Here is a 57,671-nt window from a genome sequence, read left to right as displayed (position 1 = left end):
TGCGATTCGGGGCAGAAGTTCGCCCCAGCCGCCCAGCGCCACGGCCAGAACGCCGGTGCCGCGCGGATGGACCAGCCCATAGGCGAGCGGGGTGGCCGGATCGGGGCCGGGACGGAAGGTTCCGAACAGGCGGTCGAACACGATCAGCACGCCGCCAAAGTTGCAGTCGAGATAGGCGCTTTCGCTGCTGTGGTGGGCGCGATGATGGCGCGGGGTGTTGAGCACGCCTTCGAGCGGCCCGAAGCTGACCGGCGCCTCGGTGTGCAGGACGAACTGGTAGAGCAGGTTGGCCCCCAGCAGCACCGCGATCATGACGGGCGGAAAACCCAGCAGCGCAAGCGGCAGGAAGCACAGCCAGCCCAGCGACAGGCTCTCGGTCCAGCCCAGCCGGATCGCGGCGGGCAGGACCATTTCGCGGGCGCTGTGGTGGACGCTGTGGGTCGCCCACATCCAGGCCACGGTGTGGCTGAGGCGGTGGAACCAGTAATAGGCCAGTTCGACCGCCACGAAGCCCACGGCCCATGTCCGCCAGTCGTTCAAGGGCAGATGCCATGGCGCAAAGCGGGCCATGAAGGCGAGCGCGGCAAAGGTCAGCGCGGCGTTGAGCGGGCGCAGCAGGGATTGCCCGACCGCGATGCCAAGGCTCACCCCGGCGGCCTTGAGGTCGTAGCTGCGCCCCCGCTGGCGCCGCCAGACATATTCGCCCAGCACCAGCAGGAGCGCCAGACCCAGCACGGGCGGGTGGCGCCAGATCGGCATCACGGCATGAAACGGTTCCATGGCCTTATTCCTTATTCCTTGACCCTCATCCTCTCGCGCGGGCGCGGGCTGCGTCGCGCACGGCAGAGGCTTCGGCCTTACTGACCAGCCCGTCGTGATTGGCATCGGCCAGATCGAAGCCGGGGGTGGGCCCTTCGACGAATTCGGCGCGGCTCACGCGGTGGTCGCCATCGGTGTCGAAGGCCTCGACCAGGGCATCGAGACGCGGGCCGACGCGGCCAGAGAGCAGCGCGGGGACATCCTCGCGCGAGAGGAAGCCATCGCCGTTGCGGTCGATGCGCAGGAACTGCGACTGGCGCCAGAGGTGGAATTCGGCGCGGCTGACGAGGCCGTCGTGGTTGGCGTCTGCCTCCATCAGGCGCCCGGCCATGTCACCCCCGAAGGCCGGGGACGGACGGGCGAAGGTGAGAGCAGGGGCGAGGGCCGTTCCGGCCACAGCCAGGGCGACAGCGAGAATCGGGCGATGCAAGGCATGCATGGGAAATGCTCCGGGAGGGGGCAGCCGGAAGGGGGCTCCGGCTGCCACAGGGAAGGGGGGCGAGAGGGGCCCGGAAAGCCTGTCAGTGACAGACAAGGATCAGTGACAGGCGACCGACTGGCCCGAGGCATCGGTGCAGCCGCCGCTGTGAACGGGCTTGCCGGTGGTCGGGTCGATGGTGGTCGAGCCCGAATAGGACTTGCCCGTCGCGCTGCTCGTGGCGCTGCTCGAACGGCTGCCCGACCACGTGCCATCGGCGCTGCGCGAGAAGCTGCCGCTACTCTGGGCTGAGCCGCGCGCGCCGCTCACGCCCGCCGAACCGCTGCGGGTGAGCGAGCCGTCGGCGCCTTGCGTGGTGGTGCCGCCACGATAGCCGCGCGCGCCATTGGCGCCCACGAAGCCGCCACCGCTGGCGCTGGTGACCGAGCCATCGGCATTCTGCTGGATCGTGTGGCCGCGGGCCATCACGCCGCGCGGGCCGGAGGCGACAGCACCACCGGTTCCCGCGCCATTGTTGAAGTGCAGGCGGCCACGGGCCTGCGCGGGGGCGGTGGCGCCCAGCGCGAGGGCGGCGGCGCACAGCAGGGTGCCCAAAGCGGGAAGAGAAGAGGGGGAACGGGGCATCGCATCGGTCCTTTCCAGGGAAAAAGCGGGCCCCCTTGTCGGGGCCGCCTCCTGTCTGAGGGTGTCGTGCATCGAGGGTATGTCGGGCCAGCGCCTCTGTGTGGCAGGGCGTGACAGGGGAGCGGGCCTGTCACGGTTTGTCATACCTGCGTTGCTGGAGCGCGCGGGCGCGGGCTGGTAGCAAGCAGGCATGAGCGAAAAAGCCCCCCGTGTTCTGGTGCCCCGCGTTCTGGTCGTCGACGACGATCCCGAACTGCGCGGCCTGCTGCAACGGTTCCTGTCCGAGCACGGGTTCCACGTGCGCGCGCTCGACGGTGGCAAGGCGCTCGATCAGGCGCTCGCGCGCGATCCGGCCGATGTGATCGTGCTCGACCTGATGATGCCGGGCGAGGACGGGCTGGCGATCTGCCGCCGCTTGCGCGCGCAGGGCGATACCACGCCGATCCTGATGCTGACCGCGCGGGGCGATGCCATCGACCGCGTGCTGGGGCTGGAAATGGGCGCCGATGACTATCTGCCCAAGCCGTTCCTGCCGCGCGAACTGGTCGCGCGGCTCCATGCGATCCTGCGCCGTCTGGGCCCCGAGCGCACGCTGATTCGCGACGAGGTGGTCGAAATCGGCCCGTTCACGATCAACTTTTCGGCGATGAGCGTCGCGCGCGAGGGGGCTCCGGTGGCTTTGTCGAGCCGGGAATTCGCGCTGCTGGCCGCGCTTGCGCGCAGTGCCGGGCGCCCGCTCAGCCGCGCCCAGCTGATCGAGCGGGCGCTGGGGCGCGATGCGGAGGTGACCGACCGCGCGATCGACGTGGCCGTGGGCCGCTTGCGCCGCGCGCTGGGCGACGATGGCGCCGACCCGCGCTTCGTGCGCACGGTCTGGGGCGTGGGCTATGTGCTGGTCGACGGGGGCGCGGCATGAAGGGGCGGCTGTTTACCCGCAATGTCGTCACCCTCGTGCTCACCGTGCTGGCCGGGCAGATGGTGGCCGCCGTGCTGGTCTTCCTGCTCGTCATGGAGCCGCAGGCGCGGCGGCTTGCCCAGATGACGGCGGACATGACCGACATCGTGGGCATGCAGATGGCCCGGATGACCGGCCCCGAGCGCGAGGCGCTGGTGCGCCGCCTCAATGCCGGGCAGGCCGTGGCGATCCGGCCCGGCACCGATGCGCCCGGCGGGGGGCTGCGCCGCCCGACGATCATCGAGCGCGAATTCCTGGCCGCCATGGCCGATCGCTTCAACCATGGCGCCCCGCTCGAATGGACGACCGACCGGCAATCGCGGCTGTGGGTGCGGCTCTGGCTGGGCGGGCCGGGGGTGGTCGGGCAGGACTGGTGGGTGAGCCTGACCCCGCCGGGCATGCGGGCGCCGTTCACCGGCATGGTGATCGCCGGGGTCACCGCGCTGGTGGTCTCGCTGCTGGGGGGGATCATGCTCCAGCGCCATCTCGACCGGCCCTTGCGGCGTCTGGCTGCCGGGGTCGACGCATTGGACCCGGATGCCCTGATTCGGGAGGAGCCCGATGGCGGCCCGCGGCTGGCTGAAGATGGCCCTGCCGAGATTGCCGCCGTGGCCCGCGCGTTCAACCGCATGGCCGCGCGTCTGGCTGCCCACGAGGCCGAGCGCGCGCTGATGCTCGGCGCGGTCAGCCACGACTTGCGCACGCCGCTCACCCGCCTGCGGCTGAGCCTCGAACTGCTCCACGACAGCGACGCCGACCTGCTGGTGCGCGCACGCGGACAGGTCGACCGGATCGAGGCGATGCTCGCCCAGTTCCTCGACATGGCCCGCTCGATGAGCGCCGAGCAGCCGTGCCCGACCGATGTCGTCGCGCTGCTCGTCCATGCCGCCTTCGATGCCGGGTTCGACACGGAGCGGGCAGGGGAACTGGATCTGGTGGTGCCCGAACGACTGGAAGCCATGCTGCGTCCGGGCGCGAGCGCGCGGGCGATTGCCAATCTGCTGGGCAATGCCCTGCGGCACGGGACGGGGCCCTATCGTCTGGCTGCACGGGTCGAGGGGAGGGAACTGGTGATCGAGGTGGCCGACAGCGGGGCCGGTTTTGGGCCCGAAATGGCCGAGGCCTTGTGCCGTCCGTTCGCGCGCGGGGATGCCGCACGCGGCGGCGACGGGGCCGGGCTGGGGCTGGCCATCGCCGCGCGGGTGGCCGCGCTGCATGGGGGGCGGCTGGATTTCGTCCACGCGGGCGCGATGTTCTGTGCGCGCCTGCGCCTGCCGCTGGTGCCGCCCCGGCAGGCCTGATCAGTCGAAAAAGGCCTCCGTCGTCAGGCGCGTGCCGCGCAGGAACGCATCGGCCACGAGGGTCAGCGGGGATACGTCGACATCGCTGCGCCCGCCCGTGACCAGCGTGGCAAAGCGGGCGTAGAGGCCGGGATATTCATGATCCTCGTTGCGCACGGTTTCGCTCGGCAGGGTCAGGACCGCGCCGCCATGGGCCAGCTTGAGCGTGCCCGCGTCGGTTTCGACCAGAACGTCCCAGCTCTGCGGGCCGGTCTGGCGCCAGTCGAGGTCCATGTGGATCGGGGCGCCGCGCGTGTCGCGGAAATGGAGATCGGCGGCGATGGGCGCGGCCCGGTTTTCCGGGATTTCGAGCGTCGCTTCCGACAGGAAGAACGGACGCGGCAGGATGTGGGTGATGATCGAGAGGGCATTGATGCCCGGATCGAACACGCCCAGCCCGCCCGGCTCCCAGATCCAGGCCTGTCCCGGATGCCACACGCGCACGTCCTCGCGCCAGATCACCTTGACGCTGTCGATGCGGCGCTCGGCCAGCCAGGCCCGCGCCGGGGCGACCCCGGCGGCAAAGCGCGAATGCCACGAGGCGAACAGCGAGGCGCCGGTGCGCTCGGCCTGCGCCGAAAGCGCGTGGACTTCGGCCAGGGTTGCCCCCGGCGGCTTTTCGAGGAAGACGTGGATGCCCCGGGCCAGTGCCTGCGCGGCCAGGTCATAGCGGACCTGCGGCGGGGTGCACAGCGCCACCGCGTCGATCGCCGGGCCCTCTTCGAGCAGGGCGTCGAGGCTGCGCAAGTGGGGCACGCCCTCGATCCCGCTGTCGCGCGGGCTGACCGTGGCGGCAAGGCTGAAGGCGCGGTTGCCCGCGATGGCGGGAAGGTGCTGGTCGCGGGCGATCTTGCCCATGCCGACCACGGCGATGCGGATCGGGTCCATCGCCTCAGAGCACCGTCACGGCGGCCAGCGCCGGGCTGGCGGCGGCGCGCGCCAGCGTGTTGCGCAAGGGCAGCGCGAAAGGCGCGGCGGCAATCGTGAACGTGTCGCCTTCCTGCGTGCTGATCCCGTCGCTGAACGAGAGCGTGGCCGTGCCGAAGAAGTGGACGTGAATGTCGCCGGGGCGGCGGAACAGGTCGTACTTGAAGTGGTGGTGTTCGAGGTTGGCGAGGCTGTGCGACATGTTGTCCTCGCCCGAGAGGAACGGCTTTTCCCAGATCGTCTGGCCACCGCGTTCGAGGCTGCTGGTGCCACGGATGTCGGCGGGCGGGGTGCCGAGCAGCAGTTCGGCGCCAAGGGCGGCCTGACGCAGCTTGGAATGGGCCAGCCACAGGTAGTTGTGGCGTTCGGTCACATGGTCGGAAAACTCGTTGGCGAGCGCGAGGCCGAGGCGATAGGGCGTGCCGTCCTCGCCGATCAGGTAGATCCCGGCCAGTTCGGGTTCCTCGCCGCCGTCCTTGGCAAAGGCGGGCATGGTCAGCGCCTCGCCGGGGCCGACGAGCTGGGTGCCGTCGCCCTTGTAGAACCATTCTGGCTGCTGGCCTTCGGCGCCCGGCGCGGGCTTGCCGCCGGCGAGCCCTTCGAGGAACATCCGCATCGAATCGGTCTGCTTTTCGGCCTGCGCCGCATCGCGGTGCATCTTGTCGCGCCCTTCGGCCGAGCCGAGGTGGGTGAGGCCGGTGCCGGTCAGCAGCACGCGGGCCTTGTCGTCGTGGTCGATGGCCGGGAGCAGGGTTCCGGCGGCCAGCTCCGCAGCGATGTCGACGGTCTTGTCGCTGGCGCGCGCGGCGGCGGCCTGCGCCATGGTCTGCCCGGCGGCAATGGCGGCCAGCGCCAGCTCCCGCACGGTCTGCACGCCGTCGAGGAAGACGGCGCTTTCGCCCCGGGCGAGGATCACCGAGCGCGCGCCATCGGCGGCGCGGTGCTGGAGAAGGCGGGTTGCCATGTTCAGGGTCTCCTCGGCCGGGCGTCCGATGGCGCCCGGCCTCTTGTCGTTGAAGTTGAAGGAAGGACTTGAAATCAGAGGGTCAGCTTGCCGTCGATCAGGCGCGGGGCGCCATCACCGAAGGCGGCATCGGTCAGTTCGGCGGGCAGCAGTTCCGCGCTCAGGTTCTGGTAGCTGACCGGGCGCAGGAAGCGGTCGATGGCCATGCTGCCGACCGAGGTCGTGCGCGCGTCCGAGGTGGCCGGGAAGGGGCCGCCGTGGACCATCGCGTGGCACACTTCGACACCGGTGGGCCAGCCATTGGCGAGGATGCGCCCGGCCTTGCGTTCGAGGATCGGCAGCACGCGCGCGGCCAGCGCCTCGTCGGCCTGGTCCATGTGCAGCGTGGCGGTCAGCTGGCCTTCGAGGCCCTTGAGCACGCTGACCAGTTCGGCCTCGTCGGCGCAGGTCACGATGACCGAGCTGGACCCGAACACTTCGTGGCCCAGCGCCGGATTGGCAAGGAATGCCTTGGCATCGGTCACGAACAGGGCCGCGCCGCCGCAGGGGCTGGTGCCTTCGGCGCCCTTGCCCAGCGTTTCCACGCCGGCTGCGCCCGCGAGCGCCGCGACGCCCTTTTCATAGGCGGCATGGATGCCTGCCGTGAGCATGACCTGCGGCTGGGCCGCGCTCACCGCTTCGCGAGCGGCGCCAAGGAAGGCGTCGAGGCCTTCGCCCGCAATCGCCAGCACGAGGCCCGGATTGGTGCAGAACTGGCCTGCGCCCATCGTGAGCGAGCCAACGAACGCCGTGCCCAGCGCCGCGCCGCGTGCCGCCAGCGCCGAGGGCATCAGCAGGACCGGATTGACCGCCGACATTTCGGCATAGACCGGGATCGGCACGTCGCGGTTCTGCGCGATGCGGGCGAGCGCGAGGCCGCCTGCGCGCGAGCCGGTGAAGCCCACCGCCGTGATGCGCGGATCGGCGACCAGCGCCGCGCCCAGCTCGTTGCCGGGGCCGACCAGATGGCCGAACACGCCCTCGGGCAGGTCGCAGGCGGCAACCGCGCGGGCGATCGCGCCAGCCACCAGCGCGCCGGTTTCAGGGTGGGCCGGATGGCCCTTGACCACCACCGGGCACCCGGCGGCAAGCGCCGAGGCGGTGTCGCCCCCGGCCGTCGAGAAGGCGAGCGGGAAGTTCGACGCACCGAACACCGCCACCGGGCCGAGCGGGATCATGCGCAGGCGCAAGTCGGGACGGGGCAGGGGCGCGCGGTCGGGCAGGGCCGGATCGATGCGCAGCTGCTGCCATGCGCCCGCGCGCACGACCGATGCGAACATCCGCAGCTGGCCCATTGTGCGGCCGCGCTCGCCTTCGAGGCGTGCGCGCGGCAAGCCGCTTTCGCGCATGGCCGCAGCGATCAGCGGTTCGCCGATGGCCAGGATCTCGTCGGCGATTCGTTCGAGGAAGGCGGCGCGTGCCTCGCGCGGGGTGGCGCGATAGGTATCGAAAGCGGCATCGGCAGCAGCGCACAGGCGCGCCACGTCTTCAAGCCCGTGGACAGCAATCGGGTCGCCATGGGCGGCGCCGGTTTCGGCCACAATGGAGCGGAACTCGGTCATGTGCATCTCCAGTATTTACTCCGACATATTCCGGGTTTTTGTCAAACGCAATAATTGTCGTTCCCCGCCCCCCTACTCCCTGCTAGCAAAAGCGGACAAGGAGGTAGTCAGGCCCGGTGACAGAACGGAAAATTTTGACGGCAGAATGTGATGCGGCGCTCGCGTGCGAAACTGGCGCGGCGGGCGATGGCCTGCGCGGCGCCGAGGCGCGCGGGCTGGATACGCGCGGGCCGGGACGGCGGTTGCATGGCGCCATTGCGCTCAAGCTGGGAACGGCAATTTTGTCGGGCCAATACCAGCCCGGAGACATCCTTTCGGGCGAGGTCGCCTTCGCCGAGGAACTCAAGGTTTCGCGCAGCGCCTATCGCGAGGCGATCCAGGTTTTGACGGCCAAGGGGCTGGTGTCGAGCCGCCCGAAGGCCGGAACGCGGGTCCAGCCGCGCGAGCGCTGGAACCTGCTCGATCCCGAAGTTCTGGCCTGGGCCTTTACCGGCGAACCCGATGTCCAGTTCGTGCGCGACCTGTTCGAACTGCGCGCGGTGGTCGAGCCGGCGGCGGCAAGGCTGGCCGCCCAGCGGCGCGACAAGGCCGATCTCAAGGCGATGAAGGATGCGCTCACCCTGATGCGCCGCCACACGCTGACGACCGAGGCCGGGCGGGCCGCCGACCGTGATTTCCACGACGCGATCCTCCATGCCACCCACAATGCCGCGATGATCGTGCTGACTGCCAGCATCGGCGCGGCGGTCCACTGGACCACCCAGTTCAAGCAGCGTGGCCGCGAATTGCCGCGCAACCCGATCCCCGACCACGTTCGCGTCTACGAGGCCATCGCGCAAGGCGATGGCGATGGTGCGGCAGAGGCGATGGGGGCGCTTGTCCAGCTCGCGCTCGAAGATACCGCAAGTGTGATGGCTGACGCCGGGCGGGAGTGAGCGAGGCCTTGGCGCCAGCCTTCCGAAGAAACCACGAAAAACCCGGAGAAAGCCATCTTTCTCCGGGTTTTTCCTTGCCGCCGGCAAAACTCCGGTCAGCGGACCTGCTCTTCTTTCGTCTTCGCGCCCCAGAGCGCATAGAACAGGATGTAGAGCTCGCAGGCGGCGGTCAGCAGGAACGAGGTCTGAAGGCCGAAGGCATCGGCCAGCTGGCCCTGCACGACGACCAGCGCCCCACCCGCGATAGCCATGATCAGCAGCCCCGAAGCTTCCTCGGTGAGCGGGCCCAGGCCCTTGATTCCCAGCGTGAAGATCGTGGGGAACATGATCGAGTGGAACAGCCCGACAAGGATCAGCGCGGCCATCGCCACCGGCCCGTGGGCCAGGACGGTGATCATCATGACGATGAAGGCGCCGATCGAGGCCACCGCCAGCACATGGCGTGCGTTGACTTTCTGCATGATCGCCGCGCCCGCAAAGCGCCCCACCATCATCCCGCCCCACAGCAGCGTCAGATAGCGACCGGCCTGCTCGTGGGTGAGGTTGCCGATGTCGTGCTGGCTGGTGAAGTTGACGAAAAGGTTGGCCACGCCGATTTCGGCGATCAGGTAGATGAAAATCGCCGGAATACCGAAGACGAGGTTGCGATGGGCCCAGAGCGAATGGGCCTTGCGCTCCTCGCGGGCCATGCGGCTGTTGGCGCTGCCCATGGCGGGCAGCGGATAGCGCGCGATGACCACCGCCAGCACGATCAGCACGACCGCAACCAGCGCATAGGGCAGGATCACCGAGTGGGCATCGGCCAGGCGCTCGGCCGGGGTCAGCACCGCGCCGTCAACCGCCGTGCCGCTCTTCGATCGGCCCAGGATGAGATAGGAGCCGAACAGCGGGGCCATCATCGTACCCGCCGAATTGAGCGCCTGGACCAGCGTGAGCCGCGAGGAGGCGGTCTCGGCCGGGCCGACCACCGCGACATAGGGATTGGCGGCGACCTGAAGCAGGGTGATCCCGCTGGCGATCACGAACAGCATGATCAGCGTGACGCTGTAGGACGGGATGCTGGCCGCCAGCATCATGCCCAGCGCGCCGCCTGCCATGATCAGCAGGCCAGTGACCATCGAGGCCTTGTAGCCGATCCGCTCGATCAGCTTGGCCGAGGGGATCGAGGCAAAGAAATAGGCGATGAACCACACCGATTCGATCAGCGTGGTCTGGGTGTAGGTCAGTTCGAACACGCTGCGCAGATGCGGCAGCAGCGTGTTGTTGATCACCGTGATGAAGCCCCACATGAAGAACAGCGTGGCCAGCAGCGTCAGCGCGCGCCCATAGCTTCCGCCATGAGGCATGGACTGGTTCGGGGCGTTTGAATGCGGGTCGGCCTGCGACGCCGCCGTAGTCACGACAGGGGGCATGGAAATCCTCTCAACTGATACCCGAAGGACGTCCGGCGGCTTTTATGATCCGGCTTGCGCTCCTTCTATTTGTCAGACTATATGATAAATCATGGCCGCGTCAATGACCCGTGCTTCGCTGCCTGCGCGTTTCGCGAAGAGGGAAAAACGGCGGGGGTAAAACAGCGGGGAAAAACAGGCCGATGATGGAGGATGGGATGAACACGAAGGCAGTCAGTCTTGCCGCCGGTGTCGCGGTGGCGGCTCTGGCGCTTGTGCCGCAGGCCGGGGCCTGTGCCGCGACCGCCACGCCGGCCACGCCCGCCGCGACCGTTGAGGCGCTTCAGGACGAGGCGGGCACGCTGGCCGATGGCAGCCGGATCATGGCCATTACGCTCAAGGCCCGGAACGGCGTTTCCGCGCGCATCCTGAGCTATGGCGCCACGCTGCAATCGCTTGTCGCGCCCGACCGTCAGGGCCATCTGGCCGACGTGCTGCTCGGCTACGACGATCTGGCCGGCTATGTCGATCATCCCAACTTCTTCGGCGTCACCGTGGGGCGCGTGGCCAACCGCATTGCGGGCGGGCGCTTCACGCTCGATGGCAAGAGCTTCCAGCTCCCCCTCAACGACAACAAGGTCAACAGCCTCCACGGCGGCGGGCAGGGCTTCGACAAGCAGGTGTGGCAGGTCGTTGCGGTCAGGTCCGGGCCGGTCGCCAGTGTCGAACTGGCCCGTGTCAGCCCCGATGGCGAGGCCGGCTATCCCGGCACCGTCCGCACGAGCGTGACCTATTCGCTCGACAACAAGGGCGACCTGACCATCGCCTTTGCCGCGAGCACCGACAAGCCCACCATCATCAACATGACCAACCACGGCATTTTCAACCTCGCGGGCGAAGGCTCGCCCGACGGGGCGATGGACGAAGTGCTGACCATCCCGGCCCGCGCCTATACTCCGGTCGATGCCGCGCTGATCCCCACGGGCGAATTGCGCCCGGTGGTGAACACCGTGTTCGATTTCACCAGGGGGCGCCGCCTGGCCGATGGCCTGCGCGACGGCACCGACCCGCAGATCGTCGCCGGGCGTGGCTATGACCACAACTTCGCGCTCGACAAGGGGGTGACCGCCAGCCCCGAACTGGTCGCGCGGCTCGAAGATCGCACCTCGGGCCGGGTGCTCGAAGTGCTGTCGACCGAGCCGGGCGTGCAACTCTATACCGGCAATTTCCTCGACGGGACGCTCGTTGGCAAGCACGGCCATGTCTATCGCATGGGCGATGGCATCGCGCTCGAACCGCAGAAGTTCCCCGATGCGGTTCACCATCCCGCCTTCGTTTCCACCCGCGTCGATCCTGGCAAGCCCTATCGCCATGTCATGATCTATCGCGTCACCACCTCGCGCTGAACAGGCCCCTATGACCGACCCCAAAACGCCCCATGGCCCCTCGACGCTGCGCTCGCGCGCCTGGTTCGATAACCCCGACAATATCGACATGACCTCGCTCTATCTGGAGCGCTACCTGAATTTCGGCCTCAGCCTCGAAGAGCTGCGCAGCGGCAAGCCGATCATCGGCATCGCCCAGACCGGCAGCGACCTTTCCCCCTGCAACCGCCACCACCTCGTGCTGGCCGAGCGCATCCGCGAGGGTATCCGCGAGGCGGGCGGCATCGCCATCGAGTTTCCGGTCCACCCGATTCAGGAAACCGGCAAGCGCCCGACTGCCGGGCTCGATCGCAACCTGGCCTATCTCGGCCTTGTCGAGGCGCTCTACGGCTATCCGCTCGACGGCGTGGTGCTGACCACCGGCTGCGACAAGACCACGCCCGCGCTGCTGATGGCGGCGGCCACGGTCAACATCCCGGCCATCGCGCTCTCGGTCGGCCCGATGCTCAACGGCTGGCACAAGGGCGAGCGCACCGGTTCGGGCACGATCGTGTGGAAGGGCCGCCAGATGCTCGCGGCGGGTGAACTCGACGACGAGGGCTTCATCAAGCTCGTTGCCTCGTCGGCCCCCTCGACGGGCTATTGCAACACGATGGGCACGGCCACCACGATGAACTCGCTGGCCGAGGCGCTGGGCATGATGCTGCCCGGTTCGGCGGCGATCCCCGCGCCCTATCGCGACCGTCAGGAATGCGCCTACCACACCGGCAAGCGCATCGTGGACATGGTGCGTGAAGACCTCAAGCCCTCGGACATCCTCACCATCGAGGCCTTCCACAATGCCATCGTCGTCAATTCGGCCATCGGCGGATCGACCAATGCGCCGATCCATCTGGCCGCGCTCGCCCGCCATGTCGGCGTCGACCTGCCGCTCGACGACTGGCAGCGGCTGGGCCACAAGGTGCCGCTGCTCGTCAACCTGCAACCGGCGGGCGAATATCTGGGCGAGGACTATTACCGCGCGGGCGGCGTTCCGGCGGTGGTCAGCCAGCTCATCGGGCAGGGCCTGATCCATGAAGGCGCGATGACCGTCAATGGCAAGACCATGGGCGAGAATTGCCGGGGCGTGGAAATCGAGGACGAGAAGGTCATCCGTCCGTTCGCCCAGCCGCTCAAGGAAGAGGCGGGCTTCCTCGTCCTATCGGGCAACCTGTTCGACGCGGCGATCATGAAGACCAGCGTGATCAGCGAAGAATTCCGCAGCCGCTACCTGTCGAACCCCAATGACCCGGAAGCCTTCGAGGGCCCCTGCGTGGTCTTCGACGGGCCTGAAGACTATCACCACCGCATCGACGATCCGGCGGTCGGCATCACGCCTGAAACGCTGCTGTTCATGCGCGGGGCCGGGCCCATCGGCTATCCGGGCGCGGCTGAAGTCGTCAACATGCGCCCGCCTGCCTACCTGATCACCGAAGGCGTCAGCGCGCTGCCTTGCGTTGGCGACGGGCGCCAGTCGGGCACTTCGGGCAGCCCTTCGATCCTCAACGCCAGCCCCGAAGCGGCGGCGATGGGCGGTCTGGCCCTGCTCGAAACCGGCGACCGCGTGCGGATCGACCTCAGGGCGGGCACGGTCAACGTGCTGGTCTCCGACGAGGAACTGGCCGCGCGCCGGGCCGCGCTCGAGGCGAAAGGCGGCTATCCCTATCCCGCCAGCCAGACCCCGTGGCAGGAGATCCAGCGCGCGCTGGTCGGCCAGATGAACACCGGGGCGATCCTCGAAGGCGCTGAAAAGTATCAGCGTATTGCCCAGACGCGCGGCCTCCCGCGCGACAACCACTAAGACGTGACGGAGGCCGGGATGACGCTTTGGCGCAAGGTCGAGCGCGATATTGCCGATACGCTGGGCGAGGGCACGCTGTGGTGCCCGCGCGACGGCGCCTTGTACTGGACCGACATCCTGGCCCCCGCGCTCAACCGGCTCGATCTGGCCAGCGGGGCGATCACCCGCTGGACCATGCCCGAGCCGCTGGGCTGGGTGGCCGCCCATGGCGAGGGTGGCCTTCTGGGCGGCTTTCGCAGCGGGGTGGCGCGGATCACGCTCGATCCGCTGGAGATCGGCCCCTGCCACGATCCCGAGCCGCACCTGCCGGGGAACCGCATGAACGACGGCAAGGTCGACCACCACGGCGCGATCTGGTGCGGAACGATGGACATGGCCGAGGAAGAAGCCACGGGCGCGCTCTATCGCCTTGCGCCCGATGGCACGTTCAAGGCCATTGATACGGACTACAATGTGCCCAATGGTCCGGCGTTCTCGCCCTGTGGCCAGTGGCTCTACCATGCCGACAGCGGCAAACGGACGATCTACCGCTTCGCGCTGGAGGCGCAAGGGGCCAGCGGGCGCGAGGTCTTCGTGGAACTGGGCGAGGCCGATGGCTATCCCGACGGCATGGCTTGCGATGCGCAAGGCTTCCTGTGGTCGGCCCACTGGGACGGCGGCCGGATCAGCCGCTATGCCCCCGATGGCCGCCTCGACCGCGTGATCGAACTGCCCGCGCGGCGGATCACCAACATCGCCTTTGCCGGTGACAAGCTCGACCGCATGTTCGTGACCAGCGCGCGCGTGGGGCTCGATGATCCGAGTGAATTCGATGGCGCCCTGTTCGAGGTGGACAGCGGCGTGACCGGCATGCCGCCCGGCACGTTCGGCCTGGCCCGGTAAAGCTGCGGGGCGGGTTGTCGCCTCGCGGATTGTAATAAAAGAAAGGGATATTGCAGGGGGCAGGGCCCCCTGCACCCCATGAGCTTTGGATGGGGCCGTTCTTGTGGCGAGGCTGGGCTTTCAGTCGTCTTCGTCGGGGCCTGCAAAGCCGGGCAGGTGTCGCGCCGCGTGGCTGCGGGCCAGGTCGGTGGCGTCGGACAGGGTCTTGTCGAACTTGTGGGCCAGCTTGCGCGGGCCGAAGTGGTCGCGAAAGAAGTCGGCCCAGAGAAATTCGGCATAGGGCCGCCCGGTCTTGGCATAGCCGCCCGCCCGGCGCACGGCGCCTGCCAGCGAGCGCCACGGGTCGTCCTCCAGTTGCGCGACATGGTGGGGCAGCGCCTTCCATTCGCGGCGGCGCCCGCGCGCGTCATAGGGATGCAGCCAGTTCTGCGCGTCCATGAAGGCGAGGAAGCGGCGGCGCGACAGGTGCGACAGCCGCGCAACGACCGAAACCATCACGTCTTCCACCCCTTCAAGGTGCAGCGCGAGCGCCAGATGATGGTGATCGAGCATCCACCATGTCTCGTCCGGGCCGACCACGGCGGGGATCATGTGCGCGCCCAGATAGCGCGCGGCCTCGGTCTCATGGACCGAGCGGCGGGCGATCCAGTCGTGCCGTTTGCGCTCCACCTCGCGCATGCCCACCGTCATCTGCGTGGGGCGCAAGTCGGCAATGGCGACGGCCTTGAGAATCGGCTGGATGATTGGACCGGCAAGGGACATGGCTCAGGCCTCCGGAATGGGTGTTTGCGCTAGTGCGACGGCATCGGCAACGCTGAAAGTGGCATGGCGCGCCAGTTCGGCCATCGCGGGCCCGGCAGCGGCGATCACCGCGCGGGCGCGGTCGTGGGTGCGCGCCAGAATCAGCCGCCCCCCGCGCGCGACGAGGGTGGCGTGCAGTTCGGCCAGTGCCTCGGCGGCGGTGCTGTCGAGGTCGTCGCTTTCTTCGAGGCTGAGCACGACCACCTTGCACCCCGCCGTCTGCGCCCGCGTGGCGACGAGCCCCAGCACGGTTTCGGCATTGGCGAAGAACAGCGGGGCGTTGGGGCGATAGAGCGCGAGGCCGGGCACGACCCCGGCTTCGGGATGGGCGCGACGGTCGACGAAATCATGGCCCTGTTCCGGGTCGTCGGGCACGTCCGGGCTCAGGCGGCCCAGTTCGCTCAGCGAGGGGTGGGCGAGGCGATAGAGCAACTGGGCCAGACTGAGGCCGATGGCCAGCAGCATCCCGTCGAGCACGCCGAGCATCAGCACGCCCAGCGCCGCGCTCGGCGCCGTCCAGCGGTCACGGCCCAGCCGCCATGGCCGCAGCAGGGGCGCGGGCGCCAGCGCATGGGTGAGCGCCGCGATCACCACGGCGGCCAGCACGGGGCGGGGGATCTGCGCGATCAGCGGCCCGGCCCAGAGCGCCAGCACCAGCAGCGCCACGGCGGCGATCAGCCCGGCCATGCGGCTGCGCGCGCCTGCCGCCGCGCTGGCATTCCCCGCCGAAAAGCCCGCGCCCACCGGCATGCCCTGCGCCAGCGCGGCACAGGCATTGGCAAGGCCGAGCGCGGCCAGCTCGCGATTGGCCGAGAGCCGGTCGCCATGGGCCAGTGCCAGCGTGCGTATCGTGCCCCAGCTTTCGGCAAAGAGGATCAGCACCAGCGGCAAGGCCAGCGGCGCGAGGCGCAACCAGACCGCCGGATCACCGGGCAGGGTGGGCAGGGCCAGCGCCAGCGGGGCGGGGCCAGCGAGCGCCACGCCATGCGCGGCCAGCCCGCCCCCCAGTCCGCTCCAGCGTGCCCCCGCGATCCCCAGCGCCATGACCAGCAAGGGGCCGGGTACCACCGGCCATCGCCGCAATAATGCCAGCAGCATCAGTGCCCCCAGCCCGCAGGCCAGACTGGCCCCGTTCCAGTTCGGCATGGCGCGGACGACGCCCCACAGCACGGACCAGACGGGGCCACCAAGGTCGGGTACGCCGGCGATATGGGGCAACTGGCGCACGATGATCGTGAGTGCCAGTCCAAAGGTAAAACCCCGCAGCACGGGCCGCGAGACGAACCCGGCAAGGCTTCCCAGCCGCGCCAGCGCCAGCGCGGCAAACAGCAGCCCGGCCAGCAGGGTCAGCGCGGTGACATTGGCGTCCATCGCCTGTGCCCCGACACTTCCGCTCCCGCCAGCCAGGCTGACTCCAGACAGATTGGCCAGCGCCGCCGCCAGAATGGCCGCCGACGAAGACGTGGGCGAAACAACGGCAAACCGGCTGCGCCCGAGCAGGGCATAGGCCAGCCCCCCGGCCACCCCCGCCGCCAGTGCCCGCCCCGGCGCCAGCCCGGCGATCCCGGCATAGGCGACAGCCTCGGGCACCATGATCCCGGCCACGGCCAGCCCGGCCAGAGCATCCCAGCCCAGCCCAGCCAATCTCAGCCGCGCCAAGCCCGGTTTCGCCACAGCCGGCGTTTCCGCGCGCTCTGGCTCGCATTGCGCCGCGTGTCGTGTTGGTCCCGCCTTCGCCAAGTTCATGCGCACCTCTCACCTGGCCTGTGAAACCGGTTTGGCCACAGCGCAAGCGTGCCGCAAGAACATGGATCAATTTGGCAGAAGAAGCAGGCTGAAAGGCCGCCAGCGGGTTTCCACGCCGCTCACGCGGCGCGGCCAAATTTGCCGTGTGTCGAGATTGCATTAGTCAGTACTGGACGATGTTTGCCCCATCTCTCGTCATCCCCGCGCAGGCGGGAATCCAGATACTGTGGCCCGTTCGCCTGCGCGGGGATGACGAATGAAGTTCAGGAAACCGTATTTAAAAATTCAGGACACGTTCCAAAGACCTGGATTTGCCCATGCTGCCTAAAGGTGTTTGTCCGGTGCCGCCCCAGCCGTGCCACTGGTGGCCCAGTCGGCCAGCAGTCGCTGGGGCGAGGGGGGGAGGCACTGGGCCTTGTCGGCGCGGGGGGTGAGGGTGCAGTCCCACCAGGCGCCCTCGCCGCCGCCTGCGCGGTCGCGACGATAGACGAAGGCGAGCGTGCCGGATGGTGCACCCGCTGGCGTACCCGCCGGAAGCGGGCCTGCGGTCGGGCCCGATGTCGAAACCGGGCCACTGGCGGCCGCGCGCCAGCCCAGCACTAGACAGCGCGGACGGTGGCCGCACAGTTCGAGCGCCTGAAGCGCGTAGCGGCCGGGAAACAGCGCAGGATCGAGCGCAAGGCGGATCGGCGTGTCATCGCCAGAGTCGGTATGGGGCACCGCCTTGCCGGAAAGCGCAGGACCATGGAGCGCGACGAGGGCGGTTCGTTCCGGGGTGTCCTGTCCCGATGACAGGCCCGGCGCGAGGGCGGCTGCCGGGTGGAGGACATCGGCCAGCAAGGCGCTGTCGGTGGTGACCGCCCTGTCGGCCTCGGTGAGCGATGCCATGAGGGCATCGTCATCGGGCGAGAGGGCTGTTCCATGGGCCGGAGAAAGGCTTGTCAGCGCCGTTTCGACTGGTTCGCCGCCGTTTGCGCTGGCCCGACCGGCAGAAGGGCTGCGAAAGGCCGCCCCTGTCCCCCACCCGCCGCGCCAGCGATAGAACAGGTGCGCGCCCACTTGCGCGATCTTGTCGAGCGAATTGCGCCATGTGGGGACGACATAGTCGGCGTGGTAATGCGTCGCCCAGCCCACGCGCGGATCGACCGCACCGGCAAGGGCTGCCCCGGCCACGGCCCTTGCGCGCGCCCAGGCCGCCGGGCCGGGATGGCGCGCGGCAAGGCTGCCGTCGCAGGTGAAGGTGAACTGGCAACCGGTATGGCGCTCCGAACCCTGGAAGACCACGCCGCACACGCTGGCCGGATAGGCCGGGTGGCGCGCGCGGTTGAGCACGACCTGTACCACCGCCCGTTCGCCCGAGGGATCGTCGCCCGCCTCGTACCATGCGGCGGCGGCGAGGCAGTCGCGCGCGCGTTCCTGTGCGCCGGGCGATGCCGCAGGAAACAGGAACGGGGTGGCCGGATCGATCCGGTCGGCCACCGGCAAGGCGGCGTTGGATTGGCGCGCGGCCTCCGCGCTGATCGGTTCGACCGCCATCGGATCGGTGAGCGCGGGCAGGGCGGCGAGCGCGAGCCGCTGGGGCATGCCGGGCGGAGGCGGCGCCAGAACCTTGAGCAGCGTACCCAGCACCACCAGAAACAGCAGCGCCATCGCCAGCCGCAAGGCCGGTTCGGCCCAGCGCGTCCAGATGTCGGCCCCGTCTGGCAGCGGGGTATGGGGCGCTTCGTCTGGCGACGACGACACAAAAGAGGGCGATGCAAAAGGGGGGAGCGGCTGGGTCATGGTCAGAACACGTACTTGAGGGTGATGGTGGCGCGGTTCTGGTTGTATTCCCGCGGCTTGGCCGGAATGGCGGAGGTCCGCCCAAGGCGATGGAGCACCGATGCCTCGACCGAGAAGTGGGGCGCAGCCTGCCACGTGGCCGAAAGGCCCCCATTGGCATAGTGATCGACCCGGTTGCCGCCGCGATAGCGGTTGATCGAATAGCTCACACTGGGGCGCAGGATCACCCGGCGCAGCAGTTCGTGGGCCGCGCCGAGGCTGAAATCGTGCGCCTCGATGCCGGCGACATCCATGATCGGCGAGCGCTGGATGGTCTTGCCGGCAAGGAGGCTGATGGTGGTGAGTGGCGTGGCGTGCCAGTGCAGGGCAGCGGCATAGGCGAACCCGGCGATGGTGGGATAGCGCGGGCTGGCAAAGTGCTGGTGCTGGTATCCGAACGCCAGTTCGCCTTCGAGCAGCCGCTGGCGTCCGAAGGCAAGGCCCGCCATCACGGTATAGCCTTGCGAGCGGCGGGTTGCCTGCGTCGCGCCCTCGTGGGGATATCGGGTGATGTTGTAATGGGCCGAGAGGAACAGGCCGACAGCGGGGGATACCGGGTGGACCGCCCGCCCTCCGGCCACGATGTTGGTAAAGTCGCGTCCCGACAGGTCGATCGTCTCGTCGCCGTTGCGGCGGTTGTAGTAGTGAAATCCGTCGTAGTGGGCGTCGAGCGTGATGCGGGTCTGGCCCAGGGCCTGCTCGATCTGGCCGCCCAGGGTGAGCTGTGTGAAGGCGATCGGGCTGATCCCGAACAGTGTATCGCCAGTGGTGCCGCGCGTTTCGATGCGGCGGGCAAAGGAGGCGTTGAGCGTCGCCTGTGTGTCGCGGGCGAAGTCGATCCGGCCCGAGGCCGCCGCGCCGTAGCGGTCGGTCCCTTCGGCGCCGTGGACGGCATAGCGGTCGAACTGGCCATCGAGCGTGATGTCGAGCGCGTGACGGTCCCAGCGGGACTGGACCTCGACATGGGGGATCAGGCTGCCGCCGACATCGGCCACCCTAGGCGTGCGCCGGGCATAGAGATCGTCGGTGGCGATGCCGCCGAAGGCCACGCTGGGCATGATGCGCAGCGAGCCGAGCGTATAGCCGGTCCCTTCCATGCCCGGACGCACGCGGTTCTCGACCGTTTCGGGGCCGGAGCGATGATCGGGCATGTCCTGCGCAGCGGCCTGCGCGGGAAAGGCCAGCCCCGGACAGGACAGGACCCCGGCCAGAGAACACCAGCGGACCGAACACCAGCGGACCGAACTCCAGCCGACCGAGCGCCAGTTCATGGTTCGCCGGTTCGCAAGCCTGCCCTCACCGTCTCCAGCCGGGATGACGACCACGCGCGTATTGCCCCGATTTCGCTGTCGCACGCCGCCTCCTGCCACCATTGCCATGGCCCATGGTGGTATCATCGGGGCATCGGGATCGCGGCTTCAACTGCTGCCATTACTGAGGCACTTCGGGCGGATACCGCGCGCAAATGGCCCGGTCTTGCCGAAAACTGCCCTGAGGATGCCGTTCATGGGCGTATTGTTGCGTGAATTTGCGTTTTTGTTCAGGGGGCTGGGCGATGGTGTGAAAGGTTGGCCAATTCCTGCCAAACCCGGTGTATTTTTACTAAGTAGTCATCGCTTGACCGTGCGTGTTCCGGTTCACGATGCCTGACAAGCATTCCTTGACCGTGCCCTGCGATAGATGCGGGGGTGAGATCCCCAATCGCCCGTTTGACGCCCGCGCAAGTCGTCCGCATCGGACGCGTCCTTGCGCTGATCATGGCCAATGTGATGACCCTCGGGTACGTCACGGGTCTGGCTACGCCTGCCCTGGCCGGGATGATGGCCTATGGGCTGTCCCTGATGATCCTGATGGGGGTGCCCGATCAGCGCGCCTCGGAAATGCTGGGCGCGGTGGCGATCTGGATGACCGTGGCCGAGTTCCTCGCCGCCGCGCAATCAGGGCACATGATGCTCTGGCGCTGGGCGGTTTCGGTCTCGGCGCTGGCGGTCGTGCTGATCCCGCTCAAGATCCAGCACTTGCGCAGCCTGGCCCGCGCGCATCCCTATCGGGCGCTGCGCGATCTCGAACGGCGCGTGCCACCGGCCAAATCGGCGGTGATTACCGGCACCGCCGTGGCCAGACGGGATGGGCCAAGGGGCGGAGCAACGCCGCCGCCGCCCGGTCCTTCCCCGCGCGAGGATTGAAACGAACCATTGCGGACGGACAGCGCCGCCAGCCTTGCGGCATAGAAATCGAGCAGGCCTGAAACCCAGTCCTCGGGCGAAAGCGCAAGATCGTCGGTGGCGGAAAAGGCGGCCTCGCTCATCGTGCGCAGGCGCGCATCGTCACCGGCCAGATCGCGCAAGGCGCGCGACAGGGCGGGCGTATCGCGCGGGTCGATTGCCAGACCGGCCCCGCGCGCGACCAGATCATCGGCCAGCAGCGCGGTGGGCGGAAGGATGACCGGCAGGCCCGAGCGTGCCGCCTCCATCGCGACGAGGCCATAAGGCTCGGGATAGCGGCTGGGCATGATCAGGAGCCGGGCCTTGTGGGCGAGGCGGACGATCTCGGCCGGGCTGAGCCGGCCTGAAAAGCGCGCCTCGGGATGGCGGGCGCGCAGCATCGGTTCGAGCGCGCCGGTGCCGACCAGACGGAGCGGAACCCCCGCCTCGCGCGCGGCGGCGGCGGCCAGATCGGGGCCCTTGGTCTCTTCGAGGCGGCCCACGAAGAGCACCTCGCGGTTGTCTTCGGCGGCGATCCGCGTGGCCGACCACGGCGTGACCGGATTGGGCAGGGTGTGGATCGTGGCCGGATCGAAGCCGCCGCGGGCCAGCAGTGGGGCCATGCCGCCATGAATGGCCAGGATCAACGGGGCGCTGCGCCCGCGCAGGATGTGCGTCTGGATGGCGTGGCGGACGAGGCGCAGCAGCTTGTGGCTGGGCCCCTTGCGGTCGCAGGCCGCGCCAAGGCAGCCGCGCGAGAGCGGCGCATGGGGGCAGGGCGCGCCGCTGCGCAGATCGGCAAAGGCGCCGTTCGGGCAGGCCAGAAAGAAATCGTGGGCCGAGATCACCAGCCTGTCGCGCACCGGGCCAAGCGCATGGAGCACGGCGGGCGAGAGGATCTGGAGCCAGCCGTGGAGGTGGTAGATCGTGCCCGGCGTGTCGTTGTCGGCGATCCAGCGCGCGACCATTCGCGCCGCCGCGCCGTTCCACAAGGCGGCCATCGCCGCCTCGAACCGGGGGCGGGCGAGCAGGCGCGGCTGGCCCAGCGCCACGCAGGCGATCCCGGCGGCGGCCAGCGCGCCATCGTCGCCCATGTCGCCAGCGAGCAGGGTGACCGCATGGCCACGCTGGCGAAAGGCCCGCGCGGAAAGCAGCGCCAGCGCGCTGGCCCCGCCCATCGGCCGGGCCAGATCGTTGATCACGACGATCCGTTCGATGGGGCCCCCGCACATCAGATGGCCCCCGGACGGGCCGTGGCGGGGGAGGCTTGGCCCAGAGCCGCAACCGGCCCGGCCTCGCGTTCGGGAACTTTGCCCGCAGTTTTGCCCGCAGTTTTGATCGCAGACGCGGCGGCCGGGCTGGCGGGATGGGCCGGTACAGGCCCAATGGCGCCCGCAATCCGCGCGCCCAGCGCGGCGACATCGGCGCGGGTGCCGGCGATCAGCCGGTCGAGCGCGGCCCGGTCGACCCCTTCGTCGAGTGCGGCGAGTGCCAGTTCGGCCATGGCCACCGGCGCCATGGCGAGGCCATCGACGGCATAGCGGCTGCGCCCGGCCAGCGCGAAGAAGCTGGCCAGCTTGGCGTCCCAGGTCAGCCCGATGGTGGGCACCGCGAAGGAATGGGCGGCGATACACGCATGCATGCGGTGGGCGATCACCAGATCGCAGCCCGCGACGAACCTGGCCAGATCGGCAGGCGCGGCGAAGGGGGCGGCCAGGCTGATCCGCCCGCGCGACAGGCACGGAGCGCCCCCGATCCAGTCTGCCGCGGCGCGCTCCTGCGTCCAGTCTGCGGCGTGGGTGACGAGGCATTCGCGGTCTTCCGGGCTGCCATTGGTGAACAGGACGACATGCATGCCCTGCCGCGCCAGGGCGTGGGCGAGGGCGCCGTACCAGTCGATCAGGGGGCGGTCGCGATGATGCGGGGCGGGGGAGGATACGGCCCCCGTGGTTGCGTTTTCTTCCCCCTGATGGTGTTGGCCGACATGATAGCGCAGCGCGAGCGGGGCGGTTATGCACAGGCCGATCCGCCGTTCGCCCGGCTGGCTATTCCGGGCGCCATGCGGGGAGGCGTGGGGGTAGTGCAGGCTGGCCAGAAGCCCTGGATCGCCGACCACGCGCGCGGGCGGGGCGCCTTGCGGCACGAGCTGGACAGTCCATGCCTCGCGGCTGCGTTCGTCGCGCACGGTGGCGTGGGCGAGCGGGCGGCGGGCCAGTGCGCGGGCGAACAGGTGGCGCCCATGGGCCGACCAGTTGCCGCTGGCCCCCACGGCGTGGATGGCCAGCGGGAGATCGCGGCGGGTCACTTCGCGGGCGGCCCCGGCCAGCTTGGTCGGGAAATTGAGGTCCGCGTCGGTCAGCAGGTTGCCCCCGCCGATCACCGCCGCGTGGCATCCGGCCAGCCGCGCGCGGATATGGGGGCGCAGGCGCCAGCGGGTGACGAGGGCCAGCGCCGTGCCCGCCGCGACATGGCGCAGGCGCGGCGGCATCGCTTCGAGCAGGGCCATGATGTGGCGGCGGCGCGAGGCGCTGGCGGCGACAGGCCCGGAGGAGGAGGAGGGGGCGGCTGCGGGCCAGCCGGCGCGCCCGGCAATGTCGATGGAGAAGACCTCTGCCCCGCCCAGCGCGGCGCTCAATTCGCGTTCGAGGCATTCGGCCAGCAGGCCATCGCCCAGATTGGGGCTGTACTTGACGTTGAGCAGCGCGATCCGCAGCCGCGCCGGAGCCCGCCTGCCAACGCGCGCGCGCGCATCAGGGCCCTTGGCCCCGGAGGCATTTCCGGGCCGGAAAGAGCGCAAGAACGGGGGAAATGGCGGCATCGCGGCGAAGAACCCCTGAACCATGGACGCGCGGCCAAGCGCCGCTTCCTGTGGCCCAGTGTTCCCGCCCTGCCGCGCTGCGGCAAGGCACGATGCACCCGGATCGTCACCGTAACGGAGGCAACCGGGCGGCCACAAATGGTTCGGTGGTTGCCATGCCCGCCCTTGCCGACAACACAGCGGTAACCAAAGCTAATGGGGTGCAGGGGGCCTTGCCCCCTGCGGTATCCCTTGTTCTTCGATGCTTTAATTCGCGAAGCGATGGCCCCGATCAGGGGGTAAGGCCGCCGCCCAGCACCTGATAGAGGGTGACCATGTTGGTCGCGCGGACGAGCCGGGCGCTGATCAGCATCTGGCGGGCGGCATAGGCGGTGCGGTCGGCGTCGAGCGGTTCGAGGAAGGTGTTGAGCCCGTTGGCATAGAGCGAGCGGGTGATCTGCGCGGCCTTCTGCGCATTGGCGACATTGCTTTCCTGCGCGGCGATGCGGTCCTCGATCGTGCCGCGCCGGGCCAGGGCATCGGCCACTTCGCGAAACGCGGTCTGGATCGCCCCTTCATAGGAGGCGACCGCCGCATCGCGCGCGGCCTTGGCATAGGCGAGGTTGCCCGCCCGCTGGCCGCCGTCGAACAGGGTCTGGGTGATGCTGCCGCTCACGCTCCATGCGAACGAGCCGCCGTCGAACAGGCTGGTCAGGCCAGAACTGGCCGCGCCCGCCAGCCCGGTGAGCGAGATCGTCGGGAAAAAGGCCGCGCGGGCCGCCCCGATGCGGGCATTGGTGGCCTTGAGCATGTGTTCGGCTTCGAGCACGTCGGGGCGGCGCAGCAGGACTTGCGAGGAGAGGCCGACCGGGAGGCTGCCCAGCATCTGGTCGCCATTGCCCAGCGTGGTGGGCAACTGCGCCTCGGGAACGGCCCCGCCGGTGAGCACTTCGAGGGCGTTGCGGTCCTGTGCCACGGCGGTCGTGTAGTCGGCGACATCGGCGCGGGCGGTGTCGAGCGCGGTCTGGGCCTGGGCCACGGCCAGACGCGTGCCCAGACCATTGCTTTCGAGCTGCCGGGTGAGGGCGACGGTCTTGATCCGCGTGTCGAGCGTGTCTTGCGCGATGGCCAGCGCATCGCGGTCGGCGGCCAGCGTCAGCCAGGCCGAGGCGGTTTCCGAGACGAGCGCGATCTGGGTCGCCTTGCGGCCTTCGTCTGTCGCCAGATAAGTCTCGAAGGCGGCCTTGCTGGTGTTGCGCAGGCGGCCGAAGAGATCGGCCTCGAAGGCCGAGACACCGCCGTTGAGCTGGAAGGTGTGCGTTGTCGTGCCCTTGCTGCGCGTGTCGGACGCGCTGGGCCCGGCGCTCAGTGTCGGGAAAATGGCGGCGCGATCGACCTTGTAGGTCGCGCGGGCCTGGGCGACGGCGGCCACCGCGCTGCGCAAGTTGCGGTTGTTGGCCAGCGCCTGCCCGATGGTTTCCTTCAGGCGCGGATCGGTAAAGAAGGCCTGCCAGCCGATGCTGTCGATGGCGGTGTCGCCGGTTGCCAGCGCCGGATAGGACGCGCCTTGCGGCAGGGCCGGGGCGACCGGAAGGTCGGGGCGGACATATTTGGGCGCCATGTTGCAGGCCGACAGGGCGAGCAGGGCCCCCCCGGTCAGGGCCGCGCGGGCCATGGTCGTCATCGGGCTCATTGCGCGGTCTCCTTGTCCGAATGGCCGAACAGGCGCTTGACCAGCACGAAGAACAGCGGGACCAGGAAGATCGCGAGCAGCGTGGCCGAGACCATGCCGCCCAGAACCCCCGTACCGATCTCGCGGCGGCCATTGGCGCCCGCGCCGCTGGCCACGGCAAGCGGGATGACGCCCGCGATGAAGGCCACCGAGGTCATGATGATCGGGCGGAAGCGCAGGCGTGCGGCTTCCAGCGCGGCATCGAGCGGCTTCATGCCCCGATGCAGCGCGGCTTCGGCGAACTCGACGATGAGGATCGCGTTCTTGGCCGAAAGCCCGATGGTGGTGAGCAGCGCGACCTGAAAGTAGATGTCGTTGGTAAAGCCGCGCAAGGTGACGGCCAGCACCGCCCCCACGACCCCCAGCGGGATCACCAGCAGCACCGAGACCGGCACCGACCAGCTTTCATAGAGCGCGGCAAGGCACAGGAAGATGAAGAACACCGAGATGCCATAGAGCACGCCGGTCTGGCTGCTCGCCGCGCGTTCCTGATACGAAAGGCCCGTCCACGCGACGGTGTAGCCCCCGTTCATCGCCCCGGCGAGCTTTTCCATCTGGGCCATGGCCTGGCCCGAGCTGATCCCCGGTGTCGGGTTGCCGACGATTTCCTGTGCAGCGATGCCGTTGAAGCGCGGCAGCACGGGCGGGGCGACGATCCATTCGGTCTTGGCGAAGGCCGAGAACGGCGCCATCGCGCCATTGTTGCCGCGCACGTACCACTGGCCCAGATCCTGCGGGCGCGAGCGGAACGGCGCATCGCCCTGGACATAGACGCGCTTGACGCGGCCCCGGTCGACGAAGTCGTTGACATAGGTGCTGCCCCAGGCGGTCGAAAGCGTGGAGTTCACGTTGGCCGGCGAGATCTGGAAGGCGGTGATCGCCTCGTCGTTGACGGTGATCTTGAGCTGGTTGGTATCCTCCAGCCCCTGAAGGCGTGCCTGCGCGACCTGGCCCGAGCCATTGGCGTCCTCGACCAGCTGCTTGCGCGCGGCGGTCAGCGCGGTGCGGCCAAGGCCTTGCGAATCCTGAAGGTACATGTCGAACCCGGCGGCATTGCCAAGGCCCCGGATCGAGGGCGGCGCGAGCACGAAGACTTGCGCTCTGGTGCCCAGCTTCTCGGCCAGCAGGCGATTGAGGCGCAGCGCCATGGCCGAGGCGCTGTTGGCCGTGCCGGGCCGCTCGTCCCAGTCCTTGAGCAGGACGAAGCCCTGGCCGGTGTTCTGGCCCGAGCCGCCCTGCCCACGGCCCGTGACGAGGAACATCGCGCGGATATTGTCGCCTTCGGTCTGCTTGATCAGCTTCTGCGCCTCGTTGGCGAGGGTCTGCGTCTGCTCCATCGTCGAGCCGACGGGCAGGGTATAGACGACCATCAACTGGCCCTGGTCCTCTTCGGGCAGGAAGCTGGTGGGGATGCGCATATAGAGAAAGATCATCGCGGCAACGATCACCACGAAGGCCAGCATCCAGGGCAGCGGACGCCCGACGACCTGCTTGAGGCGGCCGTGATAGGCCCCCTGAAGGCTGTCGTAGCGGCGGTTGAAGCCCTGGAAGAAGCGCCCCTTGGGCTTTTCGGTCTGCTTGAGCAGGGTGGCGCACAGGGCCGGGGTGAGGACCAGCGCGACCATCACCGAAAGGCTCATCGCCGATACGATGGTAACCGAGAACTGGCGATAGATCACGCCCGTCGAGCCGCCGAACAGCGCCATCGGCACGAACACGGCGGTGAGCACGAGGGTAATGCCGATCAGCGCCGAGGTGATCTCGCCCATCGACTTGACGGTCGCTTCGAGCGGGGGAAGGTGTTCCTCGTGCATCACGCGCTCGACGTTCTCGACCACGACGATGGCATCGTCGACCAGCAGGCCGATGGCCAGCACGAGGCCGAACATGGTGAGCGTGTTGACCGTGTAGCCGAGCAGCGAGAGGATGCCGAACGTGCCCAGAAGAACGACCGGCACCGCGATCGTGGGGATCAGCGTGGCCCGCCAGTTCTGGAGGAACACGAACATCACGACCACCACCAGCGCGATGGCCTCGATCAGGGCCTTGACCACTTCTTCGATCGAGATTTTCACGAAGGTGCTGGAATCGCGCGGATATTCGATATGATACCCTTGCGGCAGATCCTTTGAAAGCTCGTCGACCCTGGCCTTGACCAGCTTGGCCGTGGTCATCGCATTGGCGCCCGAGGCCAGGCTGACCGACAGGCCGGTGGCCGGATAGCCATTGAGGGTGTTGATCGAACTGTAGTTTTCCTGACCCATCTCGACGCGCGCAACGTCCGACAGATGCACCACGCCGCCATCGGCCGAGGACTTGAGGACGACCTTTTTGAAGTCGTCGACCGTTTGGAGGCGCGAGCGGGCGGTGACCGTGGCGTCGAGCCGCTGGCCCTGCGGGGCGGGCAGGGCGCCGATTTCGCCGGCGGGAACCTGCGTGTTCTGTGCGGTGAGCGCGGCGGTCACGTCCGAGGGCATCAGGTTGACCGCCGCCAGCTTGGCCGGATCGAGCCAGATGCGCATCGCATAGGACGAGCCGAACACGTCGGCCGAACCCACGCCCTCGACGCGCGAGAGCGGGTCCTGGAAATGGGTGGTCAGATAGTCGGCGATGTCCGCGACGGTGCTGCGCCCGCTGGTGTCATAGAGCGCGAGCACGAGCAGCATGTCGCTCTGCGCCTTGGTCACCGTCACGCCCAGTTGCTGGACGACGGCGGGCAGGCGGCTGAGCGAGCGCGAGATCGCGTTCTGGACCTGGACTTGCGCGGTATCGGGATTGGTGCCCTTCTCGAAAGTCACCGTGATCGAGGACGAGCCGTTGGAACTGGTCGAGGTGAAATAGAGCATCCCGTCGATGCCCTTGAGCTGTTGCTCAAGCACCTGCGTCACGCTGTTTTCGACCGCTGCGGCATCGGCGCCGTTGTAGGTGGCGCTGATCGAGACGGTGGGGGGCGCGATATCGGGATATTGCTCGATCCCCATCGTGGAGATCGCAAAGGCGCCTGCGGACATCACCACGATGGCGATGACCCAGGCAAAGATCGGGCGGTGGGCGAAGAAGCGCGAGAGCATGGGGGCTTACTTTGTCCCCTGCGCCGGTGCGGTCATCGTCGTGCCCGGCGTGTTGTCGCCATCGCTCTGGCCATCACTACTCTGGCCATTACTGCTCTGATCGTCATCGGTCTTCACGATCTCGCTGCGGGCGGGGCTGGCCTTGACCTTGGCCCCCGGACGGGCCTTGACGAGGCCTTCGGTGATGACCTTGTCCCCGGCCTTGAGACCCCTGGAAACGAGCCAGTTGGTGCCCACGGCGACATCGGCGACGATATCACGGGTTTCGGCCTCGCCCTTGGCATTGATGACCAGCACCGTGGCCGAGCCGCGCGGGGTGCGGCTGACCGCGCCCTGGGGCACGAGGATGCCGTTGGGCACGATCCCCTCGATGATCCGCGCCTTGACGAAGAGGCCGGGCAGCAGGTCGTAGTGCGGGTTCGCCACGGTCACGCGCAAGGTCACCGTGCCGGTCTCGGGATCGACATCGACATCGGCAAAATTGAGCCGTCCCTCGACCGGCCAGACCGTGCCATCGGACAGGATCACCTTGACCCGCGCGGCGCCATCAGCGGCCAGCTTGCCCGATTGCAGCGCGCGGCGCAGCGCGAGGTAGTCGTTGCTCGATTGCTGGATATTGACCCACATGGGGTCGAATTTCTGGATCTTGGCGAGGGCATTGGTCTGGCTGGAGGTGACCAGCGCGCCCTTGGTGATGCTCGATACGCCGATCCGCCCGGTGATCGGGGCGAGAATGCGGGTAAAGCCCAGGCTCACCTGCGCGGCCTGCAAGGCGCCCTTGTTGGCCAGAACCTGCCCGCGCGCCTGGTTGTAGCTGGCCATCGCGTCGAGCGCGTCCTGCCGCGAGATGCCGCCCTGCGCGGCCATCAGCTTGTAGCGCTCGGCCTTCAGGCGCAGCGATTCCACCATGGCCTGGCTGGCCGCAAGATTGCCTGCGGCCTGGTTGGCATTGGCGGCATAGTTGCGGGAATCGATCTGGTAGAGCGGCTGCCCGGCATGGACCATGGTGCCTTCGGTGAACAGGCGTTCCATGATGATCCCGGTAACCTGCGGGCGCACTTCGGCCACTTCGGAAGCGACCGTGCGGCCCGACAGCTCGGTCGAAACCGGAACCGGTGTGGGCGTGGCCACGATATAGCCGACCTGAATGTCCTTTGGCTTGGGGGCTTCCTGGCCCCCGCCACACCCGCTCAGGGCCAGGCAGGCCGGGACCAGAAAGGCCAGCGCAAACGGGGAGAAGGAGGAAAACGATCGCGCGCCGACCGCGCGAAGCCCCGGAAACCGGACAGAGGATGCAACCGGACGACTATGCAGCATTCTTTCACCGACTTGAGTGATTCGGGCAAGGCGGTAGCACAGCTTCGGTTCGGTCCCTGTCGGCAAACGCGGCTTGCGACACTTTGAGACACAAGCCGCGCTCATGCACCTTGATCACGTTGTCGGGATCACACAATGCGGGGTATGGCAAGCGCAATCGCCGTGAGAGGAAATAAATCTTCCTCCACGGAACCGCGCTTGCAAGCATGCGTTGGACTGCCCTTTGCCCGCATGTGGTGCGGGAAAGAGGGTGCAAAAGGGCGTCGCTCAGCGCGCGGCGAAGAGCAGGCGACCGGGGCCCAGCAGGCCCAGAACATGGTCGATGTCGTTGCCCGAGACGGCAAAGCAGCCCTGGCTGCGGCCGACGCGGCCCTGCATGCTGGCGATCGAGGGGCCGACATAGCTGGCCGCGTGAATGACGATCCCGCGCGGCTGGGCCAGATTGTTTTCCGGGTCGAGCCCGATCAGCCGGCGCGAGCGGCCATGGCGCCCGTAATAGGTTTCGCCGGTCAGGAAGCTGCCGCTGCACGAGGCTTCCGAGCCATATTCGTTCGAGAGCCGCTCCACCCAGCCCTTGTTCGACGGGTCGGACCCGCGACCATGGGCGACGAGGTGCGAGGACAGCACGCGGCCCGAGGCCACGTCGATCAACTGCATGCGGGCCTCGCGCGAGGGGGCCGAGAAATCGACCACGCCGATCACGTCGCGTGCGGCCAGCGCATTGCCATGATGGTGCAGGGCGCCGTAAGCCTGCACGAGCAGGGGCGAGGACAGGGCCGCGGCGGGCACTGTCGGGATCGCCTTGGCGCCCGCGCCAAGCCCCGGAGTCCATGCACCGGGAGCCCGCAGGCCGGAACGGCCCGCCTGTTGCGGTGCGATAGCTTCGGCTGCGGCGCGCGGAAACAGTGCCGTGGCGGCCGTGCCGGCCAGTGCGCCAAGCATCTGGCGCCTGCCCATGATCATGATTGCGAGACCCCGAAACGAAATGGTTTAAGTGTGATGTTCGTCCGTTCACCAAGATAGGCAGCGTGGGGTGGGCTTGCCAAGGGCACGATGGGTGCGATTGCGATGAATAGTGTTCTTTGTCCCGCTGACCGTTGCCGCAGACGGGAACCCCGGCGCGCTTCAGGGATTGTTGCGCACTGATCTTGTGCGATGCGGGGCCGCGAATCGCTTGCTGGGGGTTTGGTCAGACGCGGGCCGGTTGGGGCTGGATGGCGCGCGCCTGACCAAAGGGGTGGGCGATCAGGCCGGAAGCGCAGCGAACGGACCGGCCACGGCCACTTCGGCCACCGGCTTGCGGGTGCCGGGGTGTTCACGCGCGGCGAGGAAGTCGGGCAGCTTGTCGGCGCTGTCGAGTTTGCCGATCACGGTGGCCGCTTCCACGCGCCAGCCTTCGGGGATGCCGAGCACGCTGCGGGCCTTGTCGAAGTCGATCCCGGTCATGCCGTGGGTCTGGTAGCCCAGCGCGGTGGCCTGAAGCGCCAGCAGGGCCCAGGCCGCGCCCGCGTCGAAGCTGTGGCTGTAGAGCGGGCTGGTGGTGCCGTCGGGTGCGGTGCTGGTTTCGGTCGAGATGATGAACACCAGCGCGCCCGCACTGGCGGCCCAGCCCTGGTTGAAGGGGATCAGGATGTCGAGGAAGGCATCCCAGTGGGCATCGCCCTTGACCGCGTAGAGGAAGCGCCAGGGCTGAAAGTTGAACGCCGAAGGGGCAAGGCCGGCGGCCTCGAAGATCGTGGCAAGATCCTGGGCGGGAACGGGCTGGCCGTCGAACGAGCGGGGCGACCAGCGATCGACGATGGCCGGGAGGATGCGGGGATCGGCAGTGCGGGTGGTCATCGATGAACTCCAGGTCATTGGAAGAGCGGCAAAACGGGGCCCACACCGGGCATGGACCATGCTTCGTGGCCCTGATTGCCCGCAAACGGGCTTTTCGATAATCCCGATAATTCTGATAAGGATGTTCAAATCTTTTGAACAGGACCCCGCGCGTGGATGTAGGCCAGCCCAGTATCGACCAGATTCGCATCTTTCTGGCGATTGTCGATGAAGGCAGTTTCAATGGCGCGGCGCGGCGCATGGGGCGGGCGATCTCGGTGATCAGCTATGGCATCGCCAACCTCGAAGGGCAGCTGGGGGTGTCGCTGTTCGACCGCGAGGGCTCGCGCAAGCCGCAACTGACCGATGCGGGCCGGGCGGTGCTCGCCAGCGCGCGGGCGGTGGCCGACGATGTCGACGCGATGATGGCGCGGGTGCGCGGCCACAACCAGGGGCTCGAAGCCGAGCTGACGGTGGCGGTCGATGTGATGTTTCCAACCCGCCTGCTCGCGCGGCTGCTTCAGGATTTCCTGATCGCTTTCCCTACGGTGGACTTGCGCCTTCATGTCGAGGCGCTTGGCGCGGTCACCGCGCTTCTGCTCGAAAAGCGCGCCGATCTGGGCATTGCCGGGGCGGTGATGGTCGATGATCCCGCGCTTGAGCGCATGGCCATCGGGCAGGTCGATCTCGTGCCGGTGGCAGCGCCCGGCCATGCGCTGGCGCAAATGGCCGCGCGCACGGGCGCGCTGGCGCCGGGGGTGGGGCGCAACTATCTCCAGCTCGTGCTGTCCGACCGCTCCTCGCTTACGGCAGGGCGCGATTTCTCGGTCATGGCCGCGCGGACATGGCGGCTGGGCGATCTGGGGGCCAAGCACGCGCTGCTGCTTCAGGGGATCGGCTGGGGCAACATGCCCCGTCATGTCGTGGCCGGGGATCTGGAGGCGGGGCGGCTCGTGCACCTGCCGATGCCCGAGAGCGGGGCGATTTCCTATCCGTTCTATGCCCAGTGGCGGCGCGATTGCCCGGCGGGGCCGGCGCGGGCCTGGCTGCTCGAACAGCTCATGGCCCGCGACTGTACCGAACGGGCGCCGGGGCAGGGGAATGCTGGCAGGTGATATTCGCACCTGCAAAAAAAGTGTCATCGTTCTGGCACGATCCTGACATTCTGCACCACTAGGCGCCGCCCCTGATCCCCTCTTCTGCGGGGGGTAACCATGAGGGAAAATCATGCGCCGCCTTTCCATCCTGCTTGCCGGGTGTGCCTTTGCTGTCGCCCATCCTGCGTTCGCCGCCGAGGATGCCACGCCTGACGCCGCGCCCGCGCCTGATGCTGCCGGGGCTGCTGGCGAAACCGCCCCGGCGATCGTCGTCTATGGCACCGGCCAGACCCGTCAGACGCAGGAATTGCACGCCGCCGATCTGGCCGTTCTGGCGGCGGGTACCAGCCCGCTCAAGGCCATCGAGAAGCTGCCGAGCGTCAACTTCCAGTCGGCCGATGCGTTCGGCTCGTATGAATGGTCGACCCGCGTGACCATCCGTGGCTTCAACCAGAACCAGCTCGGCTTCACGCTCGACGGCATTCCGCTGGGCAACATGAGCTACGGCAACATGAACGGGCTGCACATCAGCCGCGCGATCAGCACCGAGAACATCGGTGTCACCTCGGTCAGCCAGGGTGCGGGCGCGATCGGCGCGCAGTCGACCAGCAACCTGGGCGGCACGCTCGAATTCGGTTCGATCGATCCGGGCGACCTGCTCCACGACCATCATGTCGCCATCGATGCGAGCGGCTCCTACGGGTCGAGCGAGACCTGGCGCGGGTTCGGCCGCGTGGCGGTGGGCACCCGCGATGGCGTGCGCGGCTTCGCCTCGCTCCACTACCAGACCGGCAACAAGTGGAAGGGCGACGGGCAGCAGCGCCAGTTGATGACCAACGTCAAGTTCATTGCGCCCGCTGGCGCCATCAACTTCGAGGGCTGGTACAGCTATTCGGACCGCGTCGAGCAGGACTACCAGGACATGTCGCTTGAAATGATCAAGCGCCTGGGCAGCAACTGGGACAATTTCGGCCCGCACCAGTACGCGACCGCGCTTCAGGTCGCCGATGTGGGCGCCAACACCGGCTATACCGGCGTCACCCCGACCAATCCGGGCGCGGGCACGACCTATCCGGGCAAGATCACCTCGGCGGACGATGCCTATTACGACGCGGCGGGCCTGCGTCGCGACTGGGTCTATGCGTTCGGCGCCAGCGGCCCCCTGTCCGACCGCCTCTCGTTCTCGCTCAAGGGCTACTATCACCACAACCGTGGCCAGGGCCTGTGGGGCACGCCCTATCTGGCCAGCCCGAGCGGGGTGCCGATGTCGGTCCGCACGACCGAATACAACATCCAGCGCGAGGGCGTGTTCGGCAACTTCGTCTATACCGTCGCCCACAACAAGATCACCGTGGGCGGCTGGTTCGAGAACAACGATTTCGATCAGGCGCGCCGGTTCTATGGCCTGACCAGCCGCACCGAGCCTGGGATCGACTTCCACCACTTCCTGGTGAACCCCTTCGCCACGCAGTGGGACATGGCCTACAACACCAAGACCTACCAGTACTACGTGAGCGACGACATCGATCTGGGCGCGCTCAAGATCAACGTGGGCTGGAAGGGCTTCGACGTCGAGAACAGCGCGGCCAAGCGCGCGGCGCAGAGCAATCTGGCCACCGGCGCCCTCAAGGCGCGCGACTGGTTCCAGCCGCATGCGGGCCTGACCTACAAGCTGGGCGGCGGCGCCGAAGCGTTTGCCGGGTTCACCCAGTCGACCCGCGCGTTCACCGCCGATGGCACGTCGAGCCCGTTCTCGACGACGCAGGCCGGGTTCAACCAGATTGCCGCCAATGGCCTCAAGCCCGAGGAATCGGACACCTATGAAACCGGCCTGCGCCTCAACCGCGGCAAGTTCAACGGCGTTCTGGGCGGCTACTGGGTCAACTTCCGCAACCGTCTGCTGACCATCCCGACCTCGGTGGGGATCGTGGGGTCTGCCAATCTGGTCCAGAACGTGGGCAATGTGCGCTCGTATGGCATCGAGGCGGTGGGCAACTACAAGCTGCCCTATGGCTTCGCGCTGTTCGCCTCGTACAGCTACAACAACTCGACCTATCGCGACAACGTGGTCACCGCCAAGGGCATCGCGCCGACGGCGGGCAAGACCGTGGTCGACGCGCCCAAGCATCTGGCGCGCGGCGAACTCTCCTACGACAGCAAGTCGTTCTATGGCCGCGTGGCGGTCAACTACATGTCGCGCCGCTACTTCACCTACCTCAATGACCAGTCGGTGCCGGGCCGGGCGCTCGTCGATGCGACGCTGGGCTATCGCCTCGACGTGGGCCAGCGCGTGCCGCTCGAAATCCAGGTCAATGCCACCAACCTGTTCGACAAGGGCTATGTGGCGACCATCGGCTCGAACGGCTTCGGCTTCTCGGGCGATGCGCAAACCCTGCTGCCGGGCGCCCCGCGCCAGGTCTTCGTCTCGCTCAAGGCCGGTTTCTGACCGGTGCGCGACCGGTGCCTGCGGGTGCCGGTCGCGCAATACGAACCTTGCGCAGGGCTTCGGACGTGTCCGGGACCCTGCGTGTCGTTTGATCCTCGAAAAACGCGAAAAAGCTCAGAGCCCGCTCCAAACCTCCGCCGCCTGACTTTCGGGTCGGGCTCTCAGGCTGCCTGCCGTTCCCCGGCCAGCACCGCCTCGTACGAGGCGAACAGCTCGCGGAAATGGTCGTCCATCGTGCGCGGCGGGGGCACATGGGCGCGCGGGCCATCGCGTCCGGCCTCGCGGGCAAGGCAATAGTCGGCCACGGCCTGCGCCGCCGAGGCGGCATGGGCCGATTCATAGATCCACCCGTTCGAGGCCCGTGCCTGGTCCGAGGCGCCGCCTTCGTCGGGGGTGATCAGCGGCAACCCGCTGGCGCGGGCTTCGGCTGCGACGATGCAGAACGTCTCGGCTTCGCAACCATGGAGCAGGGCGTCGGCGCTGGCCATCACGCGGGCGAGTTCGTCGCGCTTCGTGATCGGGGCCAGCACGCGGATATGCGGGTTCTCGCCGATGCGGCGTTCGATCACCTTGCGCGAGCGGCCTTGCCCGGCCAGCACCAGGCCGACCGCATGGTGATGCCCGGCAGAAGCCACGGCATCGACGACCATCGGCCAGCGTTTTTCGGTCGAGAACCGCCCGACACCGAGCAGCAGCGTGGCCGTCTCGGGCAGTTCGCACAGTTCGAGCAGGCCCTTGCGCAAGGCCGGATCGCGCAAGTCGGGCGAGAAGATGCCCGGATCGACCCCCATCGGATTGGTCACGACATGCTTGAGGCCACCGGCGATCAGTCGCTGCGACAGGCTCGTGCTGGCGCTCACGATCATCGCGCAGCGTTCGTCGAGGCGGCGCAAGTGGCGCCAGTAGCGTTCGAACACGCTGTCGATGGTGGTGCGCGTGGCGACCGGATCGAGATAGTAATAGGCATAGGCCGACAAGGGATCGGCATGCATGATCAGCGCGCGCGGGGCCTTGCCCGGCCAGTCGGCGACCACGCTGGCGCTGCGCCAGGGCGAGGAAACCTCGACGAAATCAGGATCTTCGGCGTCGAGCGCATCGTAGAGCGCGGGAATGTCGGAAAACCAGCGGTAGTTGAAATCGAGCGGGAACAGCTTGCTCTTGAGCCAGACGATCTTCGAGCGCGGGCCGCGCTGCTCGATGCGGTCATCCTCGCCCGGCGCGATCACGGTCACATTGTGGCCCAGTGCCTCGCCCGCCTTGAGCTTGCGCTCGACATAGGTGCGCACGCCGCCGCCCTTGGGAGCATAGAACGCGCTGACATCGACCAGCTTCATCGTGCCCCCTTGATCGGCCCGACCGAGAGCAGACCATTACGGTAATTCAGCACGATCCGCAACGGCGTGGGCCGTTCGCCGGCGGCAACCGAAACGCTCGCCGCCTTGGGCTTGGACCAGCCCAGATGGGGGTTGTTGGAAAAGCCGATGCCGTCGCGCTGCCAGTTGAAGCGGTGGTTGCTGTCGCGGTCGTGGAGCAGCATCACCGTATAGTGGCCGGGGCCGGGCAGGCGCACGCAAAGGCGCGGGGTCGGCTCGGCAGGCGGGGTGATCTCCACCCGGCGGAAGGTCTTGCCCGCCGAGACCAGCACATTGTCGTCGGCGAGGAAATCCTCGTCGTTGGCCGGATAGACTTCGAGCTTGAGCTTGCCGGTGCGGTCCTTGAGGCCGAGCACGTCGACGAGGAAGGCCGGGCCGCTTTCACCGGGGCGGCATTGCCCTTCGGCCTTGCCCAGATCGGGGGTCGAGGGAATGATCGGGGCGGCAGCGGAAAGCAGCAGGGCGGCGCCCGGCAGGGCCAGGGTTGCCAGCACGCGCGCGGCGGCGCGCGGCGCACCCGATCGGACCCGTGCCGACGCAAACGCCGGGAAGGGCGGAATTTTCACGCATTCTTCTCCTTCTGCACCAGGTCCAGCAGCAAGAGGCCGATGAACAGCACGACGTGCGTCGCGACGATCAGCATGGAAATCATGGCGATCATGACTCCGGTCTGAACCTCGCGCCCGACGAGCAGCGCAGTAATCCCCGCAAAGGCCAGATCCTTGTTCGGAATCAACGGCAGGCGGGCCAGAAGAAGGCGGATGGTGGAGAGCAGCAGCCACGATCCGATGCCCACTTCGGGCAGGATCAGGTGCCAGGCCAGCGCCGAGAGCGCCGTGCCCACGATGATGCGCAGGCAGTGGACGTTGAACACGAACCACAAGTCGCGGCGCGGCAGGCTGAGCAGGCCATTGCGGAACAGCATGATCCCCGCCGAGGTCAGCAGGACGACCGCAATCGATACGATCAGCACTTTGCCGTCGGCCCCGAAGCCGAGCGGGCTGATCAGCGGCCAGGTGATCGCGAGCATGATGATGGTGGTGAAATTGCCCGCCAGCGCCGAGAGAATGGCCACGTCCTTGACCGCGCCGAAGGGCGAGCTGTCCATTTTTACATGGCGGCGGGCCCAGTCGTAGAAGTAGACTTCGCCGACATAGCCCATCAGCAATTCGTTGCCGACCAGCTTCTTGAGCAGCGGCGCCAGCCCCGAGAGCGGAATGCCCCAGAGCTTGCGGAAGATCACCCAGTCGGCCACCGGGCCCGAGAAATAGCTGGCTGCCAGAACCAGCCAGATCAGCGGCGAGCGGGGGATGATCGACCAGACCATCGGCCAGTTGAGCTGACGCAACTGCATGAGCACAGCGCCCAGAATCGCCACCGAGATGGCCGGGCCCAGATAGGCGCTCCATTTGCGCAAGCCACCCTCCACTACGGGAGGGGCCGTTTCGGGAATCGCGGGGTTGGTCATCGTGTCTCGTTCAGGCCGGTCGGCGTTACAGGCAAGCGGGGCTGGGCGCCACCGGCTTTATGAATGGGGGGCATTCCATCGGCACAGGCGATGGCGGGACAAAGGCGCTCAGGCCGGGGCGATTCAGGCGGGGCAGATTCAGGCATGGGCGAGTTGCTCCATTTCCGCCAGATAGCGGCGCGCGGCGATTTCCACCGTGAAGCGGCGGGCCTGCGCGCGCGCGGCGCGGGGATCGAACGGCTGTTCGGCGATACGGTCCATGGCCCCGGCCAGCGCGGCGGCATCGCGCACGGGCACGAGCAGGCCGAAGCGGGCCTCACCTGTGTTCGGGCCTGTGTTCGGGCCTGTGGTCTGGCCCGTCTCGGTGCGGCCCAGAAGGTCGCCCATGCTCACCGCGCAATCGGTTGCAACGACCGGCAGCCCGGCAGCCAGCGCCTCGGGCACGACGGCGGGCACGCCTTCGTAGTCGGACGAGAGCACGAGCGCATCGGCGGCCAGCAGCGCGTCGGACACCGGGTTGACGTGGCCGGGCAGGGACACCCGGTCGGCGATGCCCAGTGCGCGGGCCTGGGCTTCGAGGGCGCGGCGCGCGCTGCCTTCGCCCAGAATGGTCAGGCGGTCCTGCCCCCGTGCGATCCGCGCGAAGGCGTCGAGCAGGAGCGGGAAGTTCTTCTGTGCGGCCAGCCGCCCGATGGCGAGGAAGCGGCGCCCTTTCCCGTCATGCGCGGGGCGGGGCAGGGCTTCGAGCCGGGCGATCTGGGCTTCCTCCAGCGCGGGATCGTCGATGATCGCGACATGCGCGGGCGGGGCCTGCATCAGGGTTTCGAGTTCGGCGCGCATGGGTTCGGCCATGCCGACCAGACGGTCGAGCAGGCGGCCCTGAATGCGCAGCCACATCCGGTAGAACGGGCGGGCCGGGGCGGGCAGGTCGGCGCGGGTCAGATCGTTGCTGATCTTGGCGAGGATCGGCGGGCAGCGGCGGCCCAGCACGAGGCGCATGGTCACGGCCACGACAGTATAGGAATTGCCCGCGCAGAACAGCACGTCGGGCTGGTGGCGCCTGATGGCGCCGGGCAGGCGCAGCATCATCCAGAGCGTTTCCCACGCGGCGGTGGGCAGGCCATGGCTGTCGAAAACGTCGGCCCTGAGGGTGTCCAGATCCGGCCATTCGCTGCGCATCGCGCCTTGCGTGCGGCCCAGCACGAGGCGCGCATCTGCCCCGGCGGCCAGCCATGCGCGGTGAAGGCGCAGCGCCACGCGCTCCACCCCGCCCGGCTCGAAGCTGTGCAGGAACGTCAGGACGCGCAAGGCTTGGTCAGGCCGGGCGCGCGCCGTACCCGAGGGGCCTGCCCCGCTCAAACCGGGCTCGCTCAAAAGAGACCTGCCGGACCCTGAAGGCTCGCATAGCGCGAGGGCACGTGGCTTCGTGCAAAGCGTGCAAGCGTGCTGTCGATCGATGCAAGCAGGGCGGGAACGGTCGTATCGCCGGGGTGAACCGCGACGCGCACCGTGCGCAGCGCGGGCAGGGCCTGACGCGCCAGCGCGGAAAACCACAGCGAGGAGGCGATGCGCGCCTTGCTGCGGCTGGCCCAGGTGATCACCGGGCCCTTGGCCAGCACCATGCCGTCGGCCGGGCGCCAGACTTTCATGTGGTCTTCGGCCAGGGCAAAGCCCAGTTCGGACAGGGCCGCATGGGCGCCTTCGCCATAGAGCCAGGCCGGCGCGATGAAACCGGCCACGGGGCGGCCCAGGATGTCCTCGACCAGGGCCTTGCCCGCGCTCATGCGCTCGACCGCCTGCGCGTGGGAGAGGTTCAGGAACTCTCCTTCGCCCGCGGTCATGTGCTTGCCCTTGAAGCCTGCGAGGCCCTGCGTGGCGGGGGTTTCGTCCTTGTGGGCCCAGCCGTGGAGGAACATCTCGATGCCCATGTCGGCCCAGCCGCGCAGGCGGGCCTGAAACGCGGCATTGCCCGCGATCGGCGCGCCGCGCCAGTGATCGGGGATGACCAGCATGGCAAAGCGGCCCGCGCCCAGATGGCCCGAGAGGCGCTCGGCCAGCATGTCGACCTGGCGTTCGAAACGGGGGCTGACATCGTGGATCGAGGCGAGCAGGCGCTTGCGCGGCGCGACAGGCGTGGCAGGTGCAGTCATGCGGCGTCCGCTATCGTCCCTTTGCGGCCCGCGCGACAGGCACGCAGGCTCGATCCCCAGAAATGATGTCCCCGTTGCGGGGCCTGTCGCAATTGGCCGGGAAATGCAACGGTCATCGCGCCCGGCGCAAGCGAAGACAGTGGGCAAGCCATCTGCGTCGCCGCCTTCGCCGTCCGGCGCAAAGAGCCGTCGTTTCGTCGTTCCGCCATTGTCTACTTCAAAGATTGAGTTATTGTCCAGCTGTGTCGGGACGTAGTCCGAGTCGACCGGCCGCTTCCTCTTCGGGAGAACTTGTATGGCTCATGAACATGCCTCCACGCGCCGCACCGATCCCGTGATCCTCACGGTGCCCGGACTCGCCAATTCGGGTCCCGGTCACTGGCAGACGCTGTGGGAACAGACTTTGCCCGATTGCCATCGGGTGGACCTCGGGCTGTGGGATGATCCCCATCGCAACACCTGGGTCAACAAGCTGGCGCTGGCGATCCAGCGCGCTCATGAAGGGGCTGGTCGGCCTGTCGTGCTGGTTGCCCACAGTCTGGGCTGCCACGCGGTGGCCTGGTGGGCCGAGTATGAGCGCCTCGCCAGTGGTCCCAAGGGCCAGCCTGTGGTCGGCGCGCTGCTGGTCGCCCCGCCCGATGTCGAGCACGAGGTGCGCGACCGGCGGCTGACCCGTTTTGCCCCGTTGCCCGCCCACGAACTGCCGTTTCCCGCCATTGTCGTGGCCAGCCGCGACGATCCCTATGCCCGCTTCGGCACCAGCCGCCAGATGGCCGGGCACTGGGGCGCGCGCTTTGCCGATGCGGGGGCGGTCGGCCATATCAACGCGCAATCGGGTCTGGGGGAATGGAGCTTCGGACGCCTGCTGCTCAACCGCCTGCTGCCGCGCCCGCTCAGCCTTGAGGAAGGGCCGGCCCGCTATGGCCCGGTGCCCCGGCGCTTCATCGACCCGGCGCTGCGGCGGCTGGGTGCCTGAATCCTTGGCGCCCCTGAAATCCTGGGGATCTGACATGCAAAAAAAGGGGCTGAACCGACCCGGATCAGCCCCTTTTTTCGTGTTCCTGCGTTCACCTCAGGCGGCAAGCGCCTCGGCGATCAGGCGGCGGGTGTTGGCCACGCCATAGAGCACGATGAAGCTGCCCATGCGCGGCCCCTGCGAGGAGCCGAGCAGGGTTTCGTAGAGCGCCTTGAACCAGTCGCGCAAGGACGCAAAGCCATAGGCTTCATCCTTGCCGATCTCGTAGACCATGTTCTGGAGCGTTTCGGCGCTGGCGTCTTGCGGGCAGGTGGCCAGTTGCGCGTCGAGCGCGGCAAGGGCCGCCGCCTCGCCGCCTTCGGGCTTGCGACGGGCGAGGGTGGGGGCGATGAAGTCGCGGTTGTAGGCCAGCGCACACGTCACCAGCGCGTCGAGCGCGGGGTGGGCCGCCGGATCGGCATTGTCGACATAGTTGGCCAGATAGGACCAGACCTGTTCGCGCGTGGCATGGGCGCCCAGCACCCCGACGAGGTTGAGCAGGAGACCATAGGTGACCGGCAGGGTATCGCCCGCGCCCGGTGTCGTGGTGTCGTTTCCGGCGCCATTGACACGCAGCAGGTGCCAGACCGGGTTGCCCAGTTGCTGCTCGATGGGCTGGCTGGCCAGCTTTTCGCGGAACTGCCAGTATTCGTCGACCGCGCGCGGGATGATACCGACATGGAGCGACTTGGCGCTCTTGGGTTCGCGGAACAGATAGAAGCTCAGCGATTCCTCGCTGCCATAGTCGAGCCACTGCTCGATGGTCAGGCCATTGCCCTTCGACTTGGAGATCTTCTCGCCCTTCTCGTCGAGGAAGAGTTCGTAGATCAGGCCTTCGGGGCGGCGTCCGCCCAGCACTTGCGCGATGCGGCCCGACTGGGTCACGCTGTCGGTCAGGTCCTTGCCGCACATTTCATAGTCGACGCCCAGCGCCACCCAGCGCATCGCCCAGTCGACCTTCCACTGGAGCTTGGAGCGCCCGCCCAGAATGGAATGCTCGACGACCTCGCCGGTCACGTCGACAAAGCGCACGAGACCGGCCTCGGCATCGACCACCTCGATGGGCACCTGAAGCACTTGCCCGTTGCTGGGCGAGATCGGCAGGACCGGCGAATAGGTCTTGCGGCGTTCCTCGCGCAGCGTGGGCAGCATGATGCCCATGATCGCGTCGAAGTTGCGCAGCACGCCCTTGAGCGCCTCGTCGAAGTCGCCCCCGTTGTAGCGCTCGGCGCCCGAGACAAATTCGTAGTCGAAGCCGAAACGGTCGAGGAATTCGCGAAGCATCGCGTTGTTGTGGTGGGCAAAGCTTTCGTGGGTGCCGAACGGATCGGGAATGCGGCTGAGGGGTTCCTGGAGGTGGGCGGTCAGCATGTCCTTGTTCGGGACATTGTCGGGCACCTTGCGCAGCCCGTCCATGTCGTCGGAAAAGGCGACGAGGCGGGTGGGGTGGCCTCCGGTCAGCACTTCATAGGCGCGGCGCACGAGGGTCGTGCGCAGCACTTCCTGGAACGTGCCGATATGGGGAAGCCCCGAAGGACCATAGCCGGTCTCGAACAGCACCGGCACCAGTTTGCCGTCCGCATCCTTTTTGCCTCCGGGGTAGCGCTTGACGAGCTTGCGCGCTTCCTCGAACGGCCAGGACTTGGAGACTTGGGCGGCGGCGATGAGATCGGTTTGGGTCATGGTTCCCGCCCTTTCGCGATTCCCGCCCGCTTGTGCAAGGTTTTTGGCGCGAGGTTTTGGCTCCGGCATCCGTGCCACACGCGAAAATGCGGCACAGTCCGGCAAGGGGCTGTACCGCATTTCCGTGGAGGCTCCCGTAGGCCGTGGTGTGGTGGGGTCTTACCTCAGGAGCGTCAGGACATTCTGCTGGGCCTGGTTGGCCTGGGCGATCATCGCGGTGGACGCCTGGGCCAGGATCTGGGCCTTGGCCATCGCGGTGGTCTCGGCAGAATAATCGGTATCGAGAATGCGGCTGCGCGCATCCGAAAGGTTGGTCACGTTGTCGGTCAGGTTGTTGACGACCGATTGCAGACGGTTCTGCCCGGCGCCGAATTCGGCGCGCACGGCGCTCACCGACTTGAGCGCGAGGTCGACATTGTCCATCGTCGTCTTGGCCTTGACCGGGTCGCTGACGTCGAGCGACTGGGTGGTCGAGGTCGGGTCATAGGCGCTGGCGCCCGAGCCGAACATGACCTGTCCGTCGAAAGCGACCGAGCGCAAGGTGACCACGTTGGTGGTTTCGGCGCCGGCCTGGATGTCGAGGGTGAGATCGTCCGAACCGTCGGTGGCCGGGGTCGTGGTCATCACCTTGAACGTGTTGTTGCCGTTGAACAGGGTGTTGTTGAGCACGTCGGAGATCTGCGCGGTCAGGTTGCCGACTTCCGACTGCATCGCATCGCGGTCCGACTGCTGGTAGGTGTCCGACTTCGACTGGACCGCCAGTTCGCGGATGCGCTGGAGCATCGCGGTCACTTCGTTGAGCGCGCCATCGGCGGTCTGGGCCATCGAGATACCGTCGTTGGCGTTGCGGATGCCCTGGTTCATGCCCTGGATCTGCGAGGTCATCGTGGTGGTGATGGCAAGGCCCGCCGCGTCGTCCTTGGCGCCATTGATGCGCTTGCCGGTCGAAAGGCGTTCCATGGCAACGCCTGCAAGCTGCGAGGCGGAAATCGAGGCATTGGCGGCGCGGATCGCCGAGATGTTGGTGTTGATGACGGCCATTTTCCCATTCTCCACTATGGGTTGTGTGACAATCCGGGGCTGTCCGGTTCGTGGCATAAGACGGCGCGGGCGCGGACTATTTAAGGGGGTGATCTGGCGCTGGGGCAGAAGGCCGGCATGGTGCGGTCTGGTGCTTGCCCTGCGCGGCGTTTGCGGTCAGAGGATGGGCCATGGCCGAACCCGACGATCCTTCTGCGCCCGCAGCTCTGGCCCTGCCGGCGATCCATGCCAGCCATGGCGGCTGCTGGCTGCGCGGGGTGGGGCTGTTCCCTTCTACCCGCACAGTCGGCAAGGGCGAATCCATCGTCGCGGCGGCCGATACCCCGCTGCTCATGCTCAATGCGCCGCTGGTGGCCAGCCGTCTGGGCTATCCCGACCTGTCGGGGCTCGACCTGCTCGAACTCTATGCGTTCATCCACCCTGCGCGCTTTGTCGTGCCCACGCCCAAGGGGCTGGCCACTGCGCTGGGTCTGCCCGTGCCCGAAGCGGATGCGGACGTGCCGCTGCTGTTGCAGCAGGCGGCAGAGGCCTTGCTGGCGACGGCCGCTGCGCCCGACTGGCCCGAACGCGATGGCGCATGGAGCGTCCTGCAATCGCTGGTCAAGTTGCGCTGGCCCTGGGCCACGTTGCTTCAGGGGCGGATCGTCCGGCCCCAGCAGGCCGAGCGCTGGCTGTTTGCGCGCCTGCCCGAATGGGAGGAAAGCGCCGAGCGGCCCCAGCCCGCGCAAGTCACCCTCGATCCCGAGGATGTCGCCGCGCGGCTTGCCCGGCTGACCGGCGCGGGGGCCGAAGACCGCCCCGGTCAGCGCGCTTTCGCGCAGGAAGCGGCTCAGGCCTTCGCCCCGCGCCGTGCCGCGCGCGAGCCGCATATCGTGCTCGCCCAGGCGGGGACGGGGACGGGCAAGACGCTGGGCTATCTGGCGCCTGCCTCGCTCTGGACGCAGCAATCGGGCGGCACGGTCTGGGTTTCGACGTATACCAAGGCGCTGCAACGCCAGTTGCGCCGCGAGAGCACGCGCGCCTTTGCCATGCCGCCGCCCGGCAGCAAGGCGCCTTCGCCGGTGGTCGTGCGCAAGGGGCGCGAGAATTACCTGTGCCTGCTCAACCTCGAAGATGCGTTGCAGGGCGGCTTCACCGGGCGCCCGGCGATCATGGCGCAGCTCGTCGCGCGCTGGGCCGCCTATAGCCAGGACGGCGACATGATCGGCGGCGATCTGCCCGGCTGGCTGGGCACGCTGTTCCGCAAGCGGGGAATCACCGCGCTGACCGACCAGCGCGGTGAATGCGTCTATGCGGGCTGTCCGCACTATCGCAAATGCTTCATCGAGCGGGCCGCGCGCGCCAGTGCCGAGGCCGAACTGGTCATCGCCAATCATGCGCTGGTCATGGTCAATGCCGCGCGCGGGCGCGACGTGGCCCAGCGGCCCACGCGGATCGTCTTCGACGAAGGCCACCATGTCTTCGATGCCGCCGACAGCACGTTCGGCGCCGAACTGACCGGGGCCGAGGCCATCGAGCTGCGCCGCTGGGTGATCGGCCCGGAGGGCAAGTCGCGCGGGCGGCGGCGCGGGCTTTCCGCGCGGCTGGCCGACGTGGCGAGCTATGACGACGAAGGCGCGACCGCGATCACCCAGGCGCGCGAGGCTGCCGAACTGCTCCCCGCCGATGGCTGGCTGGGCCGGATCGGGGAAGGGATGCCCGATGGCCCGATCGAGGCGCTGCTGGCCGCCGTGCGCGCGACCGTGCTGGCCCGCGACGAAAGCGGCGGGAGCGAGGCGGGCTATGGCCTTGAAACCGAAGCCGCGCAGCTCGATGGCCCGATTGTCGAAGCCGCCGCGCAGGCGCTCGCCGCGCTCGAGGGCCTGCGCCAGCCGCTTTTGCGGCTGAGCCTGCGGCTCGAAGCCCTGATGCAGGACGGGCCGGACTGGCTCGACGGGCAGGCCCGCGCGCGGATCGAGGGCGCCCGCAGCGCGATTGCCTGGCGCACCGACCTCTTGGCCGGCTGGATCGCGCTGCTCGGACGGCTGGGCGGACCGCCCGACCCCGATTTCGTCGACTGGCTCGCGCTCGACCGTTCGGACGGGCGCGAATGGGACATGGGCCTGCGCCGCCACCATCTCGATCCGATGAAGCCGTTTGCCCAGACCGTGCTGGCCCCGGCACACGGCGTGCTGATGACCTCGGCGACGCTGACCGACGGGGGCGACTGGGCCGGGGCGATCCAGCGCAGCGGGGCTGCCCAGCTCGATGTCAGGCCGCACCTGTTCGCCGCCGAAAGCCCGTTCGACTATCCCAACCAGGCCGAAGTTTTGATCGTGACCGATGTGGTCAAGGGCGATATCCCCGCGCTGGCGGGGGCCTATGCCCGGCTGATCGAGGCGAGCGGCGGGGGCGTGCTGGGCTTGTTCACCGCGATCCGCCGCCTGCGCGCGGTCCATGGCCGGATTGCCGACCGCCTCGCCCGCGCAGGGCTGCCGCTCTTTGCCCAGCATGTCGATCCGATCGATACCGGCACGCTGGTTGACATCTTCCGCGACGATCCGCGCGCCTCGCTGCTGGGGACCGACGCGCTGCGCGACGGGGTCGATGTGCCGGGGCAATCGCTGCGGTTGGTGGTGATGGAGCAGGTGCCCTGGCCCAAGCCCTCGATTCTCCACCGCGCGCGGCGCCTCGCCACGCCGGTCGAGGAAGGCGGCGCGCAAGGCCACGACGACCGCATCATCCGCGCGCGGCTGGCGCAGGCCTTTGGCCGCCTGATCCGTTCGGCCGACGACCGCGGGCATTTCGTGGTGCTTTCCTCGGCCTTTCCCTCGCGCCTGCTCGGGGCCTTTCCGCCCGGAACGCCGGTGCGCCGGGTAACCCTTGATCAGGCTTTACAATCCATCGCGGCGCGTGTTGATGACGCGCATGGAGGGGCGGAGAGGCCCTTCATCCCGGCCCCGAACTGCGAGAGACCCGCGTGAAGACGCTAGCCCTGTTCCGCCATGCCAAGTCCGACTGGAGCGACGCGCGCGCCCGCGACTTCGACAGGCCCCTCAACGCGCGCGGGCAGCGCGGGGCCCTGGCCATGGGGCGCTACATTCGCGACACCGGGCGCCGGTTCGACCGGGTGATCGCCTCGCCCGCCGTGCGCGTGGCCGAGACGGTCGAATATGCGAGCAAGGCCTGGGGGCGCAGTTTTCCGGTCGAGTGGGACCGGCGGATCTATCTGGCCAGTTCGGCGGTGCTGGTCGACCTCCTGCGCGAACTGACCGGCGACCCCGAGACGGTGCTGATGATCGGGCACAATCCGGGGCTGGAGGACGTGATCTTCGATCTCGTGCCCGACGACGGGTCGAGCCCCTTGCGCGATGTGGTCGAGGCCAAGTTTCCGACCGCGACGTTTGCCGTGCTCGAACTCGACATCGCGCGCTGGGCAGACATCGACAGCGGCTGCGCACGGCTGGTCTCGCTGATGCGCCCGCGCGATCTCGATCCGGCGCTCGGGCCGGTTCTGCCCGGCTCGCTCGATCCCTGAGGTTTTTTGCCTGAGGTTTTTTTGAGCGCCTGCGCGCCGGGGCTTCAGTCTGTCGCCATCCACGCATGGACCTTGTCTTCCAGAACCGGCAGCGGCAGCGCCCCGCTGCCCAGAACCTGCTGGTGGAAGACCCGCACGTCGAAGCGCGCGCCCATTTTCTTTTCGGCCTCGTCGCGCAACTGCTGGATCGCCAGCGCGCCGATCTTGTAGGCCACGGCCTGTCCCGGATCGGCGATGTAGCGGTCGACCTCGGTTTCCGCGTCGCTGCGCCCCATGCCCGAATTGGCGAGCATGTAGTCGAGCGCCTGGGCCCGGCTCCAGCCCTGGCTGTGCAGCCCGGTGTCGACCACGAGGCGCATCGCGCGCAGCATCTCGTCGTCGAGCGTGCCCCAGTGCTGCATCGGATCGTCGTAGAGGCCCATCGGATAGCCCAGCGTCTCGGCATAGAGCGCCCAGCCTTCGACATAGGCGGTATTGCCGCCAAAGCGCTGGAACGCGGGGAGGCTGTCGTCTTCCTGGGCCAGGCTGATCTGGAAATGGTGGCCGGGCGCCCCTTCGTGGAGGTAGAGCGTGTCGACCCCGCTCAGGAAGCGGCTCTTGAGGTCGAACGTGTTGAAAAAGAACACGCCCGGACGGCTGCCGTCGGGGCTGCCGGGGCTGTAGCTGCCCCCCGCCTCGTAGCGCGCGCGATAGGCCGGGTGGGGCAGGATCAGCAGCGGGGTGTGCGGGATCGTCAGGAAATAGTTGGGGGCTTGCGCGGCCACGATGGCGGCCACATGGCGATAGCCGGCGGCCAGATCTTCCTGCCTGCGCGGGTGGAAGCGCGGGTCGACCCGGATGTGGGCAAAGAAGGCGGGGAGGGGCCCGGCAAAGCCGAGCTGGTCCTTGACGGTGACCATCTCGCGCTGGATCCGCGCGACTTCGGCCAGCCCCAGCGCATGGACCGCATCGGGATCGAGATCGACACTGGTGTGGTGGCGCAGCAGCGCGCGATAGAGGGCTGCCCCGCCCGGAAGCTGCGAGAGGCCCACGCTGTTGCGCGCGGCGGGCAGGTATTCGCTCGCCAGAAATGTGCGCAAGGCGCGATAGGCAGGATAGACCGAGCCGAGCGTGGCCTCGCGATAGGCACGGCGCAGGCGCGCGTGGGCGAGGGCATGGGCCTTTGTCCCGCCAGCGCTCAGCGTGAAGGGTTCGTCGGCGGGGGTCATGAACAGCGAGCGTTCGGGCGGGCGGGCGAGCAGGGCGTCGATTTCGCTGATCAGCGTGCGTACGACGACCTTGGGACTGGTGATCCCCTGCGCCATGCCTTCGCGATAGCGGGCGATGGCCGTGGCAAAGACGCGCGGCAGGGCGCGGTCGCGGGCGAGCATGGCGGCGTGATCGGCCGAAGTGTCGAGCGGCTCTGGCCCGCCTTCCGAGGCGAGCGCCGGAAATTCGGCCTGGATGCCCCCGCTCGGGCTGAGCGGCATCAGCGCGAGCATGTCCTGAACCGGCGGGGCCAGCATGGCCTGCTCGTCGTCGAGCACGGCGGCATAGGCGCGTGCCGAGATGCGGTGCGCCGGGTCGAGATCGTGGGCGGCGGCAAGGTCGGCAAGGGCCGTGCGCGCGGCGGCATTGCGCGCGCGCTGGGCCGAGGCAAGCGCGGGCGTGAACAGCATGGCGAGGCGCTCGGCGGAGAGCGGCTCGCCTCGTTCGAGGGTCTCGACCGGATCGAGCGCGCGGCGTGCGGCGTCGTCCTTTGCCAGAAAGGCATCGAGCGCCTGATCGGCCGAAGACGGATAGCCGTAAGATCGGGAGCCGCTGGCCGGGGCGGTGATGGTGGTCGCGGTGCCGTCCTGCGCGTGGAGCGGGGGAGACAGCAGGACCAGCAGTGCGGGACAGGCCAGAAGGGCAAGCGCGCGGGGCCTGGCCGTCAGACCCACGGGCGGGCCCGATACCACTTGGTGAGCACGTATTTGACGCCTTTGATGACCGGGCAACCGGCATGGAGGCTGCGCGGGTTGGGCCGTCCGTCGGGTGCCATGTTGTTCCAGATCAGCAGTGCGCCGGGCTGGGGCGGGATCGAGACATGGACCCCCGGCGTGATGTCGACCTTGGGAAAGTCGGTCGAGCCGCCTTCCTCGACCGCGTTGAGATAGGCCATGGCTGTCCAGCTGCGCTGGCCGCCATGGGCGATTTCGTCTTCCCACATCGGGTCGGACGGGCGGAAGTGGTCGAAATGGGCCTTGAATTCCTGTCCGGGCAGATAGCGCTGGCCCTGGATCGTCTCGCCAAAGGCCGGGTCGATGCCGACCAGATCGTCGATCCGGCGTTGCAGCATGCGGATGAACGGATCGTGGGGATCGACATCCCCGCTGTAGCTCGTGCGGCCCCCGCCGGGGTTGTAGGTTTCCGAAGGCCGCGCGACCGAATCGACGATGGCGATCAGCCGTTCGCATTCGGTGCGGGTGAAGAAGTCGCCCACGGCGTAGAGTTCGAACCCTTCGACCGGCAGGCGGTAGACGGCAGGATCGGCATCGAGTCGGGCGCGGACCTGATCGCCCACGCGCCTGAGAGCGGCGCGGTCGCTGTCGCCGCCGTTGTTCTGGGTTTCGCTGCCCTGGGCGTCACGCTTGCCGGATCGGAAGAACACCATGGTCTGGGGTCATGGCCCAGAGCGCGCATGGCGGCAAGGCACGATGCGATGTCTGGGCGGGAAACCGGGGGATTTCCGTATCCTACGCGGATTGATCCAATTTGGACTGAAATCGTTGATAAAGCAGGCGAAATGGATTGAGGATTAAGCTATCCGAAATATCGGTCAACATGACGCAATCCGGGGGTCTGGTGTGATGCCAGCCGTGGAGCAGCGAAAGTGAACGGGAACCAGTTTGCCACCCATGCCATTCGCGTCAGCGTCTTCCTCCCCGTCTGCCAGTTCTGTCCCGGCCAACTCCGCTGCGGAGGCTGTGCCGGCCGGCAAGCCGGGATCGTCCGTGAGCGGGGCTTCGTCCGGAGGCGGTCCGGTCGATGCCGAAGCCGATGATTTTCGTATCGCCAGTTCGCTCTATGCGCTGCGCCGCCGGCGCGACGGGGCTGCCCCGCTCAAGGGGCTGTTCGGCGAACCGGCCTGGGACATTCTGCTCGACCTGTTCATCGCCCACTGTCGCGGGGACGATCTTCAGGTTTCGAGCGTGTGCATCGAGGCGAGTGTCCCTTCGACGACGATCCTGCGCTGGATCGCCCGGCTTGAAAGCGAGGGGATGCTCTATCGCGTGGCCGACAGCGCCGATGGCCGCCGTCGCTATGTCCGCCTGACGCAGGACGGGCTGGCGATGATGCACAATATCCTGGGGGCGATCGGCGGGGGAAGCTGAGGCGGGGAAATCCGGGCGGGGAAATCCGGTGACAGGGCGAATGCCTGCCACCGGACGATGCCCGTGCTGGCGAGCGGCCTACCAGAAGAAGTCGTAGATCACGTCGGCGACTTCGCCGGTGTAGGTATCGATCAGCATCACGTCGTCGTAATAGCGGACCCAATGGTAGGGCGGGTAGGCCGGCGGCAGGCGATAGGCCCACGGATCGGCGATCCAGAACTGCTGGGCATAGAACGGCGCGCCCAGATAGACGCCGATGCTCAGGCGGCTGTAGCGATAGTTGGGGAACGGCGAGAAATAGCGCGGGCCCCGGAACAGATCGCGGTGATCGTTGCGATAGCCGCGCCAGTCATAGCGGTTGTCCCGGCGCCAGTCGTTCCGCCAGGGGCCACGATAGCTCTCGCGATTACCATTCCAACTCTGGCGGCCGTTCCAACTCTGGCGACCATCCCAGTTCTGGCGATACCCGCCGCGGTTGTCGTTCCAGCCCGGCTGGCGAAAGCCATCGCGGTTGTTGTTCCAGCCCGGCTGGCGATTGCCGTCACGGTTGTTGTTCCAGCCCGGTTGACGGTCGCCATCGCGGTTGCCGTTCCAGCCCGGCTGGCGGTCGCCGCCGCGGTTGTCGTTCCACCCCGGCTGACGATCGCCACCTTGCTGGGGCATGCGCGGCCATTGCTGCTGGGGCTGGACCGGACGGGGCTGAACCTGTTGCGGCTGCGCCTGCGGAACGGGCGCCGGAGCGGGGCGGGCCTGCATCTGGCCACCATTCCACTGGCCACCATTCCACTGGCCGCCACCGCGCTGCCAGCCACCGCCTTGGCCACCGCCCTGTTGCCATCCGCCACGGTTTTCGCCGCCACGGTTTTCACCACCCCGGTTTTCACCACCATGGTGATCGCCGCCGCGTTCCTGGGCAAAGACCGTGGCCGGGACGGAGCCTGCCAGAAGGGCTGCGGCCAGAGCCGCGCCGATGTTCGATTTCCACTTGATGCTGGCGGCCATGGCCGTCTCCCTTGCGATATCTGTCGTCAAACGTCCGGCAATGGCAGTTTGTGTCCCCATCGCTTGAACTGTTTCTAGACGAGACGCGCTGTCGCATCGCTGAATGGTTCGCATGGCCTTTCGTTCAGCTTTGCGAACCACAAAAAACCCCCCTTCCGCACGGGCGAAAGGGGGGCTGATGGCTTGCGAGAGGCCGGTTATGGGCCTCAGCGCGTGAGCTTCTTGTAGGCCAGACGCGTCGGACGGTCGGCCGCATCGCCCAGACGGCGGCGCTTGTCTTCTTCGTAGGCCGCAAAGTTGCCTTCGAACCATTCGACGTGGCTGTTGCCCTCGAAAGCGAGGATGTGCGTGGCGAGACGATCGAGGAAGAAGCGGTCGTGGCTGATGACCACGGCGCAGCCCGCGAAGTTTTCGATGGCTTCTTCGAGAGCGGCCAGCGTTTCGACGTCGAGGTCGTTGGTCGGTTCGTCGAGCAGCAGCACGTTGCCGCCCTGCTTGAGCATCTTGGCCATGTGGACGCGGTTGCGTTCACCGCCCGAGAGCTTGCCGACGTTCTTCTGCTGGTCCTGACCCTTGAAGTTGAACGCGCCGACATAGGCACGGGTCGAGGTGTCGAAGCCGTTGACCTTCATGTAGTCGAGCCCGTCGGAGATTTCTTCCCAGACGTTCTTCTTGGGGTCGAGGTGGTCGCGGCTCTGGTCGACATAGCCAAGGCGCACGGTCGAGCCGATGTCGATCTCGCCGGTGTCGGGCTTTTCCTGACCGGTGATCAGCTTGAACAGGGTCGACTTGCCCGCGCCGTTGGGACCGATGACGCCCACGATGCCGCCCGGCGGCAGCATGAACGAGAGGTTTTCGAACAGAAGCTTGTCGCCATAGGCCTTCGAGATGTTCTTGGCTTCGATGACCTTGCCGCCCAGACGCTCGGGCACCTGGATGACGATCTGGGCCTTGCCGGGCGAGCGGTTTTCCTGAGAAGCGACGAGTTCCTCGAACTTCTTGATACGCGACTTCGACTTGGTCTGGCGGCCCTTGGTGCCCGCACGGATCCATTCGAGTTCGTCGTTGATCGCCTTCTGGCGGCCGGTCGCCTCGCGGTCTTCCTGTTCGAGGCGCTTGGCCTTCTTTTCCAGATAGGTCGAGTAGTTGCCTTCGTAGGGGAAGTACTTTCCGCGGTCGAGTTCGAGGATCCAGCCCACCACGTTGTCGAGGAAGTAGCGGTCGTGGGTGATCATCAGCACCGCGCCGGCATATTCCTTGAGGTGGTTTTCCAGCCATTCGACGCTTTCGGCGTCGAGGTGGTTGGTCGGTTCGTCGAGCAGCAGGATCGAGGGCTTCTGGATCAGCAGGCGGGTGAGCGCGATACGGCGCTTTTCACCGCCCGAGAGGCTTTCCACCGACCAGTCGCCGGGCGGGCAGCGCAGCGCTTCCATCGCGATTTCGAGCTGGTTGTCGAGCGTCCAGCCGTCGACCGCGTCGATCTTGCCCTGAAGATCGCCCATTTCCTCCATCAGCGCATCGAAATCCACGTCTTCTGGCGGATCGGCCATGATGTTGGAGATTTCGTTGAAGCGGTCGACGAGGTCGGCCACTTCGCGCGCGCCGTCCTTGACGTTCTCCAGAACGGTCTTGGTCGGGTCGAGCTGGGGTTCCTGCGGCAGGTAGCCGACGGTGATGTTTTCGCCCGGCCAGGCTTCGCCGGTGAAGTCCTTGTCGATCCCGCCCATGATCTTCATGAGCGTGGACTTGCCCGCGCCGTTGGGGCCCACGATGCCGATCTTGGCGCCCTGGTAGAATTGCAGGTTGATGTTGTTGAGCACCGGCTTTTGCGCGCCGGGGAAGGTTTTCGTCATGTTCTTCATGACGTAGGCGTATTGGGCGGCCATCGAAGGGTCCTTGCGCGAGACTGTGGCGTTGATCGGAGATGAAATTGGTCCGCGCTCTACAGGGCGCAAGGGGGCAGGGCAAGGCTCGCGCCGTGCAAAGGGGCGGGCGGGACGATGGGGCGGGGCGATGCGATACGGCGGAAAACATGCTGGCGACGCGTGTTTTGTCCGGCCAGGTGCCGGTCAAGTGGTTGACTTGCCGGGCGCGGGCGCAAGAATGCAGCTTCCCTTGTCCTTCGTGATGGATTGCCCGATGCCCGCTTTTGCGCCTTTCCGTTCTGTTGCCCGTCCCGGTGTTTTGCTGGCTGCCGGTGCCCTGTTGCTGGCCGGGGCTCCCGTGTGGGCGGATGCCGGTGCGGGAACGGCGGATGTGGCCTGGCCGCTGGTTTCCGACCTGACCACGCAAGTCGGCCCGCGTCTGGCCGGTTCCCCGGCCGAGGCCCGCGCACGCGACTGGGCGGCACAGCGGCTCAGGACGCTCGGCTTTGCCCATGTTGCCATCGAGCCTTTCACCATCCGCGCCTATCGCCGGGGGACCGACCGGGCTGAACTGGTGGGCACGGCGGCCCAGCCGCTGGCGGTCGTCGCGCTGGGCTATTCGGGCGCCACGGACGAGGCGGGGATCACCGCGCCGCTGGCCTATTTCCCCACGCTCGCCGCGCTCGAAGCGGCCCCGGCGGGCTCGCTGGCCGGAAAGATCGCCTTCATCGACCATGCCATGGCCCCCACGCAGGATGGCTCGGGCTATGGCCCTTATGGCAGTGTGCGGCGCAAGGGGCCGGGCCTTGCCGCCTCGAAGGGGGCGCTGGCCGTGGTGATCCGCTCGGTCGGCACCGACCATCATCGCAACCCGCACACCGGGGTGACCTCGTGGCCCCAGGGGATGACCCCGATCCCGGCGGGCGCGCTGGCAAACCCCGATGCGGATCAGATCGCGCGGCTCGTCGCGGGGGGCAGCGCGCTGACGCTGCACCTCACGCTCACCGGGCAGACGGTTGATGGCGCGCCTTCGGGCAATGTCGTGGCCGATCTGCCGGGCCGTGACCCGAGCCTGCCGATGGTGCTGGTGGCCTGCCACCTCGACAGCTGGGACCAGGGCACCGGAGCCATCGACGATGGGGTCGGCTGCGCGATCGTGACGGCAGCCGCCCTGCGGGTTCAGGCGCAGGGCAAGCCCTTGCGCACGATCCGCGTGCTCTATGCCGGGTCGGAGGAACTGGGCGGTTTTGGTGGTGCGGCCTATGCCCAGCGCCATGGCAAGGAGGCCCATGCACTGGCGATGGAAAGCGACTTTGGCGCCGACCGGGTGTGGAAGGTCGTCACCAATTTCGCGCCCGCTTCCGATGCGGTGAAGGGGCAACTGGTCGCCGCGCTCAACCCGCTGGGTATCGTGTCGCAGGAGGGCGAAGTCGAAGGGGGGACCGATGTGGGGCCCATCATCAAGGCACAGCATCTGCCGGTGGTCGACCTTGCGCAGGACGGGATGCACTATTTCGACCTGCACCACACGCCCGACGACACGCTCGACAAGATCGACCCGGCGCGCCTCGAACAGAACGTCGCGGCCTGGACGCGCACGCTGGCCATCGTCGCCAACGAAAAGGCGCCGATTACCGCGCGCTGAGCGGTGGCTCGACAGGCGGACGCGGGCAGGCTTATTGTCGTGCGCCTGAAAACAGGGAAATCAGGGCATGGATGAAGCAGGCGTGAAGGGACGGGACGAACGGGGTGCGGCGCTGACGGGGCTTTATGACGAGGCCCATGCGCTGGCGCCGCAGATCGTGGCCTTGCGCCGGGCCATCCATGCCGAGCCTGAACTGGGCCTCCACAACCCGGCCACGCGCGACAAGATCCGGGCCGATCTGGCGGGCCTGCCGCTCGAATGGCGCGAGGGGCCTTCGACGACCGGTCTGGTCGCCGTTCTGAAGGGCGAGAAGGGAGATGGCCCCGCTGTTCTCTTGCGCGGCGATACCGATGCCCTGCCGATGAGCGAGGAGACCGGGCTGCCGTTTGCCTCGGCCAGGGCGGGCACGATGCATGCCTGTGGCCACGATACCCATGTGGCGATGCTGGCCGGGGCCGCGCGCCTGCTGGCCGCGCGCGCCGGGGACTGGGCGGGCGAGGTCCGCTTCATGTTCCAGCCGGGCGAGGAAGGGCACCATGGCGCGCGCTTCATGATCGAGGACGGCTTGCTCGATCCGCTGCCGCAGGCGGCCTTCGCGCTCCATGTCATGCCCAACAGCCCGCACGGGCAGGTGCAGGGACGCACCGGGGCGCTGATGGCCTCGGCCGACCAGTTCGAGATCGTCGTCGAAGGGCGCGGGGGCCATGCCTCGATGCCCCATTTCGCGCTCGATCCGGTGCCGGTGGCCTGCGAGATCGTGGGCGCGATCCAGACCATGGTCACGCGCCGCTTTTCCGTGGCCGATCCGGTGGTGGCAACGGTCGCCCGGATCGAGGCGGGCACGGCGCACAACGTCATCGCCGACCGCGCGCGGCTGGTGGGCACCTTGCGCACGCTTTCGGGCGAAAACCGGATGCGCCTGCGCGCGTGCCTCGAAACCTGCGCCACCCATGTCGCCGCCGCCCACGGGATGACCGCGAGCGTAACCATCAACCCCGGCTTTCCGGTCACCCTGTGCGACGCGCGCGCGGTGGCGCTGGGCGAGGCGGTGGCCCGCGATCTGGCCGGGCCCGATGCCTTCCTGCGCCTCGACCACCCGATCATGGGGGCCGAGGATTTTGCCTATGTCCTCGAAAAGGTGCCCGGCGCGATGTTCTTTCTGGGCGTGGCCCATCGCGAGGCCAACTGGCGCGAGGCCTGCGGCATCCATTCCCCGCGCATGGTCGTCGACGAGACGGCCCTGCCGATGGGCAGCGCCCTGCTGGCAGGCTGTGCCTTGCGCTTCCTTGCGCGTGGTTTTTCCTGATAAGGGCTGGCCCGGAGCGAAAATATTCCCGGTTTGACGGGAACCGGACGAAAGCCCCGTGCATTTTCCTGCCAAACGGACCTGAGAGTTCGTGGGCCCGTCATGCTGCCGTCAGGATGGCCGGTTCAATCGTTTGTAGAGAAATACACGGGACATGAACCAGACAAGGGGTCGCAAATGGGGCAAGCCGTATCCAATCAGGTTTCATGTTGTTCCCATTCCGGCTGCCGTATTCTGGTCCTTGATGACGAACCGCTGATCCTGCTCGATCTGGAATTCGCGGTCGAGGATGCGGGCTGTGTCCCGGTCACCGCGCTTGAGCTGGCCGAGGCGCTGGCCATTGCCGAAAGCGGGGAGATCGTCGCGGCGATCCTCGATGTGTCCCTGTCCCATGGCGAAACCTGCGCACCGGTGGCGCGGGCTCTGGCGGCGCGCGGGGTGCCCTATGTGCTCCACACCGGCGACCCGGACCGCATGGAGGAATCGGTGCGCAAGCTGGGCGGGGTGCTGGTTTCCAAGCCGACCCCGGCGGCAACCGTCGTCAGCCGCGCTCTGGAGGCCATTCCGGGGCGCTGATCCTTCCGGCCCATTTGCCCGGTCGTGTCTGTAGGGCCGTGTTTGTTGGGCCGGTTCTGGCAGGCTGGGGCTGGCAATTTGGCCGTTCAGCCCCTATCTCGCCCGCCACTGGAGGAGACCCCCTATGGCGACGACGCACAAGACCCGCATGCTCATTATCGGTTCCGGCCCGGCTGGCCTGACCGCCGCGATCTATGGCGCGCGCGCCGGTATGGAGCCGATCGTGGTCCAGGGCCTCCAGCCCGGCGGACAGCTGACGATCACCACCGACGTTGAAAACTATCCCGGTTTCCGCGACGTGATCCAGGGCCCGTGGCTGATGCAGGAAATGCAGGCCCAGGCTGAACATGTCGGCACGCGCATGATCTGGGACACGATCACCGACATCACCCTCGATGGCCCGCCGTTCCGCGCCACGGGTGACAGCGGCGACATCTACGAAGCCGATACCCTCGTGATCGCGACCGGCGCGCAGGCCAAGTGGCTGGGCGTTCCGGGCGAGCAACTGCTTTCGGGCAAGGGCGTTTCGGCCTGCGCGACCTGCGACGGGTTCTTCTATCGCGGCAAGAAGGTCGTGGTGATCGGCGGGGGCAACACCGCCGTCGAAGAGGCGCTCTACCTCACCAACCATGCCGAACACGTCACCCTGATCCACCGCCGCGACACCTTGCGCGCCGAACGCATCCTTCAGGAGCGCCTCAAGGCCCATCCCAAGGTCAGCG

46 protein-coding genes (2 of these 46 only partly in view) are annotated in these 57,671 nt (G+C 67.9%); 17 read left to right on the top strand and 29 right to left on the bottom strand.

From position 1 onward, the window contains the following. From SBI20_RS06315 to SBI20_RS06305, 3 genes are all read right to left on the bottom strand, one after another. Window positions 1-780 carry the 5' portion of a sterol desaturase family protein gene (locus SBI20_RS06315; protein ID WP_317974259.1) on the bottom strand. 54 nt of this gene lie to the left of the window's left edge, so the window shows 780 of its 834 coding nt (coding positions 1-780); its start codon is at window positions 778-780; its stop codon lies off the left edge, out of view. Window positions 781-805: 25 nt separating this feature from the next. After that, window positions 806-1,258, bottom strand: coding sequence for an EF-hand domain-containing protein (locus SBI20_RS06310; protein WP_317974258.1), 453 nt, complete (start codon window positions 1,256-1,258; stop codon window positions 806-808). A 99-nt stretch (window positions 1,259-1,357) separates the two neighbouring features. After that, a complete protein-coding gene (locus tag SBI20_RS06305) occupies window positions 1,358-1,882 on the bottom strand; it encodes a hypothetical protein (RefSeq protein WP_317974257.1) in 525 nt (174 codons plus the stop codon). Between the two features lie 190 nt (window positions 1,883-2,072). Here SBI20_RS06305 and SBI20_RS06300 point away from each other — a divergent pair, with 190 nt between their 5' ends. Then, entirely contained in the window at window positions 2,073-2,798 is a 726-nt protein-coding gene (locus SBI20_RS06300; protein WP_317974256.1) for a response regulator, read from the top strand. Beyond that, window positions 2,795-4,138: an ATP-binding protein gene (locus SBI20_RS06295; RefSeq protein WP_317974255.1), complete on the top strand. Its 1,344-nt coding sequence runs from the start codon at window positions 2,795-2,797 to the stop codon at window positions 4,136-4,138. Before SBI20_RS06300 ends, SBI20_RS06295 begins: the two co-directional genes overlap by 4 nt. On the opposite strand, the gene SBI20_RS06290 is transcribed toward SBI20_RS06295, so the two are convergent. From SBI20_RS06290 to SBI20_RS06280, 3 genes are all read right to left on the bottom strand, one after another. Beyond that, a complete protein-coding gene (locus SBI20_RS06290) occupies window positions 4,139-5,065 on the bottom strand; it encodes a Gfo/Idh/MocA family protein (RefSeq protein ID WP_317974254.1) in 927 nt (308 codons plus the stop codon). A 4-nt stretch (window positions 5,066-5,069) separates the two neighbouring features. Further along, on the bottom strand, window positions 5,070-6,068 hold the full coding sequence (araD1, locus tag SBI20_RS06285; protein ID WP_317974253.1) for an AraD1 family protein: 999 nt from the start codon (window positions 6,066-6,068) through the stop codon (window positions 5,070-5,072). A gap of 74 nt (window positions 6,069-6,142) precedes the next feature. Continuing rightward, the gene (locus tag SBI20_RS06280) at window positions 6,143-7,669 is read right to left on the bottom strand and encodes an aldehyde dehydrogenase (NADP(+)) (protein WP_317974252.1); all 1,527 of its coding nucleotides are present in this window, start codon (window positions 7,667-7,669) and stop codon (window positions 6,143-6,145) included. A 191-nt stretch (window positions 7,670-7,860) separates the two neighbouring features. On the opposite strand from SBI20_RS06280, the gene SBI20_RS06275 reads away from it, so the two are divergent. Further along, entirely contained in the window at window positions 7,861-8,604 is a 744-nt protein-coding gene (locus SBI20_RS06275; protein ID WP_317976050.1) for a FadR/GntR family transcriptional regulator, read from the top strand. 95 nt (window positions 8,605-8,699) lie between these two features. Here the strand turns inward: SBI20_RS06275 and SBI20_RS06270 are convergent, their stop codons facing one another. Further along, complete coding sequence (locus tag SBI20_RS06270; protein WP_317974251.1) at window positions 8,700-9,950, bottom strand: sugar MFS transporter; 1,251 nt, start codon at window positions 9,948-9,950, stop codon at window positions 8,700-8,702. A gap of 263 nt (window positions 9,951-10,213) precedes the next feature. On the opposite strand from SBI20_RS06270, the gene SBI20_RS06265 reads away from it, so the two are divergent. Genes SBI20_RS06265 through SBI20_RS06255 form a run of 3 tightly spaced genes read left to right on the top strand, consistent with a single transcriptional unit; the run spans window position 10,214 to window position 14,102 of the window. Beyond that, the gene (locus tag SBI20_RS06265; RefSeq protein WP_317974250.1) at window positions 10,214-11,401 is read left to right on the top strand and encodes an aldose epimerase family protein; all 1,188 of its coding nucleotides are present in this window, start codon (window positions 10,214-10,216) and stop codon (window positions 11,399-11,401) included. A gap of 10 nt (window positions 11,402-11,411) precedes the next feature. Further along, on the top strand, window positions 11,412-13,220 hold the full coding sequence (locus tag SBI20_RS06260; RefSeq protein ID WP_317974249.1) for an IlvD/Edd family dehydratase: 1,809 nt from the start codon (window positions 11,412-11,414) through the stop codon (window positions 13,218-13,220). 18 nt (window positions 13,221-13,238) lie between these two features. Continuing rightward, the gene (locus tag SBI20_RS06255; protein ID WP_317974248.1) at window positions 13,239-14,102 is read left to right on the top strand and encodes an SMP-30/gluconolactonase/LRE family protein; all 864 of its coding nucleotides are present in this window, start codon (window positions 13,239-13,241) and stop codon (window positions 14,100-14,102) included. A gap of 120 nt (window positions 14,103-14,222) precedes the next feature. On the opposite strand, the gene SBI20_RS06250 is transcribed toward SBI20_RS06255, so the two are convergent. The 4 genes from SBI20_RS06250 to SBI20_RS06235 all read right to left on the bottom strand — a co-directional run bounded on the left by SBI20_RS06250 (window position 14,223) and on the right by SBI20_RS06235 (window position 19,741). Continuing rightward, a complete protein-coding gene (locus tag SBI20_RS06250; protein WP_317974247.1) occupies window positions 14,223-14,864 on the bottom strand; it encodes a ParB-like protein in 642 nt (213 codons plus the stop codon). 3 nt (window positions 14,865-14,867) lie between these two features. Next, window positions 14,868-16,562, bottom strand: coding sequence for a SulP family inorganic anion transporter (locus tag SBI20_RS06245; protein ID WP_317974246.1), 1,695 nt, complete (start codon window positions 16,560-16,562; stop codon window positions 14,868-14,870). A gap of 411 nt (window positions 16,563-16,973) precedes the next feature. After that, the gene (locus SBI20_RS06240; protein WP_317974245.1) at window positions 16,974-18,392 is read right to left on the bottom strand and encodes a cell wall hydrolase; all 1,419 of its coding nucleotides are present in this window, start codon (window positions 18,390-18,392) and stop codon (window positions 16,974-16,976) included. 41 nt (window positions 18,393-18,433) lie between these two features. After that, window positions 18,434-19,741: an outer membrane beta-barrel protein gene (locus SBI20_RS06235; RefSeq protein WP_317974244.1), complete on the bottom strand. Its 1,308-nt coding sequence runs from the start codon at window positions 19,739-19,741 to the stop codon at window positions 18,434-18,436. Between the two features lie 235 nt (window positions 19,742-19,976). Between SBI20_RS06235 and SBI20_RS06230 the strand changes: the two genes are divergently transcribed. Continuing rightward, entirely contained in the window at window positions 19,977-20,120 is a 144-nt protein-coding gene (locus SBI20_RS06230) for a hypothetical protein (protein ID WP_317974243.1), read from the top strand. Window positions 20,121-20,514: 394 nt separating this feature from the next. Here the strand turns inward: SBI20_RS06230 and SBI20_RS06225 are convergent, their stop codons facing one another. The 7 genes from SBI20_RS06225 to SBI20_RS06195 form a co-directional block, all read right to left on the bottom strand. After that, complete coding sequence (locus SBI20_RS06225) at window positions 20,515-21,906, bottom strand: glycosyltransferase family 4 protein (RefSeq protein WP_317974242.1); 1,392 nt, start codon at window positions 21,904-21,906, stop codon at window positions 20,515-20,517. Further along, window positions 21,906-23,516, bottom strand: a complete 1,611-nt coding sequence (locus SBI20_RS06220; RefSeq protein WP_317974241.1) for a polysaccharide pyruvyl transferase family protein — start codon at window positions 23,514-23,516, stop codon at window positions 21,906-21,908. Before SBI20_RS06220 ends, SBI20_RS06225 begins: the two co-directional genes overlap by 1 nt. A gap of 247 nt (window positions 23,517-23,763) precedes the next feature. Continuing rightward, window positions 23,764-25,164, bottom strand: a complete 1,401-nt coding sequence (locus tag SBI20_RS06215) for an efflux transporter outer membrane subunit (protein ID WP_317974240.1) — start codon at window positions 25,162-25,164, stop codon at window positions 23,764-23,766. Then, entirely contained in the window at window positions 25,161-28,274 is a 3,114-nt protein-coding gene (locus SBI20_RS06210) for an efflux RND transporter permease subunit (protein WP_317974239.1), read from the bottom strand. Before SBI20_RS06210 ends, SBI20_RS06215 begins: the two co-directional genes overlap by 4 nt. Before the next feature lie 6 nt (window positions 28,275-28,280). Then, on the bottom strand, window positions 28,281-29,591 hold the full coding sequence (locus tag SBI20_RS06205; protein ID WP_317974238.1) for an efflux RND transporter periplasmic adaptor subunit: 1,311 nt from the start codon (window positions 29,589-29,591) through the stop codon (window positions 28,281-28,283). A gap of 267 nt (window positions 29,592-29,858) precedes the next feature. After that, entirely contained in the window at window positions 29,859-30,554 is a 696-nt protein-coding gene (locus SBI20_RS06200; RefSeq protein ID WP_317974237.1) for a murein L,D-transpeptidase catalytic domain-containing protein, read from the bottom strand. 282 nt (window positions 30,555-30,836) lie between these two features. Continuing rightward, window positions 30,837-31,430 carry a nitroreductase family protein gene (locus SBI20_RS06195; RefSeq protein WP_317974236.1) on the bottom strand — a complete coding sequence of 198 codons (594 nt, stop codon included), beginning with the start codon at window positions 31,428-31,430 and terminating at the stop codon, window positions 30,837-30,839. 152 nt (window positions 31,431-31,582) lie between these two features. On the opposite strand from SBI20_RS06195, the gene SBI20_RS06190 reads away from it, so the two are divergent. Continuing rightward, complete coding sequence (locus SBI20_RS06190) at window positions 31,583-32,524, top strand: LysR family transcriptional regulator (protein WP_317974235.1); 942 nt, start codon at window positions 31,583-31,585, stop codon at window positions 32,522-32,524. Window positions 32,525-32,636: 112 nt separating this feature from the next. Then, window positions 32,637-34,952: a TonB-dependent receptor gene (locus tag SBI20_RS06185; protein WP_317974234.1), complete on the top strand. Its 2,316-nt coding sequence runs from the start codon at window positions 32,637-32,639 to the stop codon at window positions 34,950-34,952. A gap of 161 nt (window positions 34,953-35,113) precedes the next feature. Here SBI20_RS06185 and SBI20_RS06180 read toward each other — a convergent pair whose 3' ends face one another. The 5 genes from SBI20_RS06180 to SBI20_RS06160 form a co-directional block, all read right to left on the bottom strand. Further along, window positions 35,114-36,286 (bottom strand): glycosyltransferase, encoded by a 1,173-nt coding sequence (locus SBI20_RS06180; RefSeq protein ID WP_317974233.1) that lies wholly within the window; start codon window positions 36,284-36,286, stop codon window positions 35,114-35,116. Further along, entirely contained in the window at window positions 36,283-36,819 is a 537-nt protein-coding gene (locus SBI20_RS06175; protein ID WP_411911544.1) for a DUF2141 domain-containing protein, read from the bottom strand. Before SBI20_RS06175 ends, SBI20_RS06180 begins: the two co-directional genes overlap by 4 nt. Window positions 36,820-36,887: 68 nt before the next feature. Then, window positions 36,888-37,793, bottom strand: coding sequence for a hypothetical protein (locus tag SBI20_RS06170; protein WP_317974232.1), 906 nt, complete (start codon window positions 37,791-37,793; stop codon window positions 36,888-36,890). A gap of 138 nt (window positions 37,794-37,931) precedes the next feature. After that, entirely contained in the window at window positions 37,932-39,167 is a 1,236-nt protein-coding gene (locus SBI20_RS06165; protein WP_317974231.1) for a glycosyltransferase, read from the bottom strand. Continuing rightward, complete coding sequence (locus SBI20_RS06160) at window positions 39,164-39,943, bottom strand: polysaccharide deacetylase family protein (RefSeq protein ID WP_317974230.1); 780 nt, start codon at window positions 39,941-39,943, stop codon at window positions 39,164-39,166. The genes SBI20_RS06165 and SBI20_RS06160 overlap by 4 nt, the downstream gene beginning before the upstream one ends. Before the next feature lie 295 nt (window positions 39,944-40,238). Here SBI20_RS06160 and SBI20_RS06155 point away from each other — a divergent pair, with 295 nt between their 5' ends. Beyond that, on the top strand, window positions 40,239-40,919 hold the full coding sequence (locus SBI20_RS06155; protein WP_317974229.1) for an RBBP9/YdeN family alpha/beta hydrolase: 681 nt from the start codon (window positions 40,239-40,241) through the stop codon (window positions 40,917-40,919). Window positions 40,920-41,015: 96 nt separating this feature from the next. On the opposite strand, the gene SBI20_RS06150 is transcribed toward SBI20_RS06155, so the two are convergent. Together SBI20_RS06150 and SBI20_RS06145 are read right to left on the bottom strand one after the other, a co-directional pair. Beyond that, window positions 41,016-42,641, bottom strand: a complete 1,626-nt coding sequence (locus SBI20_RS06150; protein ID WP_317974228.1) for a lysine--tRNA ligase — start codon at window positions 42,639-42,641, stop codon at window positions 41,016-41,018. Window positions 42,642-42,800: 159 nt separating this feature from the next. Then, window positions 42,801-43,682: a flagellin N-terminal helical domain-containing protein gene (locus tag SBI20_RS06145; RefSeq protein ID WP_317974227.1), complete on the bottom strand. Its 882-nt coding sequence runs from the start codon at window positions 43,680-43,682 to the stop codon at window positions 42,801-42,803. A gap of 170 nt (window positions 43,683-43,852) precedes the next feature. On the opposite strand from SBI20_RS06145, the gene SBI20_RS06140 reads away from it, so the two are divergent. Continuing rightward, window positions 43,853-46,645 (top strand): ATP-dependent DNA helicase, encoded by a 2,793-nt coding sequence (locus SBI20_RS06140; protein ID WP_317974226.1) that lies wholly within the window; start codon window positions 43,853-43,855, stop codon window positions 46,643-46,645. Further along, on the top strand, window positions 46,642-47,199 hold the full coding sequence (locus SBI20_RS06135; RefSeq protein ID WP_317974225.1) for a SixA phosphatase family protein: 558 nt from the start codon (window positions 46,642-46,644) through the stop codon (window positions 47,197-47,199). Before SBI20_RS06140 ends, SBI20_RS06135 begins: the two co-directional genes overlap by 4 nt. Before the next feature lie 44 nt (window positions 47,200-47,243). Here the strand turns inward: SBI20_RS06135 and SBI20_RS06130 are convergent, their stop codons facing one another. Then, window positions 47,244-49,121, bottom strand: a complete 1,878-nt coding sequence (locus SBI20_RS06130; RefSeq protein WP_317974224.1) for a DUF885 domain-containing protein — start codon at window positions 49,119-49,121, stop codon at window positions 47,244-47,246. Then, window positions 49,112-49,834 (bottom strand): prolyl hydroxylase family protein, encoded by a 723-nt coding sequence (locus tag SBI20_RS06125; RefSeq protein WP_317974223.1) that lies wholly within the window; start codon window positions 49,832-49,834, stop codon window positions 49,112-49,114. Before SBI20_RS06125 ends, SBI20_RS06130 begins: the two co-directional genes overlap by 10 nt. Window positions 49,835-50,174: 340 nt before the next feature. Here SBI20_RS06125 and SBI20_RS06120 point away from each other — a divergent pair, with 340 nt between their 5' ends. After that, on the top strand, window positions 50,175-50,555 hold the full coding sequence (locus SBI20_RS06120) for a helix-turn-helix domain-containing protein (protein WP_317974222.1): 381 nt from the start codon (window positions 50,175-50,177) through the stop codon (window positions 50,553-50,555). Between the two features lie 78 nt (window positions 50,556-50,633). Here SBI20_RS06120 and SBI20_RS06115 read toward each other — a convergent pair whose 3' ends face one another. Both SBI20_RS06115 and ettA read right to left on the bottom strand, forming a co-directional pair. After that, window positions 50,634-51,557 (bottom strand): RcnB family protein, encoded by a 924-nt coding sequence (locus SBI20_RS06115; protein ID WP_317974221.1) that lies wholly within the window; start codon window positions 51,555-51,557, stop codon window positions 50,634-50,636. Between the two features lie 206 nt (window positions 51,558-51,763). After that, window positions 51,764-53,443: an energy-dependent translational throttle protein EttA gene (gene ettA, locus SBI20_RS06110; RefSeq protein ID WP_317974220.1), complete on the bottom strand. Its 1,680-nt coding sequence runs from the start codon at window positions 53,441-53,443 to the stop codon at window positions 51,764-51,766. A 253-nt stretch (window positions 53,444-53,696) separates the two neighbouring features. Between ettA and SBI20_RS06105 the strand changes: the two genes are divergently transcribed. The 4 genes from SBI20_RS06105 to trxB all read left to right on the top strand — a co-directional run. Further along, the gene (locus tag SBI20_RS06105; protein ID WP_317974219.1) at window positions 53,697-55,067 is read left to right on the top strand and encodes a M28 family peptidase; all 1,371 of its coding nucleotides are present in this window, start codon (window positions 53,697-53,699) and stop codon (window positions 55,065-55,067) included. 67 nt (window positions 55,068-55,134) lie between these two features. Beyond that, window positions 55,135-56,373 carry a M20 metallopeptidase family protein gene (locus SBI20_RS06100; protein ID WP_317974218.1) on the top strand — a complete coding sequence of 413 codons (1,239 nt, stop codon included), beginning with the start codon at window positions 55,135-55,137 and terminating at the stop codon, window positions 56,371-56,373. A 177-nt stretch (window positions 56,374-56,550) separates the two neighbouring features. After that, on the top strand, window positions 56,551-56,949 hold the full coding sequence (locus SBI20_RS06095; RefSeq protein ID WP_317974217.1) for a response regulator: 399 nt from the start codon (window positions 56,551-56,553) through the stop codon (window positions 56,947-56,949). 124 nt (window positions 56,950-57,073) lie between these two features. After that, window positions 57,074-57,671, top strand: the 5' portion of a protein-coding gene (trxB, locus tag SBI20_RS06090) for a thioredoxin-disulfide reductase (RefSeq protein WP_317974216.1). Its footprint extends 374 nt past the window's final position; only the first 598 of its 972 coding nucleotides appear in the window; it begins with the start codon at window positions 57,074-57,076; the stop codon falls past the right edge of the window.

This window comes from Novosphingobium sp. IK01 (assembly GCF_033242265.1).
Lineage (GTDB): Bacteria > Pseudomonadota > Alphaproteobacteria > Sphingomonadales > Sphingomonadaceae > Novosphingobium > Novosphingobium pituita.
This window is presented reverse-complemented; position numbering and strand designations above follow the sequence as displayed.

Coding starts and splice junctions, on each gene's coding strand:
- SBI20_RS06310 (WP_317974258.1), bottom strand. CDS start 1,258: ATGCATGCCTTGCATCGCCCGATTCTCGCTGTCGCCCTGGCTGTGGCC.
- SBI20_RS06305 (WP_317974257.1), bottom strand. CDS start 1,882: ATGCCCCGTTCCCCCTCTTCTCTTCCCGCTTTGGGCACCCTGCTGTGC.
- SBI20_RS06300 (WP_317974256.1), top strand. CDS start 2,073: ATGAGCGAAAAAGCCCCCCGTGTTCTGGTGCCCCGCGTTCTGGTCGTC.
- SBI20_RS06295 (WP_317974255.1), top strand. CDS start 2,795: ATGAAGGGGCGGCTGTTTACCCGCAATGTCGTCACCCTCGTGCTCACC.
- SBI20_RS06290 (WP_317974254.1), bottom strand. CDS start 5,065: ATGGACCCGATCCGCATCGCCGTGGTCGGCATGGGCAAGATCGCCCGC.
- araD1 (WP_317974253.1), bottom strand. CDS start 6,068: ATGGCAACCCGCCTTCTCCAGCACCGCGCCGCCGATGGCGCGCGCTCG.
- SBI20_RS06280 (WP_317974252.1), bottom strand. CDS start 7,669: ATGACCGAGTTCCGCTCCATTGTGGCCGAAACCGGCGCCGCCCATGGC.
- SBI20_RS06270 (WP_317974251.1), bottom strand. CDS start 9,950: ATGCCTCATGGCGGAAGCTATGGGCGCGCGCTGACGCTGCTGGCCACG.
- SBI20_RS06265 (WP_317974250.1), top strand. CDS start 10,214: ATGAACACGAAGGCAGTCAGTCTTGCCGCCGGTGTCGCGGTGGCGGCT.
- SBI20_RS06260 (WP_317974249.1), top strand. CDS start 11,412: ATGACCGACCCCAAAACGCCCCATGGCCCCTCGACGCTGCGCTCGCGC.
- SBI20_RS06255 (WP_317974248.1), top strand. CDS start 13,239: ATGACGCTTTGGCGCAAGGTCGAGCGCGATATTGCCGATACGCTGGGC.
- SBI20_RS06250 (WP_317974247.1), bottom strand. CDS start 14,864: ATGTCCCTTGCCGGTCCAATCATCCAGCCGATTCTCAAGGCCGTCGCC.
- SBI20_RS06235 (WP_317974244.1), bottom strand. CDS start 19,741: ATGAACTGGCGCTCGGTCGGCTGGAGTTCGGTCCGCTGGTGTTCGGTC.
- SBI20_RS06230 (WP_317974243.1), top strand. CDS start 19,977: ATGGGCGTATTGTTGCGTGAATTTGCGTTTTTGTTCAGGGGGCTGGGC.
- SBI20_RS06225 (WP_317974242.1), bottom strand. CDS start 21,906: ATGTGCGGGGGCCCCATCGAACGGATCGTCGTGATCAACGATCTGGCC.
- SBI20_RS06220 (WP_317974241.1), bottom strand. CDS start 23,516: ATGGTTCAGGGGTTCTTCGCCGCGATGCCGCCATTTCCCCCGTTCTTG.
- SBI20_RS06215 (WP_317974240.1), bottom strand. CDS start 25,164: ATGAGCCCGATGACGACCATGGCCCGCGCGGCCCTGACCGGGGGGGCC.
- SBI20_RS06210 (WP_317974239.1), bottom strand. CDS start 28,274: ATGCTCTCGCGCTTCTTCGCCCACCGCCCGATCTTTGCCTGGGTCATC.
- SBI20_RS06205 (WP_317974238.1), bottom strand. CDS start 29,591: ATGCTGCATAGTCGTCCGGTTGCATCCTCTGTCCGGTTTCCGGGGCTT.
- SBI20_RS06200 (WP_317974237.1), bottom strand. CDS start 30,554: ATGATCATGGGCAGGCGCCAGATGCTTGGCGCACTGGCCGGCACGGCC.
- SBI20_RS06195 (WP_317974236.1), bottom strand. CDS start 31,430: ATGACCACCCGCACTGCCGATCCCCGCATCCTCCCGGCCATCGTCGAT.
- SBI20_RS06185 (WP_317974234.1), top strand. CDS start 32,637: ATGCGCCGCCTTTCCATCCTGCTTGCCGGGTGTGCCTTTGCTGTCGCC.
- SBI20_RS06180 (WP_317974233.1), bottom strand. CDS start 36,286: ATGAAGCTGGTCGATGTCAGCGCGTTCTATGCTCCCAAGGGCGGCGGC.
- SBI20_RS06170 (WP_317974232.1), bottom strand. CDS start 37,793: ATGACCAACCCCGCGATTCCCGAAACGGCCCCTCCCGTAGTGGAGGGT.
- SBI20_RS06160 (WP_317974230.1), bottom strand. CDS start 39,943: ATGACTGCACCTGCCACGCCTGTCGCGCCGCGCAAGCGCCTGCTCGCC.
- SBI20_RS06155 (WP_317974229.1), top strand. CDS start 40,239: ATGGCTCATGAACATGCCTCCACGCGCCGCACCGATCCCGTGATCCTC.
- SBI20_RS06150 (WP_317974228.1), bottom strand. CDS start 42,641: ATGACCCAAACCGATCTCATCGCCGCCGCCCAAGTCTCCAAGTCCTGG.
- SBI20_RS06145 (WP_317974227.1), bottom strand. CDS start 43,682: ATGGCCGTCATCAACACCAACATCTCGGCGATCCGCGCCGCCAATGCC.
- SBI20_RS06140 (WP_317974226.1), top strand. CDS start 43,853: ATGGCCGAACCCGACGATCCTTCTGCGCCCGCAGCTCTGGCCCTGCCG.
- SBI20_RS06125 (WP_317974223.1), bottom strand. CDS start 49,834: ATGGTGTTCTTCCGATCCGGCAAGCGTGACGCCCAGGGCAGCGAAACC.
- SBI20_RS06115 (WP_317974221.1), bottom strand. CDS start 51,557: ATGGCCGCCAGCATCAAGTGGAAATCGAACATCGGCGCGGCTCTGGCC.
- ettA (WP_317974220.1), bottom strand. CDS start 53,443: ATGGCCGCCCAATACGCCTACGTCATGAAGAACATGACGAAAACCTTC.
- SBI20_RS06105 (WP_317974219.1), top strand. CDS start 53,697: ATGCCCGCTTTTGCGCCTTTCCGTTCTGTTGCCCGTCCCGGTGTTTTG.
- SBI20_RS06100 (WP_317974218.1), top strand. CDS start 55,135: ATGGATGAAGCAGGCGTGAAGGGACGGGACGAACGGGGTGCGGCGCTG.
- SBI20_RS06095 (WP_317974217.1), top strand. CDS start 56,551: ATGGGGCAAGCCGTATCCAATCAGGTTTCATGTTGTTCCCATTCCGGC.